A 56,224-nucleotide genomic window follows, 5' to 3' on the forward strand; every position below is an offset into this window, starting at 1 on the left:
TCGATCGCATCATCGGCCACGATGCGCTTTCCAAGGTGAACAGTTTCGAACTTTACTGCCCGGAGAGACTGATCCCCTTCTACCAGAAATTAGGTTTTAACGAGGGTACGTCCAAGCTATTGCGCTTCAAACGATGAACACCTCTCCCAGTCCTGGGAAAAGCCGTCCGCCGATCTATCCGGGTGCACTTATTCCACCGGCCGTTTGAGCGCTTGCATAAGTTCCCGCTGGATTCGCTCGTTGCCGGTGACGACGGCGCCGGTCTCGAAGATCCTGTTTCCGCCGGACCGGTCCGAAATGAACCCGCCCGCTTCGCGGATGAGAATAATGCCGGCGGCGATGTCCCAGGGGCTCAGGCCGTCTTCCCAGAAACCGTCAAAACGGCCGGCCGCGACATAGGCGAGATCAAGGGCGGCGGAGCCGCTGCGGCGAATCCCGGCCACTTCGCCCATCACGTTGCGCAGTTCGATCAGAAACTGGCCGTGCTTGCCGCGTCCCAGATGCGGCACGCCGGTGCCGATGACGCAATCGGTGAGAGTCTTTCTTGCCGCGACCCGCATGCGCCGGTCGTTGACGAAAGAGCCGCCGCCGCGCTCGGCCGTGAAGAGTTCGTCGGTGACCGGGTTGTAGACGACGCCGGCGACCATCTCGCCCTGCCGTTCAAGCCCGATCGACACCGCAAAATGCGGGATGCCGTGCAGAAAGTTGGTGGTGCCGTCCAGCGGGTCGACGATCCAGCGATGCTGCCCGTCCGTGCCCTTCTCCTCCTCGCTTTCCTCGCCCAGGAAGCCGTAGGTCGGCCGGGCTTTCAGCAATTCCCTGCGGATCACGTCCTCGGCTTTTTTGTCGGCCTGGCTGACATAGTCGCTAGGACCTTTCAGCGAGACCTGCAGGTTTTGAACTTCGCCGAAATCGCGCGAAAGGGACCGGCCCGCCTTGAAGGCGGCCTGAACCATGACGTTGAGAAGGGCTGAACGGGCCATTGATTGCGTCTTTTCCTGACGGTTGACCGGCCTAGTGGAGCAAATTTGACATTTGAGTCCCGCAAGTCGCGAATTCGTTTTCAAATGTCAAATTAAAAAGCTCCACTAGAAACATAATCCGGCGAGTGGTCGTGAAGATTCCGACATTTGCTACAGAACACGTCGCATCGGGATGCAAATGCCGGAATCGGACCACTAGTCGGCGCGGCGGATGTAACTGATTTCGTTCGTGTCGACGAGGATGGTTTCGCCCGCCTCGATGAAAGGGGGAACCATGACGCGGATGCCGTTTTCCATCACCGCCGGCTTGTAGGACGACGCAGCCGTCTGTCCTTTCACCACCGGATCGGCCTCGACGATCTTCAGCGTGACCTGGTCGGGAAGCGAGACGCCGATCGGTTTTTCCTCATAGAGCTCAACCGTCACCATCATGCCGTCCTGCAGGAAGTTCGCGCGATCGCCGACGAAATCGTGCTGCAGTTCGAGCTGTTCGTAGCTTTCGGTGTCCATGAAAACCAGCATGTCTCCCTGCTCGTAGAGATACTGGAATTCCTTCTGTTCGAGGCGCACCTTCTCGACCGTTTCCGATGCGCGGAAACGTTCGTTCAGCTTGGTGCCGTCGATCAGGTTCTTCAGTTCGACCTGGTTGAACGCGCCGCCCTTGCCGGGCTTGACCGCATTGGTCTTGACCGCAGCCCAGAGGCCGCCATTGTGCTCGATCACGTTCCCGGGACGAATTTCGTTTCCGTTGATTTTCATTGCTGTGGTCCGGTTGTTGAGAAATCCGCGCTTCCAGACCACAAAAGCAGCCGAGATTCAAGCCCGAACGCCCGGCCGGAGCCCGCTTAGAAGCGGGACCGGAAATTGTTGGCGGCTTCGATGCCGGCTTTCTGTTCCTCTGCGGTCAGGCCTTGAAAGAAATCCTCAAGCGACGCGTCCTCCAGTCCCGCGCGACGGGACAGGATATACCATTTGGCGGCCTCGATGGGATCAGGGCGGGTGCCGATGGCGTTGATATAGAGATGCGCGATCCTGTTCTGGGCCATGATGTTTCCGGAATTCGCCGCCCGGCGCATCCAGCCGAAACCGGCGTCGAAATTGATATCGCCGCCGATCCCGTCGATCAGCCACACGGCGATGTCGAGCTGGGCGGTGTCATAACCCGAACGCGCGGCGCGTATCATCCATTTCCGCGCCTCGTCCAGATCCGGCTCGGTGTTGCCGATGCCGTAGGCGCGGATCTGGGCAAGCGCGAATTGCGCGTCGGCGATGCCCGCCTCCGCCGAGGCGAGCATATAGGGCAGCGCCGCCTTTATCCCCTCACTACCCGGCTGGTCGGTGATCAGCAATTGTCCGTAGTTGAACTGCGCCGACGAGTTTCCGGCGTCGGCCGCCTTCTTCATCAGTTCGCGGGCGCGATCCCGGTCCTTTTCGACCTGCGTGCCTTCAAGCAGCATGAGAGCATATTTCAACTGCGCCGCCGGATCACCGCTTTTAGCGGCCGCCGAATACCAGAACGCCGCCTCATCGGGATCTTTCGGAACGCCAAGGCCCCGTGAATAGATTTCCGCCACCAGCGTCTGGGCGGCCGGATCGCCGAGCTTGGCGCGCGGCAGCGCGAATTCAAGCGCCGTCAGATAATATCCGCGCTGAAAGGCGCCATAGGCGATATCGGCGCCTTCTTCCGTCGGAGTTTCGGGCGCATCCTCCGCCGTATCGGTCTCCGCCGCCGGCTCGTCCGGAATATAGTCGTCCTGCGGCAGCGCCGGATGGTCGTTATCGGCGAAAGGCGACGGCGCGGCGGGCTGTGCCTGCGCGGCGACGGCGCCCTGCAGCCCCAGCGCCAGCAATATGAGCATGATCCTTTTCATCGCCGGGCACTCAATCGTCAAACCGTGGCGCTTTTTCGTCAAGCAACGCATTTACAGCCGCGACGATCTGCGCTGCTTGCGCGGGCTCGGCGAACACGGCGGATCCGAGCGCAACGAAATCCGCGCCGTGCTCCGCGACGGTCAACGCGCTTTCGGGATCGAGCCCGCCCATGACGAGGCTGGGAATCTGCACCATTTCCGACCACCATTCGGCGAGCGCGAGGTTCTTCGAATGCGGCTCCGGCTTGATGTCGCCCCTGAGCTTTCCGAAAAACACGTAGTCGGGCTGGGCTTCGCCGGCGTCCAGCGCGGCGTGGCGGGTCTGCGGATTGCCGCCGCCGACGATGAGCTGCGGCGCATGTTTTTCCACGGCCTCGCGCAAGGCGGTCGCCGGACCGTCAATATGCAGCCCGTCGGCCTTGACGCGCATGGCGATCCGCTCTTCCCCGCACACCAACGCCGCGACGCCCTTTTCCTGGATCACCGGGACCGCCCTGGCGGCGACTTTCTGAAAGTCCGCCTCGTTGAGATCCCCCTGCGGAAGAATAACGGTCGCGACGTCGCCGCCGCGCAGCGCGTCGCCGAGCACGCTGGCGAGCGCGTCCGGATCAGCGATCGGCGGCGCAATGAGGACGAGACGGCAACGGCTGGTCATGATCTTCCGGCTCCGGGCCTGGCGTTGGGCGTGGCGCGATTTGCGCCGGCGCGTTCAATTCGCCGGGCGCTGTGTGGTTTTCTGCAATGAAATTCGCTATCAAGCACGCTGTTCGCTTCTGCCGCTTCCATTTCAATCCACGGTTCGAGCACGAATTTCGAAACGGGACTATCCTGGTTCCCGATAGACCACCTTTTGTGAAGGATCAACATGCCGACCGATCTTGCATTCTATGCGGCAGCCATTACTGCCGTGGTCCTGGTCGGCCTGTCGAAGGGCGGTTTCGGCGGCGCCCTCGCACTGATAGGCGTTCCGATACTCGCTCTTGTCGTGCCTCCGGTGAAGGCGGCGGCGATCATGCTGCCGATCCTGATCGTCATGGACATTGCCAGCCTGTGGGCCTGGCGACACTACAATGACATGAGGACCTTGAAATATCTCGTTCCGGGATCTCTCTTGGGGCTGTCAATCGGCTGGATCACCGCGGCCTGGCTCGACGATGCGCTGATTCAACTTCTGCTTGGATGTGTCGCCGTCATTTTCGTCGCCAGAATGGTGTATCAGCAATTCTTCGCTTCCGAGGCGGTGCGCGGCAAACCGGCGCAGCACAATCCGGTCAAGGGAACGTTCTGGGGAACGGTCGCCGGCTTCACGAGCTTCGTGTCCCACGCGGGCGGGCCGCCCTTTCAGATCTACACGGTGCCGCTGAAGCTCGACCCGAAGCTGTTCGCCGGCACCAGCGCCCGGTTTTTTGCGCTGATGAACTTTCTGAAGCTCGGACCCTATTTCGCGCTCGGCCAGTTCGACACATCGAACCTTGCGACAAGCGCGGTGCTTCTGCCGCTCGCGCCTGTTGCGACCCTTGCCGGCGCCTGGATCGTCAAGCGAATGAGCCCGAAGGTCTTCTATCCGTTCATGTATGTTCTGATCGTACTGACCGGACTAAAGCTTGTTGCCGACGGGCTGCTTGCTGTAATGCAATAGCTTCAATTGCAGGCCAACCGGAGGAACCATGTCGGCAAATCCCTTTGAAACCGATCTCGATCGCAACGCCGCCAATTATCAGCCGCTGACGCCGCTGGCGCATCTGGCGCGCGCGGCTTACGTCTATCCGGACCACACGGCGATCATCCATGGCGACATGCGCATGGATTACCGGACCTTCTACAACCGGTCCCGGCAGCTTGCCTCGAGCCTGGCCGACCGCGGCATTGGCAAGGGCGACACGGTTTCCGTGATGCTGTCCAACACGCCGGCGATGCTGGAAGCCCATCACGGCGTTCCGATGACCGGCGCGGTGCTGCATTCCTTCAACACGCGGCTCGACGCCGCCGTCATCGCATTCCAGCTCGACCATGCGGAAACGAAGATCCTGATCGTCGACCGGGAGTTTTCCGCCGTGATGGCGGAGGCTCTGGCGATCGCCGACGTCGATCCGCTCGTCATCGACTATGACGATCCCGAATTCGGCGTCGACACGCCGTTTTCGAAAGGCGACAGGATCGGGACGGAAAACTATGAGGCGTTTCTGACCGCCGGCGATCCGGACTTCGAATGGACGTGGCCTGCCGACGAGTGGGATTCGATCTCGCTGAACTACACCTCCGGCACGACGGGCAACCCGAAGGGCGTCGTCTATCACCATCGCGGCGCGTCGCTGATGGGTTACTCCAACGTGGTGGCCGCCGGAATGGGCCGCTTTCCGGTCTATCTGTGGACGCTGCCGATGTTCCACTGCAATGGCTGGTGCTTTCCCTGGACGCTGGGCGTTGTCGCCGGAACCCATGTCTGCCTGCGCTGGGTGCGCGCAAAGGCGATGTATGACGCGATCGCCGATCATGGCGTCACCCATCTGTGCGGGGCGCCAATCGTCATGTCGACCCTGCTCAACGCGCCGGAAGACGACAAGCGCGACTTCGACCAGACCGTTTCCTTCAACACGGCCGCCGCGCCGCCGCCCGAAAGGGTTCTCGAACAGATGGCCGACGCCGGGTTCGAGGTCGTTCACCTCTATGGCCTGACGGAGACCTATGGTCCGGCCGTTGTCAATGAATGGCACCGCGAGTGGGACAAGCTGGACAAACCCGTTCGAACCGGCCTGAAGGCAAGACAGGGCGTACGCTACAATGCGCTCGAAGATCTCGTCGTTCTCGACCCGGACACCATGGAGCCGGTTCCGGGTGACGGCGAAACCATCGGCGAAGTCATGTTCCGCGGCAACATCGTCATGAAGGGTTATCTGAAGAACCCGAAGGCGAGCGCCGAAGCCTTTGCGGGCGGATGGTTCCACTCCGGCGATCTGGGCGTGATGCACCCTGACGGCTACATTCAGCTCAAGGACCGGTCCAAGGACATCATCATTTCCGGAGGCGAAAACATCTCCTCGATCGAGGTCGAGGACGCCCTCTACAAGCACGCCGCCGTCCAGGCCGCCGCCGTGGTCGCCAAGCCGGACGACAAGTGGGGCGAGACGCCCTGCGCGTTCATAGAGCTGAAGCCCGGACAGACGGCCGACGCGGAGGAACTGATCAGCCATTGCCGCAGTCTGCTCGCGCACTTCAAATGCCCGCGCCACGTCGTTTTCCAGGAAATCCCGAAGACGTCGACCGGCAAGATTCAGAAATTCGTTCTGAGGGAGGCCGCAAAAGCCCTGTGAGACACGGCCGACGCGACGGCCGTGCTGGAAATGCCTGAAATGATTGGGATATGAGGCGCTTTTCGGCGAAGTACCCTAATGTGTTATCGAGCCGCGAATCCGCTCGATTTCGTCTTTCAACCGTAGTTTTCGTCGTTTTATATCGGAAATCTCCGCATCGTCAGCCGAGGGCTGATTGAGCGCTGAATGGAGTTCTTCTTCCAGAGCGAAGTGTTTTTTCTCCAGCGTCTCAAGACGAGCTTCGATAGCCATTGAACGACTCCTTTCCAGTAATGTTTCCCCGCAACCGCAATTGCGGGATTTAGGGGCAGGCTCCATCACCAGCCACGCACATTGTGCCACTAAAATGTGGAGATTGTCGAAGCCTTATTTCAAGACCGTGGATAACTTTCTTTTTTGAATATTTTGCGCGGGCGAACAAAGTGGTACAGCACTTCTGCGTTATCGGGGCCGGGACACGGACAGGCGCGGATCGTCCGGAACGGCAGTGAATTTTCGGGGTAGTTGGCATGGCGGATCAGGAACAGGCGGAATTGCGGCTCAGGGCTGCGAAGCTGCGTCAGGAACACGAAGATTTCGACGCCGCCATCACCGCCATGCTCGCCTATGGCTGCGACGCCCTGCGCATTCAGCGCATGAAAAAGAAAAAGCTGGCTCTCAAGGACCTCATTTCCGAGATCGAGGACCAGATCCTGCCGGACATCATCGCCTGACGGCGCGGCCGCGCCACCAAGACCCAAGGAGTTCTCCGGATCATGTCAGACACGCCCGCACCCGTCGCCATCATCATGGGCAGCCAGTCGGACTGGTCGACCATGCGCCATGCGGCGGAGACGCTCGACGAACTGGGCGTCGCCCATGAAGCGCTGATCATTTCCGCGCACCGCACCACGCAGCGCCTCTACGACTTTGCGACAGGCGCGAGAAAAGCCGGATTCAAGGTCATCATCGCCGGCGCGGGCGGCGCGGCGCATCTTCCGGGCATGACGGCGGCGATGACGACGCTGCCGGTCTTCGGCGTCCCGGTCGAATCCAAGGCTCTCTCGGGCCAGGACAGCCTTCTGTCGATCGTCCAGATGCCCGGCGGCATCCCGGTCGGAACGCTGGCGATCGGCCGCGCAGGCGCGATCAACGCCGCGCTGCTCGCCACCGCCGTGCTCGCGCTTTCTGATGAAGCGCTCGCCGACCGTCTGGACACGTGGAGAGAGGACCTGACCGCCTCCATTCCCCTGCGACCGGTGGATTCGGAGTAGCGTGGTGACCTATCCCGACACCGCATTGCCGCCCGGCGCCGTCATCGGCGTCATCGGCGGCGGCCAGCTCGGCCGGATGCTCGCGATGGCGGCCGCGAAACTCGGATACCGGACCTGCGTCCTCGAGCCGCAGGACGACTGCCCCGCAGCGCAAGTCGCCAATATGCAGATCGTCGCGCCCTATGACGACGAAGCCGCGCTGGAGCGCCTGAGCGCGGCGTGCGACGTGGTGACCTACGAATTCGAGAACGTTCCGGTCGGCGCCGCCCGCACGCTCGCCGGCAGGCTTGGCGTCTATCCACCGCCGCGGGCTCTGGAAATCGCGCAGGACCGCCTTGTCGAAAAGACCTTTCTGAACGAATGCGGGATCGACACCGCGCATTTCATCCCCGTCGACAGCCAGGCCGATCTGGAAGCCGCGCTCCGGCAGACTGACGGTCTCGGCGTCTTGAAGACGCGCCGGCTCGGCTATGACGGCAAGGGACAGATCGTGTTCAAGGGCGTCGACGGCGAGCATCAGGACGCCTTTCGCAAACTGGGCTCGACGCCGCTGATCCTGGAAAGCTTCGTCGCTTTCGACCGGGAAATCTCGATCATCGCCGCGCGCGCCGCCGACGGATCCACCGCCATGTACGATCCGGCTGAAAACCGCCACGAGGGCGGCATATTGAGGCAATCCACGGCGCCTGCGTCAATCTCGTCGGAAACGGCGGAGGCGGCGCGTGAAGCCGCGGCCCGGATTCTCGACAGCCTGGACTATGTCGGCGTCATCGGCGTCGAATTCTTCGTCCTTCCCGACGGCCGCCTGCTCGCCAACGAGATCGCGCCGCGGGTGCACAATTCCGGCCACTGGACGGAAGCCGCCTGCGCCGTCTCCCAGTTCGAGCAGCATGTTCGCGCCGTATGCGGGCTGCCGCTTGGCGATTGCGCCCGGCGCTCCGACTGCGTCATGGAAAACCTGATCGGCGACGAAGTCGAACGCAGTTTTGGCATACTCGAACAGTCCGGGGCGGTGCTCCATCTCTATGGAAAGAAGGACGCCCGCCCCGGACGCAAGATGGGCCACGTCACCTGGCTGAAGTGATCCGCGTCAGACCTTGTTGATGGAATTGCCTCCGTCGACGACCATGGCCGATCCGGTCATGAAGCTCGACCGGTCGGAGGCAAGGAAGAGCGCGGCTTCGGCGATTTCCCGCGCGTCCGCGATCCGCTTCAGCGCGTGAATGCTGTTGAGAAAGGCCAGGCGCTCCGGCTCTTCGTCGATATTGCCCGCCATTTCTGTCCGCGTACCGCCCGGAAGCAGCGCGTTTGCGCGAACGCCCTTAGCGCCATGTTCCGTCGCCAGAACCTGCACCAGCCCGATGAGGCCCGCCTTGCTGGCCGCGTAAGCGCCCATGCCCGGAAACGCCGCCGAGTAGCCGACAAAACTGGACGTGAAGATGAGCGATCCGCCGCCGGACTTCAGCATCGCCGGAATCTGGTGTTTGGCTGCGTGGAAGGCGCTGGTGAGGTTTGTCGCCAGCGTCAGGCTCCAGTTTTCTTCCGTCATGTCGGGAATGGCGACGGCCTCGCCCGTCATTCCGGCGTTGTTGAAGCCGCAATCGAGGCGGCCGAAGCGATCAAGCGCGGTTGCGACAAGTTGCTCCGCATAGCCGACGTCGCACACATCGCCCGCAACGGCGATCGCCTCGCCGCCCTTGCCGACGATTTCGCCGGCGATCCTTTCCAGCGTCTCGCGACGACGCGCGCCGAGCACGAGCTTCGCCCCCTCTTCGGCGAACAGCCGCGCGGCCGCCTCCCCTATGCCGCTGCTTGCCCCGGTGATGATGACGACCTTGTTGTGTAATTGCATGGGACGATCTCCGTTGTTTTTCGATGGAGATCTCCTGCATCACGGCGGGGAAAGCCGATATCCGCTTCTTGCGAGGGAATTCTAGTCCCACACACACGGGACGCAAAGCGGGCCGCGGAACGCCCAGCCGCCGAACCGCACATCCCTGCCCTCAGCAAGCCGAAGGTTCGGCAGGTTGTCGAATAGCTTCGGCAGGGCGACTTCTGCAATTAAACAGCGCGAAGCCCAGGCCCCAGCGCAGAAATGAGGGCCAGCGCCGAAGGATAGCGACTTGGCGGTGTCGCGCGTCACATCAAACCGGTCCGGATCGTCGAATATGCTTTCATCCCTGTTGCCTGAACCGAACATCAGGAACACACGGTCCTCCGGCTCGAAGACGACGCCGTCCAACTCGTAGCGTTGCGCCACCCGACGCGGAGACATGCCGATGGGCGATATCCAGCGGGCGTATTCCTCAAAGGCCTGCAGCCATGTCGCCTCGCCGGACCGGATCCGCGCCAGCTCCTCTTCATGCGTGAGCAAGGCCCAGGCCACGCCCGCAATGGCGTCCCTCGGCTCGTTCTGCCCTCCGGAAATGGCGAGCTTGATATTCGCCCTGACCTGGGATTCCGCGAGGCCGGCCTGCAACTGGACGGACAGCAGGGAATGATCGGGATTGGCGACTGCTTCCGGCATCCGCTCGTCGATGTGGTCGTCGATGGAACGGGTGCAGTCGTGACAGTTCGCCTCGATCGCCAGGTCGCCGCCATAGTTGGCGCATCCGTCGATCATCCCCTGGCTCACCCGGTTCATCTCCGCGAAATGCATGTTGGTGAGACCGGTGATCGCCTTTAGCGCTTCCGCCGAAACCGGCATCGCGAACGCCTCCACCAGATCGCATCGTCCCTCTGGCTTCAATTCTTCGAGAATACGGTCCGTCGCCGCCTCGAACGCCGCCTTCCAGACGGTGGCGACGGTTTTCGGCGAGACGGTAGGAAAGATCGCCCGGCGCTCCGCCATATGCGCATCGCCGTCCTTGCGCATCATGTTCTCACCCATCAACCGCGACATCAGGCCGTCGGGCTGAACGGATGAAAAGACGTCGATCTTCTTCTCGTTGACGAAAATGTCGTCGCGCCGCGTGATCAGCGTCGCCCCGAGTTGCTGCACATAGGCGACCGGTTTGTCCCGGCGCATGACCTTCAGATCCGGATAGGGATCGGTCCAGAAGGAACCCGGATCGATATCATAGTGTGGTGCATTCGACATGGAACAAACTCCCCGTAGACTCAGGCGACGCCAAACTGCGCCATCTATGCGTTTCGGGCCGCCGGGACGCAAGTCTGCGACAGCGCGCGGTTGACAGAACGCAAGCTTGGCGCTAAACGCTGCCCAACACTTCGAGCGCGTCGCAAGGCGCGCTTTTGATTGTTTACAGGCCAGACGACCGCATTACCGGTTTCGGCCAATGACCATGGATCCGGAACAATGAAAATCAAGAACTCTCTCAAGTCGTTGAAGGCGCGGCACCGTGAAAACCGCCTGGTTCGTCGCAAGGGCCGTATTTACGTCATCAACAAGCAGAACCCGCGTTTCAAGGCCCGCCAGGGCTAATACCGGGCGATCGGTTGACGATCACCAAAATTTGGCTTTGACCTTTTGCGCATGCGGCATAGATTTATCCGCATGCCATTTACACGTTTGCCGATCACTCTCTCTTTTCTGACGGCGTTTGTCTCGCTCGCCGGATTCGCCGCGTCTGACGCCCTTGCCCAGAGCAATGACCTTCAGAGGCAGGAACAGTCGACGGAAGAACCGGCGATCAGCCCGGAGGACCTTCCGCCGGCGATGGGCCGCACGAAGGCGGATCGCCTCGATTCCTATTTTGCAGACCTGAAGCGCGAAAGCGATCCCGCAGCCGCCAGGCGAATCGCCGACCGCATATGGGCGGCCTGGCGCGATTCCGGCAGCGCGACCGCCGATCAGCTCATGGAATGGGCCGACGACGCGATCGAAGACCAGCGCCTGTTCACGGCCCTCGACCTGCTTGATCAGGTCACCGTCCTGATGCCGGACTACGCGGAAGGCTGGAACCGGCGCGCGACACTGCACTACCTCATGAGCAATCACGCGAAATCGATGTCCGACATCAACCGGGTGCTGGAACTCGAACCGCGCCACTTCGGCGCGCTGATGGGCATGGGCGCGATCCTGCAGACAGCGGGCCACGACGAAGCCGCGCTGAACGCCTACATGAAGGTGCTTGAAGTCTACCCGGCGATGCGGAATGCTCAGGAAAAGGTCGGCGATATTTCCGACGAGCTGACCGGCGAAGAAACCTGAACACGATCTGTCAATGCCGCGACTGTGATATCCAATGGCGATGTTCTGGACATCCATTCTAGTCATATCGGGTCTCTACGGCTTTACCCTGTTTCTCACGCGCAGCGTTGAACGTCGCTTTCCGGCGCACGGCGACCTGACCGATGTGGGCGGCTATCGCATGCACGCCTTGCATATTGAGCGGCCGGAGAGCGCCGATCTGCCGGCGATCGTGTTCATCCACGGCGCAAGCGGCAATCTGCGCGACCAGTCCGGCGCGTTCCTTTCCGCCCTGGAAGGCCGGGCCGAGATGCTGTTCGTCGACCGCCCCGGCCATGGCTGGTCGGAGCGCGGCGGATCGCGCAACGCCTATCCGGACGCGCAGGCGCGGGCGATCGCCACGCTGATGGACCGGAAGGGCATCGAGGACGCCATCGTCGTCGGCCATTCCTTCGGCGGCGTCATCGCGACCGCCATGGCGCTTGAAAGACCGGAACGGGTGCGCGGTCTGCTGTTGCTTGCCTCGCCCACCCATCCCTGGCAGGGCGGCGTCGATTTCTACTACCGGCTCGTCACCATACCGGTGATCGGCCGGCTCTTTTGCGAGTTGCTCGTCATGCCGCTCGGCCTCGTATTGGCCGGACCCGCCGTCAAGCGCGTGTTCGCGCCGGACCTGTGTGCGGACGACTATGAGGAAAACACGGCGATCCCGCTGGTGCTCAGACCGCGCCAGTTCCTGGCGAACGCCCGGGACGTCGTCAAGCTGTTCGATCATATCGTCATCACCGCGCCGAAATACCCCGCGATAAAGGCGCCCGCAGTGATTCTGTCCGGGCTTGAGGACACAGTCGTCTCGCCGCTGCAGCACTCGGTCGCGCTCGCCGAGGAAATGGACAATGCGGAACTCGTGTTGCTGGAAGGCGTAGGCCACAAACCGGACTATGTCGCAACGGGTCTGTGCACGGCCGCGCTCGAAAAACTGTCAGGCGCGCCGGTCGACCTGGAAGCGCTCAAACACGCCTTTGAACGTCACCGCGCTACGACCACGCGGGGCAAGGCCGACAATGCAACGGATGAGACTTCGGCTCAGATGCCGGACATGCCGTCGGAGCCGATATAGGCGATCCGCAGCATATTTGTGGCGCCAGGAGTGCCAAGGGGCACGCCGGCGGAAATGATCACCCGATCTCCCGGATTTCCGAAGCCTTCGTTGAAGGCGATCCGGCAGGCCCTGTCGACCATGTCGTCAAGATCGGTCGCATCCTCGGTCACCACGCAATGCAGCCCCCAGACGACCGACAGCCGGCGCGCGGTCTCGATAACCGGCGAGAGCGCGATGATCGGCACCTGCGGCCGCTCGCGCGAGGCCCGCAGGCCGGTGGTGCCCGACGAGGTGTAACAGACCATGACCGCCAGGTTCAGCGTCTCCGCTATCTGGCGCCCCGCCAGCGAAATCGCATCGGCGCCGGTCGCCTGCGGCTCCGAGCGCTGTGCGTAGATGATACCGGGAAAGTTCGGGTCCTTTTCCACCTGGCGAGCGATCGCCCCCATCATGGACACCGCCTCGACCGGATAGTCGCCTGCGGCGGATTCCGCTGACAGCATGACAGCGTCCGCGCCCTCGAAAACCGCCGTCGCGACGTCCGAAACCTCGGCGCGCGTCGGCACAGGCGCGGAAATCATCGACTCCAGCATCTGGGTCGCCACCACAACGGGCTTGCCGGCCCGCCGGCAGGCGCGAATGAGCTGTTTCTGTATGCCCGGAACAGCCTCGATCGGAAGTTCAACGCCAAGATCGCCGCGGGCGACCATGAGCGCATCGGAAAGCTCGATGATTTCGTCGATCTGCTCGAGAGCCTGCGGCTTTTCGATCTTCGCCATCAGACCGACCTTGCCGCGGGCAATCTTGCGCACCGCCGCCAGATCGTCGGGTCTCTGGATGAAGGACAGAGCGACCCAATCGACGTTTCTGGTCGCCAGAACGGCTTCGAGGTCCTTGTGATCCTTTTCCGTCAGCGCGCCGACCGGCAGCGTGCTGTCCGGCAGGCTGACGCCCTTGCGATCCGATATCTTCGTTCCCGACACGACGGTGCAGGTAATTGATTTGCCATCGCAGGCGTCTGCCTTCAATTGCAGACGTCCGTCATCAATCAACAGTCGATGGCCGGGCTTTACGGCTGCGAAGATTTCCGGATGCGGCAGGAAGACGCGCGAAACATCTCCGGGCGTATCCTTGTCGTCCAGCGTGAAGGTCTGGCCGGGCTCGAGTTCGACTGCGCTGTCGGCGAAACGGCCAACGCGCAGCTTGGGTCCCTGAAGGTCGGCGAGAATGCCGATGGGACGTCCGCATCGCTTTTCGACCGCGCGTATCCGGTCGACCAGATTGCGCAATGTCGCATGATCCGAATGGCTCATGTTTATGCGAAACAGGTCCGCGCCGGCTTCATGCAGTTTTTCGATTGTTTCCTCGTCCGAGGACGATGGCCCGAGCGTTGCAAGTATCTTGACTTTGCGAAGTCGCTTCATCAGTTCTGGCCTTCGCCATTGTCTCCGGAATCTGTCAATTGCACCATCCAGTTGGATTGCTGACCCGTGTCGTATTCCTTGAAGCCCATGCGCATGTAGCCGCGCGTGAAGCAGTCATGCACGCCAACGATGTCGAAGGCGTCTTCGGCGACGCACATATCAATGTCGCCCGCCCACCGGCCGCCGCTTTCCGAATCTTCCGCGTAGAGATAATAATAACGTGACGAAAGCGAACCTTCTATGATGGTTTCGCAACTTGTCGCCGCAATTTGCCACCAGCCTTCGGATTTCCAGCCATCGGCCGTCCGGTATCCGATGGCGACGCCGACCAGTTTCTGCGTCCCGTTGCATACCCGGAAATCAGCGCGCGCGTCGTTGCCCCATGCGGCCATTAATACAATCACTGCCGAAGCAAGCGCCAAACGCCCATGCTTCACTAAAAAGCCAGCCACTGACATCCCCGTTACGAACCCTCTATTGAATATGTGCCGCATCGACAGCCCGAATGTCAACGCGTGACCGGATCAAACCGGGCCTCGCATATTGAAATCAACGGTCTGGCCGGTTTACCGGCCGACCTTGCGGCACTATCTTCCAGGTCAAGGAAATCCCTCAAACTACAGGAGGCCCGTCATGACGGAACTGACCGAAGAACAGCGCATCAAACTGGAAGCCGCGGCTTTCCGGACACTCGTGGACCATCTTCGCGAACGCGCCGACGTGCAGAACATAGACTTGATGAATCTGGCCGGATTTTGTCGAAATTGCCTGTCCAACTGGTATCAGGACGCGGCTCGGGAAGCCGGGATAGACCTGAGCAAGGAAGCCTCGCGGGAAATCGTCTACGGCATGCCCTATGACGAATGGAAAGCCAAACACCAGACAGAGGCGACGGCGGAACAGAAGGCGGCCTTCGCCTCCCGCCACGAACATTGAGGCCCCACGTCTTCCCATTGATCACGGGACAGGCGCGAAAACGCACTTGACGGAATTCCCCGCAGCGTGCACCTGACACCACTCACATTTTGTACAGGAGTCGCCCAATGTCCGAAGCCCACGGTGTCGCGCGTGATCATCTTCGCTCTTTCGTCGAGCGGATCGAACGGCTTGAGGAAGAAAAGAAGACGATCGCCGACGATATCAAGGAAGTCTACGGCGAAGCCAAGGCGATGGGATTCGACACCAAGGTTCTTCGTCGCGTCGTCTCGATACGCAAGCAGGACCAGGATGAGAGAATGGAGCAGGAAGCCGTTCTCGATACCTATCTCGCGGCGCTCGGGATGATCAGCGCGCCTCCCGAAGAATAGGAAAAGCCAGCCAAACCCGTTTTGCTGTCACCGTCAATTGGTGACGCTGAAACGGGCGACCGTCAGGAAGTTGACCGCGTTTCCGGAGAAGCTTTCCGCGCTGGCGATCGTGTTTTCCGTGGAAAAGCCTGTCAGATGAACGGTGTGCGGCGCTTCGCGGAGATGGGCCGACACCAGTTGCGGCGCAACGATGGCGTTGCCCTGCGTTTCGACCCGTTCCGACGTGATGCTGCGTTTCGACGCGAGCCCGGCGGTCAGGACCGGAGACGTGTTGACCACGTATTTCGGCGCGGCGTCGTCGGACGCGCGCGCGCGGCGCGCGCTCTTGCCGCCCGTCGATTGACTGGCGCTGGCGGCAATGGCCGCCGCCAGAACGTCTCGTCCGCTTTCGGATTGCGCCACGGACGGCGGCGCGAGAGCAATCTTCGATCCGGCTTGCGGCTGCCCGCCGGACGTGTCGAGCGCGCCCCGGATCGGGCTTTCAGGAAGCGGTATCTCGAAGCCCGCCCGCGCGGGACGCGGCGTCGGAACGCCGGCGATTGAGGCGACTTCGACCGTCTGCCGGTCAGGTCGCGTCGTCGGCATCGGCACATAAGCCAGCGTCGGCGAGCCGGAATCCTCGATCTGCACCGGCGCCGGAAGCCCGTTTTCGGAGGCTCTGATTATCCGGTCGACATCCGCCGAAGCCGCGCTACGCGCGGGCGTCAGGCTGGCCACCTTGATGGCGTCGGTGCCGTTGACGTCATCGGGACGCATGGCCGCGAGCGCCTCGGTCTGCGCGCCGACCGGGACCGGAACCAGCGGAACGCCGCCATTGTCGCCATTCGCCGCTCCGGCGTCGGCGAGAGCCAGCTGTACGCCGCTTGACGAAAGCGAGGGCCGCGAGCGCGGAACCGGAACATAGGCGAGTTCGATCTCTTCCTCGTCGTTCTCGGGCTCCGCCTGGGCGACCTGCGACGCGGAGGAACGCTGCTGACGCGCAGGCGCCTCATCCTCATCGTCGCCGCGATTAAACAAACCGGCCAGCAGGCCACCGCCGCCGCTGCTACTGCTTCTGGCGCCGCCGCCGGCGACCTCGATGCTGTTCGACGTCACGCGTTTCTTGTAGTCGGCGAGCGCCTGGTCATAGCCTGGAAGCGGCTTGCCGTCGGACGGCAAATGCAGCGTCTTGCCCTGAGGAAACACCTGCACGAGTTCCTTGCGGCTCATGCGCGGCCAGGCGCGCACGCTGCCGGTGTCCAGATGCACGAAGGGAGAGCCGGATCGTGGATAGTAACCCACGCCGCCGACCTGGAACTTCATGCCGAGCTCGCGCAGTTTTTTCAGCGGCACGTCCGGAATGAAAAAGTCCATCGCCTTGCCAAGCGTGTGCTGGCTCTTCTTGGCGACGCCCGAAGAGCGTTTGCGCAGCATCGCGTTGGTCTGCGGCGAACGATAGGCGGAGACGACGTGGATTTCGGCTCTCGAACCGCTGGCCTGATAGACTTCCCAGATCAGGTCGAACAGCCGCGGATCCATCTTTGTCGGCTCATTGCGACGCCAGTCGCGCAGGAACCGGTTGAGTTCTTTCAGACCACTCGGGATGTAGCGGCCATTCTTTTTGTAGGTGATGGAAGCGTGCTCTTTGGTGTGAAGAAAATAGAGCTTGAGCGTACGGGTTTCAGCCGCTGCGGCGCTTGTGAGAACGCCAAACAGGAGCGCAGCTGTCACTGCGGCCGCGATCGCCCGGCAGACTTTCACTCCGTAATTTATGGTCGCGCCCCTAAGCAATATTCTTCAGATCCCCGCATCCCCGCTTTCGGTCCAGACTGGCTGATTCCCGAAAAGACTCGTCACAACTAAACCCGATACATACGACCCGAGCCGGCCCAGGATCGTATCCGCCCTGAACTCGAAATGCGTTCAGAGCATGGCAAACAGGTCACACTCGGTTTCAACTGACATTTATAGTGAACAAACAACTAACAAGTCGTGAATTATACCGGTACTATCTGCTCGATTCGAGTTTGGCCGGGTGACACCAGCTCTTTCAGCTATGGATTTAGGTCAATTTTGCCGAATTCGCAATTCGGCGTCCGTGGAAAACCCGAGTCGAGCCGTTCATGTAAGCTGCACTACCGCAACCGGGGGTGAATTTGAGACAAATGAGTGCAACCAGCATACGGACTTTGGCGGGACATCGGAGCATGGTGGCCGATGGAGCGCCGGCTTCGCACGAGGCCGGCGCTCTCGGCGCCTTGCCGGAATGGGATCTCTCCGATCTCTATACCGGGCTCGACTCCGACGCCCTGCGCCGGGACATGGAAGCCGCCTCACGCCGTTCTTCCGCTTTCGAGGAAAAATGGAAGGGCAAACTCAAGGCCGCCGCCGCCGAAACCGGGGACAAGGGTCTCGGACATGCGATCGTCGAATATGAAAAGATAGAGGAACTGCTGGGACGCATCATTTCCTTTGCGAGCCTGTTTTATTTTTCCAACACGACCGATCCGGCCCGCGCCAAGTTTTTCGGCGACACGCAGGCGAAAATCACAGACATCAGCAGCAAGCTTCTGTTCTTTTCACTCGAGATCAACCGGATCGACGACGCCGAGATCGATGCGGCGATCGCCAATGACGAGCGCACCGCGCACTATCGGCCCTGGCTCGTCGATCTGAGGATGGACAAGCCATTTCAGCTCGACGACCGGACGGAACAGCTTTTCCACGAGAAATCCATCACCGGCCACGCGGCCTGGAACCGGCTCTTCGACGAAACGATGGCCGACCTGCGGTTCACGGTCGACGGCGAAACGCGCGCCCTCGAGCCGACGCTGAACCTGCTGCAGTCGCCCCAGGGCGACACGCGCCGAAAGGCGGCGGAAGCCCTGTCCGCCACCTTTGCCGAAAACATCCGCACCTTCACGTTGATCACCAACACGCTGGCCAAGGACAAGGAGATTTCCGACCGCTGGAGAGGTTTCGAAGACATCGCGGACAGCCGGCACCTCGCCAATCGCGTCGAACGCGAGGTGGTCGATGCGCTCAGTTCATCGGTCGTCGCCGCCTATCCGCGCCTGTCGCATCGCTATTACGCAATGAAAGCCCGCTGGCTGGGCATGGACGTAATGGATTTCTGGGACCGCAATGCGCCGTTGCCGGAAACGCCGCAAACGCTGATCGAATGGGACCAGGCGCGCGGCACCATTCTCGACGCCTACGGACGTTTCGACCCGCAGATGGCGTCGATCGCCGAGCGGTTTTTCGACCGGAACTGGATCGACGCCCCGGTGCGCGAGGGCAAGGCTCCCGGCGCGTTCGCGCACCCGACCGTTCCGTCCGTTCACCCTTACGTTCTCCTGAACTATCTCGGCAAGCCGCGCGACGTGATGACGCTGGCCCACGAACTCGGGCACGGCGTGCACCAGGTGCTGGCCGCCCAACAGGGCGCGCTCATGGCGCAGACGCCGCTCACACTGGCCGAGACGGCTTCGGTGTTTGGAGAAATGCTGACGTTCCGCGCCCTGCTGGACCGGACGACCTCGCCGCGCGAGCGCAAGGCCATGCTGGCGCAGAAGGTGGAGGATATGATCAACACGGTTGTCCGCCAGATCGCCTTCTACCAGTTCGAGCGCAAGGTGCATACGGAGCGCCGCGAAGGCGAACTCACATCGCACCAGATCGGAGAATTGTGGTTGTCGGTGCAGGCCGAAAGCCTTGGGCCGGCAATCCGCATCACACCGCAATACAGCACCTTCTGGGCCTATATCCCGCATTTCATCCATTCGCCCTTCTACGTCTACGCCTATGCGTTCGGCGACTGTCTGGTCAATTCTCTCTATGCGGTCTACCAGAACGCCGAATCCGGCTTCCAGGAGAAGTATATGGAGATGCTGAAGGCCGGCGGCTCCAAGCATCATTCCGAGCTGCTGGCGCCGTTCGGGCTCGACGCAAGCGATCCCGCCTTCTGGGATCGGGGCCTCTCCATGATCGAAGGTCTCATCGACGAACTCGAGGAACTCGATCGCTCGCTCTCAGCCTGACGATCCGTCGACATGGTCGCAACTCTCTGCTTCCATGCGGCGTTGAATCGTGGTTAAGCAACCGCCAGGCAAACCAGGACTGGAACCAGGAAGGAAACTGATGTCAGAGGTCGATTATCCCGTTTACGCAGAGATCACAGGTCCGATCGTCATGATCGGCTTCGGATCCATCGGACGCGGAACGCTGCCGCTCATCGAACGCCATTTCAAATTCGACAAGAGCCGCATGGTCGTTGTCGACCCCAGCGACGCCGACGCCGGCCTGCTGGCCAAGGAAGGTATTCGCTTCGTGCAGGAAGCAGTGACCCGCGACAATTATCGCGATCTGCTCGGACCGCTGCTGACCGAGGGCGAAGGACAGGGATTCTGCGTCAACCTTTCCGTCGACACCTCGTCGCTCGACCTCATGAAATTCTGCCGCGAGATCGACACGCCCTATATTGACACGGTGGTTGAGCCCTGGCTCGGCTTCTATTTCGACAATTCCCTCGGTAACGCGGCCCGCACCAACTATGCGCTTCGCGAAACCGTGCGGACCGAAAAGACGGCGAACCCGGGCGGCACGACAGCCGTCTCCTGCTGCGGCGCCAATCCCGGCATGGTGTCCTGGTTCGTCAAGCAGGCGCTGGTCAATCTGGCGAACGATCTCGGGATCGCATTCGAGGAACCCGCGCCTGAAGACCGGGAAGGCTGGGCCGCCCTGATGCAGAAAGTCGGCGTGAAGGGCGTCCACATCGCCGAACGCGACACGCAGCGCGCCAAACACCCCAAGCCTCTCGACGTTTTCTGGAACACCTGGTCCGCCGAAGGCTTTATTTCAGAAGGACTGCAGCCCGCCGAACTCGGCTGGGGAAGCCACGAAAAGTGGAAGCCGGACAACGCGAAAGAACAGGAAACCGGCTGCAAGGCGGCGATCTATCTGGAGCAGCCCGGCGCCAATACGCGTGTGCGCACCTGGTGCCCGACGCCGGGCGCGCAGTATGGCTTTCTCGTCACCCACAACGAGTCCGTCTCGATCGCCGATTTCTTCACGCTGAGAGACGAAAGCGGAAACGTCGTCTTCAGGCCGACCTGTCACTACGCCTATCATCCGGCCAATGACGCCGTTCTTTCGCTGCACGAAATGTTCGGCAATGGCGGCAAGCAGCAGCCCAAGCTGCATGTCCTCGACGAAAACGAGATCGAGGACGGGATCGACGAGTTGGGCGTGCTCCTCTACGGGCACGAACGCAACGCCTACTGGTTCGGTTCGCGCCTTTCGGTGGAAGAAACGCGCGAACTCGCCCCCTACCAGAACGCCACCGGCCTGCAGGTGACGTCCGCGGTGCTCGCCGGCATGGTCTGGGCGCTGGAAAATCCGGGCTCGGGCATCGTCGAAGCCGACGAGATGGATTATCGGCGCTGTCTCGAAGTGCAATTGCCCTATCTCGGCCCCGTGGAAGGCCATTATACCGACTGGACGCCCCTGACCGATCGTCCCGGGCTTTTTCCGGAAGATATCGACGAAAGCGATCCGTGGCAGTTCAGGAACGTCCTGGTTCATTAAGGACCGATGAACCTTTTGACCGACCGGACGTTGCCGTTCACGGGCGTCCGGTGGTATTGATAAACGAGGCGTCGAACGTGAGATCCAGAGCGGAGGCACCCATGCGGGATTGGTCGAGGACACTGACACTTCTTTTCATGACGGCGGCTCTCGCCGCCTGCCAATCGAATTTCGGAGGCGGGCCACGTTATGATCCGAACTCCATCGAGGGACAATGGTTCGATCCGAACGGGATCCTTTCCACGTTCTCCGACGGCCAGTTCGAAACCCGGACGACGGATACGAACACCCTGCTGGCGACAGGCAAATACACCTATACGGGTCCGCGCGTCGTTCAGATCGACCTCCGTTCCCTGGTGCGCAACAGCAGTTCCAAGGTGAACTGCTCCCTGGCTTCGCCATCAAGGCTCAATTGCACGTCGAGCACAGGCAGCCAATTCTCGCTGACCCGCCGGACAGCCTGAGGAACAGCTGCTCGCCGAAGCGCTGTACAGACGGCCCGGCACCGGCTACCGATACGACATGAGAGACGAAACGGGAGGAGCGTCGTCTTGACCGCCTATTTTGACGCGCTGGAAACGCGCGAGTCTGCGGTCCGTGAAAAGGACCTGTTCGAGAAACTGCCGTCTTTCCTGGCCCGCGCCATGACGCAGGCTGAAGGTCTGAAGCGGTGGCTCGGGGATATAGATCCACAATCGATCGACAGCCGTTCGGCGTTGGCTTCTCTTCCGGTCCTGGGAAAACAGGACCTCATGTCCGCGCAGGCCGAAAACCCGCCATTCGGCGGTTTCGCAGCCGCCGACGCGCTGCGGGGCAACCGGGTGTTCATGTCTCCCGGCCCGGTCTGGGAGCCGCAAGGGTTCGGCGCCGATCCGTGGCAGGCGGCGCGCGCGCTGTTCGCCGCCGGTTTTCGCGCCGGCGACATTGTCCACAACGCGTTTTCCTATCACATGACGCCGGGCGCATTCATACTCGACGAGGGCGCCCGCGCCATGGGATGTCTGATTTTTCCCGCCGGCGTCGGCAATACCGACTCCCAGGTCGAGGCGGCCGCCAGATTGCGCCCGACGGCCTACACGGGAACGCCGGACTTTCTGAAGATCATGCTCGACAGGGCGGTGGAAAGCGGACTGGACCTGTCTTCCATCACCCACGCCATGGTCTCCGGCGGTGCGCTCTTTCCGTCCCTGCGCGACGAATATTACCTGCGCGGCATCAAGACGCTGCAGTGCTACGCCACAGCCGATATCGGCGTGATCGCCTATGAAAGCGCGGCCGAAAACGGCTCGCCCTATCCAGGCATGATCCTGAACGAAAACCTCATTCTGGAGATCGTGCGACCGGGCAGCGGCGAGCCTGTGTCCGACGGCGAGGTTGGCGAAGTCGTCGTCACCTGCCTCAACGAAGCCTATCCGCTGATCCGGTTCGCCACAGGCGACCTCTCGGCTGTCGTCGAGGGCCCCTCGCCCTGCGGCAGAACGAACACGCGCATCGCCGGCTGGATGGGACGCGCCGACCAGCGCACAAAGATCAAGGGCATGTTCGTCGATCCGAAACAGGTCGACGCCGTCATGAAGCGGCATCCCGAAATCGCCAGGGCGCGACTGGTCGTCAGCCGCGCCGACAATCAGGACAGCATGACGCTGCACGTTGAAGCAGGAGGCGGCGCTGAACTGGACGCGGCTTCGATTTCCGCAACGTTGTCCGATGTCACCAGGCTCAAGGGCGATGTGATCGGGGTCGAGGCCGGCAGCCTTCCCAATGACGGCAAGGTCATTGCTGACGAGCGCGATTACGAAAACTGAGTTTGCCCGCAGACAGGCTTGAGTTTCCGCGAAATCGGTAGGAGAATGCCGCCGCGACGCGGTTGTCATGCAAATGCAAATTGCGTGTGACAGTAACGGTGCGAACCAGTCCGGCGGCATAGCATGACGCGTGAGTCAGGCCGCCCTCCAAGGAAGACCTTAACAGGGAGATATCAATGAACAGGATCATGTTACGCGCGCTGCTTTCGGCCGCCGCTCTGGGCCTTGCCGCCGGCAACGCCTGGGCCGACTACGAACTCAATATTTTGCACTTCAACGACCTGCACAGCCGCATCGAACCGATCAACAAATACGATTCGACCTGTTCCCCGGAAGACGATGCGGAAGGCAAGTGCTTCGGCGGCGCAGCGCGCCTGAAAACAGCCATCGACGAGCGTAAATCGGCGCTCGACAACGTGCTGGTTCTGAACGCCGGAGACAATTTCCAGGGTTCCCTCTTCTACACGACCTACAAGGGCGACGCCGAAGCCGAGTTCCTGGACATGATGGATCAGGACGCGATGGTTCTCGGCAACCACGAATTCGACGACGGCGACCAGGTGCTCGCTGATTTCGTCGCCAAAACCGATTTCCCGATCATCTACGGAAATACGCTGATCGGCGCCAACAGCCCGCTCGCCGGCACGCGGATGGTCGAATATGTGATCAAGGACGTCGGCGGCGAGAAGGTCGCTATCATTGGCGTGGTGGCCGAAGACACCGACGTCACGTCTTCACCGAGCGACGCCGTCCTGTTCATGGAGCCGGTTCTCTACCTCATGGAAGCCGTCGACAAGGTCAAGGAAGCCGGCGCCACCAAGGTCATCGCGCTGACCCATGTCGGTCTGCCGGTCGACAAGAAGATTGCCGCCGAAGTTGACGGCATCGACCTCATCGTGGGCGGACATTCGCACACATTGCTGTCGAATACGGATGAAAAGGCGGCTGGCCCCTACCCTGTAATGGTGAAAAACGAGACGTCCGGCAAGGACGTTCCGATTGTTCAGGGCTACGCCTACAGCAAATATCTCGGCGAGATCAAACTGGTGTTCGACGACGACGGCAACATCAAAAGCGTCGCCGGAGACCCGATCCTTCTCGACGCCAGCTTCAAACCGAATGAAGCAATGCAGAAGCGCATCGCGGAACTGGCTGCTCCCATCGAGGACATGAAAAAGAAGGTCGTCGGCGACACGTCCGCGACAATCGACGGCGATCGCGGATCCTGCCGGGCCAAGGAGTGCGAGATGGGCAATCTCGTCTCCGACGCCATGCTCGAGCGGGTCAAGGACCAGGGCATCCAGATCGCCATTCAGAACGGCGGGGGCCTGCGAGCCTCGATCGATCAGGGCGAAGTCACCATGGGCGAAGTCCTGACCGTGCTTCCGTTCCAGAACACCCTGTCGACCTTCCAGCTCAAGGGTTCCGACGTCAAGGCCGCCCTTGAAAACGGCGTCAGCCAGATCGAGGACGGCGCCGGTCGCTTCCCGCAGGTCTCCGGGTTGAAGTACAGCTTCGATCCGTCCAAGCCTGCCGGCGAGCGGATCTCCGACGTCATGGTTGAAGGCAGCGACGGCAGCTTCGCGGCCATAGAGGACGACACGACCTACGGCGTGGTCTCCAACAATTTCATGCGCGGCGGCGGCGACGGCTACAGCGTCTTCGCGACAGCCGGCATGAACGCCTATGATTACGGCCCGGGCCTCGAGCAGGTCGTGGTCGACTATCTCGGCGAAAACAATCCCTACAAGCCTTATGTCGACGGGCGCATTACGGAAGTCTCCGCAGCCATGGAGCCGAAGACGGACGAGACCATGAAAGACGACATGAAGTCCGACGCCGCGACGATGGAAAAGGACTCCGAGGCCGCCTCCGAAACAGTCATGGAAAAGACAGAGGAAATGGCCAAGGAAGGCATGGAGAAGGTTGAGGAAGCCGTCGAATCCGCGACCACCCATGTGATTTCGGCCGGCGACAGCCTCTGGTCCCTCGCTGAAAAATACTTCGGCGACGGCAAGCAGTGGAAGTCCATCGCCGACGCCAATCCGGATCAGAATCCGAAAAAGCTGGAAGTCGGAAGCCAACTGACGATCCCCGCCAAGTCCAACTGACCGGCGGCCAGGCATTCGTGACGCAGCGGCCCGGGATTTCCCGGGCCGCTTTTGTTCAATCCTGCGGCATTTTCCGTGAATGCTTGAAATTGCGGCGGCGGCCCATATTTTGGCCGAGTCAGCACTGCGGAATCAATTTGGACAGCGAAATCCCATGAACCCGACCGATACGACCATCACGCGCCATCTCCCGCCAGAGCATCCCGCTGTGGCCTTCGGAAAGATCGGCGTGCTTCTGGTCAATCTCGGCACTCCGGACGGAACCGACTATACGTCTATGCGCCGCTATCTGCGCGAATTCCTGACCGACAAGCGCGTGATCGAATGGCCGCGCGCCTACTGGTATCCGATCCTGTTCGGCATCGTCCTCAACACCCGTCCAGGAAAGGTCGGCAAGGCCTACGAGATGATCTGGAACAAGGACCAGGATGAGAGCTACCTGAGAACCTACACGCGCAACCAGTCGGACCTGCTCGGCAAGATGCTGGCGGCCGAAGACGGAGTCGTCGTTGACTGGGCGATGCGCTACGGAACGCCATCGATCGAGGAACGCATCAACGCCCTCAAGGACGCGGGATGCGAACGGATCCTGCTGTTTCCGCTCTATCCGCAATATGCTGCGAGCACGACGGCGACCGTCAACGACAAGGCTTTCGAGGCCCTGATGAAGATGCGGTGGCAGCCGGCGCTTCGCGTTGCGCCGCCCTACCATGATGATCCGGTCTATATCGAAGCGCTCGGCAAATCGATCACCAGCCATCTCGCCTCGCTGGACTGGGAGCCGGAAGTGGTTCTGGCCTCGTTTCACGGCATACCGAAATCCTATTTCGAAAAGGGCGACCCCTATCATTGCCATTGCCAGAAAACGACGCGCCTGCTGCGCGAATATCTCGGTTGGCCGGAAGACCGGCTCAAGATCACCTTCCAGTCTCGTTTCGGCCCCGAAGAATGGCTGCAACCCTATACCGACGAGACGGTTGAAACGCTGGCCAGGCAAGGGGTCCGCAACATCGCCGTTCTCAATCCGGGCTTCGTGTCCGACTGCCTTGAGACGCTCGAAGAGATCGCGGAACAGGCGATGGAGAGTTTTCACGAAAATGGCGGTGAAAACTTCACCCATATTGCGTGCCTCAATGACAGCGAGGACGGAATGAAGGTCCTGGAAACGGTGGTTCGTCGTGAATTGCAGGGTTGGATCTGAAACAGCGCCCGGGCTGGGGAAATCAATATAACCAATTGATATTATTCAATTAAAGATATCGATAAACATCATATTGTAACCGTCGCTTGCATTACCCATCTTTAAGGTATGTCGTTTAAACACATTTCGTGACCATCAGTCGTCGCTCAGGCCTCCATTGGCCCGCGCGCAACGGAGGATTCTGACATGCTACCACCCCTGAGCGGCTTTGATATCGCGGTAATCGTCTTTCTCGTTCTCGTGCTTCTGGTTCTCTACGCAAGCGTCAAGACGGTCTCTCAGGGCTATAATTGCACCGTTGAGCGCTTTGGCCGATATACCCGCACGCTCACTCCCGGCCTCAACCTGATTGTGCCATTCATCGACAGAATCGGCGCGCGGATGAACATGATGGAGCAGGTCCTCGACGTTCCCACCCAGGAAGTCATCACCCGCGACAACGCCAGCGTCGGCGCGGACGCTGTCGCCTTTTACCAGGTGCTCAACGCCCCGCAGGCCGCCTATCAGGTCCGGGAGCTTGAATACGCCATTCTGAACCTCACGATGACCAATATCCGCTCGGTCATGGGATCGATGGATCTGGACGAATTGCTGTCCAACCGCGACGCCATCAACGAGCGGCTGCTGAGGGTTGTCGACGAGGCCGCAAGCCCTTGGGGCATCAAGATCACGCGCGTTGAAATCAAGGACATCAATCCGCCGACCGACCTCGTCGACGCCATGGCCCGGCAAATGAAGGCGGAACGCGAAAAGCGCGCCGAAGTGCTGGAGGCCGAAGGCGCCCGCAACGCCCAGATCCTGCGCGCGGAAGGCGCCAAGCAGGCCGCCATCCTTCAGGCCGAAGGCACGCGCGAGGCGGCGTTCCGCGAGGCCGAAGCACGCGAGCGGCTTGCAGAAGCGGAGGCCGCCGCCACACGCTCCGTCTCCGAAGCGATCGCACAGGGCGACGTCCAGGCCATCAACTACTTCGTCGCGCAGAAATACACCGAAGCGCTGGCCTCGATCGGCACGGCAAACAACCAGAAGATCGTCCTCATGCCGATGGAAGCGTCGTCGCTTATCGGCTCCCTGGGCGGCATCGGCGCGATCGCGAAAGAAGTCTTCGCCGACGGGCCTAACGGTTCAGCCGCCTCGGCGCGACGTTCCGTGCCTTCTGCCGGCCAACGGGCGGACTGACGATGTTTGACTGGATCGGAACACAACTCGGCCCCTGGACATGGTGGGTCGTTGGACTCCTGCTGCTGGCGCTGGAAGTCGTCATTCCGGGAATTTTCCTGATGTGGTTCGGCATCGCAGCCATCATCGTGGGCAGCCTGTCGCTGATGTTGTGGACCGAATCCTACTGGATCTGGCAGATGCAGGTGATCATCTTCGCGGTTCTCGCCGTGATATCCGCGCTGATCGGGCGGCGTGTAATCGCAGGACAGGACGATGTTTCCGACGAGCCGCTTCTCAACCAGCGCGGCGCGAGCCTGATCGGCCGAACAGCAACACTGAAAGCGCCTATAAACGAGGGGCGCGGCCGTATTCATCTCGACGACACGACCTGGGTCGTCAATGGTCCGGATCTGCCCGTCGGAAGTCGCGTCCGCATCGTTGCAAGCACCGGAAGCACACTCAAGGTCGAGCCGGTGAGCGAGATCTCCGCGCCAGCCTGAAACGTCTTTCCGTAAGGAAGCCTTAACCACAAAGCTTTACGGTTTGGGAAGATTTGTTCCCCTTGTTTCAGGCCGTAAATGGTTGCCACATCGCGCGTTTTCTGGATCGGGAGGCTGGCGGCCCTGCCGCCGGCCGTGGCGTTGTGCATCCTTGTCACCGCGCACCCTGCGTGGGCGCAGCGGGCCGACGACACAGACCAGCTTCTCAGGGGAGTGATCGAGTATGACGGCAGCACCGGCGCCGAACGCCGCCGGGCCGAGCGGTTAGCCGTACACGAAGAAGAACAGGCGAACGAAGAGCAGGAGCAGGCGGACGGCAGGGCCGGCGACACGGCAGCCGGGCTTGACGACACCACAACCGGAGCCGTCGAAGCGGTTCAGAGAACCGGACCTGTGCAATGGTTCGGCCGAAACAATCCTACCCAGCCGACAGTTGACACCGTTGTCCGCCAGCCGGACCCCGATCCCTACGCCGCAGTCGGCATGCGGATTGGAACCTTCATTCTGCGGCCGACGCTCACACAACAACTGGGTCATGAATCCGTTCTCGATGGAGATGCGCAGACTGCGCGCACTCTGAGCAGGACAACGCTAGCCGCAGAACTGGAGTCCGACTGGTCTCGCCACCAGTTCAAGCTTTCCGCCGAGCAGGTGATCGACATCACCCTCTCCGGCGATGGCCCCGAAGATCCGAGCACGTCCGTGGACGCCGAGTTGCGGCTGGACATTTCATCGACGACGACCGCCAATCTGTTCTTCGGCTATGATTTCAGGCGCGAGGATCAGACAGACGCCAATTCGGTCGAAAACGCGATTGCCCAATCAGACGTGCATTCCTTCGAAGGCCGCGCCGGACTGGAACACTCATTCGGCGTCTGGGCCGGCCGCGCCACCTTCACCGCGATGCGTTCGACTTATGGAGACGTCGAACTCGACGACGGGGAGGAACTTTCGCAATCCGAACGCGACAACAACAGCTATCGCCTGGCGCTGCGCGCAGGCGCCGACAACGGCTCAGTCCTGCGCCCCTTCGCGGAGATCGAGGGAACCCTTATCGACTACGATGAAACCGAGGACGAGAACGGCTACAACCGTTCATCCAACGGCTTTGCGCTGAGGGCCGGCGCCGTCTTCGATCGTGGCGAGAAATGGAACGGAGAGATTGCGGCGGGATACATGCAGCGCAACTACAACGATCCGAGGCTGGAACCGATCGGCGCGTTGTCGATTTCCGGCTACGCCAACTGGTCGCCGGAGCGCGACACCGTCGTCAGGCTGGGACTGAACTCAAGCATCGAGGATTCGACGACGGCCGGCGTGTCAGGATCCGTCTACTACTCCGCCTCGGCCGACATCACCCGCAAGGTGCGCGAGAACTTCATAACAAGGCTGAACGGACAGCTGGGATGGCGGCGCTATTATGGCGACCTGCCCGAGGAAACCGTCATCGTGGCCGGAGCCGGATTCACATGGTGGCTGAACCGCAATGTCGGCATCGACGGAGAGGTCAGTTACGAAAAGACCTATTCCGAAGACACCGACAATGACGACATCTATGTCGGTCTCGGCATGAAATTCCAGCGATGAGGCGACCGCGCTACAGCTCGGCGATCATCCGGCGTATGTCGCCCTCGACCTTGTTGCGAATGTCCTCGCGCAGCAGCGCAAAGGAGACGTTGGCTCTTATGAAGCCTTCCTTGGAGCCGCAGTCGAAGGTGTTGCCCTTGAATTTGTAGCCGGCGAACTGCTGGTCTTTCGCGAGATTGAGCATGGCGTCTGTCAGCTGGATTTCATTGCCTGCGCCCCGCTCCTGTCTCTCGAGGATTGAAAATATTTCCGGCTGCAGGATGTATCGGCCGTTGATGAACCAATTTGACGGCGCAGTGCCCGGCGTCGGCTTCTCGACCATGGATGTAATGCGGAACCCTTCGTCCGAGATTTCATCGCCGATGCCGACGATCCCGTAGCGATGGGTTTCCTCTTCCGGGACTTCCTCGACGGAGACGACATTGCCTCCAACCTTTTCATAGAGCTCTATCATCCCGGTCAGGCAGCCTTTCTTGTCCTGCATGACCATGTCGGGAAGAAGCAGCGCGAAAGGTTCGTCGCCCACAAGTTCGCGTGCGCACCAGACCGCGTGACCAAGCCCGAGCGGCTCCTGCTGGCGGGTAAAGCTGGTCTGGCCCGCCTGCGGCTGCAGTTCCTGCAGGTGCCCCAGTTCGTCCAGCTTTCCGCGATCGCGGAGCGTGTTGTAAAGTTCGACCTGGATATCGAAATGGTCTTCGATAACCGCCTTGTTGCGGCCGGTCACGAAAATGAAATGCTCGATGCCGGCGGCGCGCGCCTCGTCGACCACATACTGGATGACCGGCTTGTCAACGACTGTCAGCATCTCTTTCGGGATCGCCTTGGTCGCCGGAAGAAAGCGCGTTCCGAGCCCCGCCACCGGGAAAACCGCTTTCCTCACCTTTTTCTGTTCAGCCATGTCGCCACCTTTCCTACAAACTCTTGCCGACCAATTTAATAAATCACCGACGCGACGTTTCAACCGTTAATCCACACCGCCGCCGGGCGCATGGTTAAGAATTTATTGATTCGTGATACATATTGTAGAGGGTGAACGCGCGGAAGAGCGCCATGATTACGCCTTCCGAACGCACTAGGGAACGAGAAAAGTTCAAGCGGAATTCACCATGTCGACGACAATTCGGATACGGACAATCCCCCAACTCGCCCTTATCCTGTGCGCGATCTTCCTGCTGCTTGCGCCCGACATCGCCAAGGCCGACGCCGGTTTTCAGCGCTGGATACGGGACTTCTATCCCGTGGCGGCGAAATCCGGAATCAGCAAGAAGACATATAACCAGGCATTCGCCGGCGTAACGACGCCAGACCCGGAAGTGCTCCGCAAGGCCCGCTATCAGCCGGAATTCAAGCAGGACACCTGGAGCTACATCGATTCGCGCGTTCATGATGAAAGCGTTCGAAACGGGCAGGCCTTCGCCCGCAAGTATAACCGGACGCTCTCTGAGATTGAAAGGCGCTACGGGGTGGACCGGTCTGTGCTGTTGGCGATCTGGTCAATGGAATCAAGCTACGGCAACGTCTTCAACTATCCCGAACGGCTGCATTACGTGCCCCGAGCGCTCGCCACGCTGGCCTACGCCGATCCGAAACGCGCCAAATTCGCCCGCAGCCAATTGATCGCCGCCCTGAAGATCCTGCAATCCGGAGACATCCGGCGCGAGCATCTGTCCGGTTCATGGGCCGGCGCAATGGGCCACACCCAGTTCATTCCGACGAGCTACCAGGCCTTTGCGGTGGATTTCGACGGCGACGGCCGGCGCGACATTTGGAACTCCATACCGGACGCCCTGGCGACGGCCGCAAACCTCTTGAAGAAAAACGGCTGGAGAACCGGACTGACCTGGGGCTACGAGGTCAAGGCGCCGCGCGGCGCAAGCAAGTATGAAGGCACCCAGCGCACGTTGTCGCAATGGGCGAAGCTCGGCTTCAAGCGACCCGACGGCAGACCCTTTCCCCGCCCCGGCGAGAACGCCGTGCTGAAGATGCCGGCGGGAACCAGTGGTCCCGCCTTTCTGATGATCCGGAACTTCTTCATCATCAAGACCTACAACAATTCGGATTCCTATGCGCTCGGCGTTGGGCTGCTTGCCGACCGCATTGCAGGTTATGACGGCCTGAAGCAGCACTGGCAGCCGCCAAAAGGCGCGCTGTCGATGGACGAGAGGCGAGAGATTCAGGTTCATCTGAAGAAGCTCGGCTATTATGACGGCGAGATCGACGGCAATATCGGATCCGGCTCCCAACAGGCCATCAAGGACTATCAGTCCAGGCTGGGCTTGACCGCAGACGGTGTTCCATCGCAGAATCTGCTGAAGACGCTGCGGCGCTGAACCGAAATGTAAACAAAGGGTCCGGGAAGCAGTTCCCGCGGAGTTTGACCCATGCGCATGTTCCTTACGAGAATTTTGTTGTGCCTGATCGTCGCCATTGCGCCGTTATCGGCGGCGATTGTCGTTGTTCCGACGCAGCCCGCACAGGCGCAGGAACAGACAAAGCGGCGCACGGTCATTGATTTCCTTTTCGGTCCACGCCGGCTTCTCAGGCGCAAGACCAGCCGTCAGCCCGCCTATGAACAGCCGCGGCGGGCCCAGCCGCGGCAGCGCAGCACCCGCCGCTCCACATCCGGCGGAACAGCCGCGCCAACCGTGGAAACCGTCGAAAAACTGGATAATGCGCGCAAGATCCTCGTGGTCGGCGATTTCATGGCGAAGGGCCTCTACGACGGACTGAAGGTCGCTTTCGCGCAATCGCCGGGGGTTCGGGTTCTGGAAGAAACCAGCGGATCTTCCGGTCTGGTGCGGGACGACTATTTTGACTGGCCCGAGAATCTTCCGGGCTTTCTCGACGAACATCAGCCGACGATCGTCATCGTCATGATCGGATCGAACGACCGCCAGGAATTGCGGCTTCCGGACGGACGACTCGCTGTGCGCTCGGAAAGCTGGGTCAACGAATATTCGAAACGCATCGGCGAAATCTCGCAAATCATCCGCGACCGCAATCTGCCTTTGCTATGGGTCGGCTCTCCCTCATACAAATCCTCCGCGATGTCCGCCGACATGGCGGCCATCAATGACATGACGCGGACGGTCGTCGCCGAGACGGGCGGCGAATTCGTCGATATCTGGGAGGGATTCGTCAACGAGAACGGCCAGTTCATATTCACCGGGTCGGATATCAAGGGCCAGCAGGTCCGGCTGCGGACTTCGGACGGCATCCGCATGACCCGGGCCGGTCGTCGCAAACTCGCCTTTTATACCGAAAAACCGTTGCGAAAGCTTCTCGGCAGCGCCGCGGGCGAGGATGTAGAGCGGCTCCAGGGCGACAATTTCCCTGAATTGCTGCTGTCAGGTCTGAACACGGACCAGATCATACGCACCCCGCCGATCGCGCTGATCGATCCGATGCTGGACGGCGGATCAGCGCTTCTGGGCAGCGCCGACGACCTCACCGCCGAACACGAAACTCCGACCGTGCGCGAGGAACTGGTGCTGAAGGGCCTGCCCGCAGCCGCGCCAGCCGGACGCGCCGACGATTTCAGGTGGTCGGAAAGCGACAATTCGTCCAATCAGTAGATCGCCCGCAATTTCGGAGCGCCACTCGCATTGTCAGTCAGTATTGGCCCGTAAACGACAGGCCGCTGATCTTCGGCTTGGCGCGACTTTCAGTGACTTCAATTATGCTGGGTCGGCCGACGAATATACCCGTTGTCACCGAGCACTCTATGTAGGTGGTCTGGCCCGCCCTGGTCTCGACAGTCGCAGTATCCGTCGTTTCCGTGGTCGCGCTGACTTCATGAACGCCCGGCGTAACATAAACGTAAAACAGGCCGTTGGGTGAACAAAGACCGGTCTTCTGACCATCGACTTTGACCGATGGCTGAACCGCCATACCCACAATTTGGGTTCGATAAACGACGATCCGCGATTTTCCGGATGGAATAGGCGATTTCGCTTCCGGAGATTTGGAAACCACCGTCCCGGTTGCACAGGCGGAAAGCAGGATCAACGGAAAAAAGACAACAGTATGCAGAAGCCGATTCATCAAAACCCCCTTAAGAAATTCCCCACCTCCGAATACGGGTAGATTGCGTCCAATTGCAACCGGAAAAGAGAGTTTTCAGTGCGTGACGGATCGGCTCCGCGTCATTACCGCGGCAGGTTGGTTTCACCCATCAGCTTCAGGTCGATAGCGCGCGCGGCCTGTCGCCCCTCACGGATCGCCCAAACGACGAGCGACTGACCGCGGCGGATATCGCCGGCGGTCCATAGGCCCTCGACAGAGGTTTCGTAGTTGATGTCATCCGCAGTGACGAACGTCGAATTTCGGCCGTCAACGCCGACGTCCAGGCGGTCGCCAAGGTCAGCGATCACACCGGTATCGAATGGTCCGCGAAAACCGATGGCGATGAACGCCAGATCGGCCTTGATGATGAATTCTGTGCCAGCGACCGGCTGACGCTTGTCGTCCACCTGGCAGCACTTCACGCCGGTCAGGACGCCGTCTTCGCCGACGAATGCGATCGTGCCGACCTGGAACTCGCGAACCGCGCCTTCCGCCTGAGACGAGGAGGTGCGCATCTTGGTCGCCCAATAGGGCCAGACGGCCATCTTGTCTTCCTTCGCAGGCGGCTGCGGGCGAATATCGAGCTGCGTGACCTTGACCGCGCCCTGGCGAAAGGCCGTGCCGACGCAGTCGGACGCCGTGTCGCCGCCGCCGACCACGACGACATGCTTGGCGCCGGCGAGAATCGGCGCCGACGGCCAGCCGACGGAATCGATGTTTTCCCGCGCCACGCGCTTGTTCTGCTGGACGAGATAAGGCATTGCATCGTGAACGCCCTGCAGGTCGCCGCCAGGAATGCCGGCGTCGCGCGGCTTTTCCGAACCGCCGCAGTAAAGCGTCGCATCGTATTTTTCGAGCAGTTCATCGACCTTGACGTCAACGCCGACATTGACGTCGCAATGGAAGGTGACGCCCTCGCCTTCCATCTGCTCGGCGCGCCGGTCGATGAAATGCTTTTCCATCTTGAAGTCGGGGATGCCGTATCGCATCAGACCGCCGGGTCTGCTTTCCCGCTCATAGACATGAACGTCGTGACCGGCGCGCGCCAGTTGCTGAGCGGCCGCCATTCCGGCCGGACCGGAGCCGATCACGGCTACGCTCTTGCCGGTCTTTCGCTCGGCCGGACGCGGAACGACGTAACCCATTTCATAGGCCTTGTCGGCAAGCGCCTGCTCCACCGTCTTGATCGCCACCGGAATATCTTCAAGGTTGAGCGTGCAGGCTTCCTCGCAAGGTGCGGGACAGATGCGGCCCGTAAACTCCGGGAAATTGTTGGTCGAATGCAGATTGCGGATCGCCTCTTCCCAGTCGCCATTGTAGACGAGGTCGTTCCAGTCCGGAATCTGGTTGTGGATCGGACATCCGGTCGGTCCGTGACAAAACGGAATGCCGCAATCCATGCAACGCGCCGCCTGCTTGGCCACCTCCGAATCCGACATCGGAATGGTGAATTCCCGAAAGTGGCGGATGCGGTCGGACGCCGGCTGATACTTCGCGACCTGCCGGTCGATCTCGAGAAATCCTGTAACTTTACCCATGACTTTTCCTAGCGCGAACTGAGAGACTGTAACCGTTGACGAAGAGCGGCCGCCTATTCGGCGGCGACGCCCATGCGCATACGCTCCATCTCTTCCAGAGCACGACGGTATTCGACGGGCATGACCTTACGGAATTTCGAACGATAGTCGGCCCAGTTGTCGAGGATCTCCTTCGCCCGTTCAGACCCGGTGTAATGCAGGTGGTTGGCAATGAGCTGATAGAGACGCTCCTGGTCGTGGCCGGTCATGTCGCCGGTCACGTCCACGCGGCCCTTGTGGGCCAGATCCCCGCCGTGGTGATGCAGCTCCTCGAGGATATCGTCTTCCTCGGGCAGCGGTTCGAGTTCGACCATCGCCATGTTGCAACGCTGTTCGAAATCCCCGTCCTCGTCGAGCACATAGGCGACCCCGCCGGACATGCCGGCCGCAAAGTTGCGGCCCGTCTGGCCGATGACGACGACCACGCCGCCGGTCATGTACTCGCAACCATGGTCTCCCACGCCCTCGACGACGGCGATCGCCCCGGAGTTGCGCACGGCGAAGCGTTCGCCGGCGACGCCGCGGAAATAGCACTCGCCCTCGATGGCGCCATACAACACCGTGTTGCCGACGATGATCGATTCCTCGGGAACGATCTGCGCGTCCTCCGGCGGCCTGATGATGATGCGGCCGCCGCACAGGCCCTTGCCGACATAGTCGTTCCCGTCGCCGGACAGGTCGAAAGTGACGCCGCGCGCAAGAAACGCGCCGAAGGACTGGCCTGCGGTTCCGGTCAGGCGGACAGAAATCGTGTCGTCCGGCAAACCCCTGTGGCCGAAGCGCCGGGCGACCTCGCCCGACAGCATCGCGCCGGCGGACCGGTCGACGTTGCGGATCGGCGTTTCGATCTCGACAGGTTCACGGCTTTCGAGCGCAGGCGCCGCTTCTGCGATCAGCTTGCGGTCCAGCACATCGCCGATCGGATGGTTCTGACGCTCGGTCCAGTAGGTTTCGGACTTCTCGGCTTCCGGCTTGAAGAACACCCTGCTGAAATCAAGTCCCCTGGCCTTCCAGTGGGTGATGAGATCGTCCTTCTCCAGAAGGTCGAACTGTCCAATGATGTCGTCGATCTTGCGGAAGCCGAGCGAAGCCAGGATTTCACGCACTTCCTCGGCGATGAAGAAGAAGTAGTTGATGACGTGCTCGGGAGCGCCTTTGAAACGCTTGCGCAGAACCGGATCCTGCGTGGCGATGCCAACAGGACAGGTGTTGAGGTGACACTTGCGCATCATCAGGCAGCCGGTTGCGATCAGCGGCGCGGTCGAGAACCCGAATTCGTCGGCGCCGAGAAGCGCGCCGATGATCACGTCGCGTCCGGTGCGCAATCCGCCGTCGACCTGGAGCGGCACACGCGAGCGCAGACCGTTCAGCACGAGGGTCTGGTGGGTTTCGGCAAGCCCCATCTCCCAGGGAGATCCGGCGTGCTTCAGCGACGTCAGCGGCGAGGCGCCCGTGCCGCCGTCGTACCCGGAAATGGTGATATGATCGGCGCGCGCCTTGGCGACGCCGGCGGCGACCGTGCCCACACCCACTTCCGAGACGAGCTTGACCGAAATGTCGGCGTGTTCGTTGACGTTCTTCAGGTCGAAAATCAGCTGGGCCAGATCCTCGATCGAATAGATGTCGTGATGCGGCGGCGGCGAAATGAGCCCGACGCCCGGGGTCGAATGCCGCGTCTTGGCGATCGTCGCGTCAACCTTGTGGCCGGGCAACTGGCCGCCCTCGCCGGGCTTCGCGCCCTGCGCGACCTTGATCTGGATCATGTCCGAATTGACGAGATACTCCGTCGTGACGCCAAACCGTCCCGAAGCCACCTGCTTGATGGCCGAGCGCTCGGGATTGGCCGATCCGTCCGGCAACGGCAGATAGCGATCCGGCTCCTCGCCGCCCTCGCCGGTATTCGACTTGCCGCCGATCCGGTTCATGGCGATGGCGAGCGTCGTATGCGCTTCACGGCTGATCGAGCCGAAGGACATGGCGCCCGTAGAAAACCGCTTGACGATCTCGGAAGCCGGTTCGACTTCGTCGAGCGGAACCGGTTCGACGCCGCGGGCCCGAGCGTCGCGAATCCGGAAAAGGCCGCGGATCGTGTTCATGCCCTCGGCCTGCTCGTTCACCAATTTGGCGAACTCGCGATAGGTGTCATGGGCGTTGCCGCGAACGGCGTGCTGCAGAAGCGCGACCGAATCGGGCGACCAGGCGTGGTTCTCTCCGCGTATGCGATAGAGATACTCGCCGCCGACCTCGAGCGCGTTCAGAAGCACCGGATCGTTGCCGAAGGCGCGCGTATGGCGCTGGTGCGTCTCAACGGCGAGTTCTTCCAGACCGATGCCCTCGATCGTGGTCGCCGTACCGGTGAAGAACTTGTCGACGAAGGCCGTCGACAGACCCACCGCGTCGAAGATCTGGGCGCCGCAATAGGACTGGTAGGTCGAAATGCCCATCTTCGACATGACCTTCAGCAGACCCTTGTCGATCGCCTTGATGTAGCGCTCGACCGTTTCCGTCGAATCGACGGCGGCCGGAAACTCGCCCTTGCGGTGCATGTCGGCCAGCGTGTCGAAAGCGAGATAGGGGTTGATCGCCTCGGCGCCGTAGCCGGCGAGAACCGCGAAGTGATGGACTTCCCTCGGCTCACCGGACTCCACGACGAGACCGACGGACGTGCGCAGGCCCTTGCGAATCAGGTGGTGATGCACGGCGGCCGTCGCCAGCAGCGGCGGGATCGAAATCCGCTGCGCCGAAATCAGCCTGTCCGACAGGATGATGATGTTGTAGCCGTTCTCCACCGCCTTCTGCGCGCTCAGGCACAACGACTTCAGGGCCATGCCCATATGGTCGGGACCGGAGGCGACGCGATAGGTGATGTCGAGCGTCTGGGTCTGGAACTGGTTGTCCGAGATCTCGCCGATTTCGCGGATCTTTTCCAGATCCTCGTTGCTCAGGATCGGCTGGCGCACTTCGAGCCGCTTGCGGCTTGCGAGCCCTTCCAGGTCGAACAGATTGGGGCGCGGCCCGATGAAGGAGACGAGGCTCATTACCGATTCTTCGCGGATCGGATCGATCGGCGGGTTCGTCACCTGGGCGAAATTCTGCTTGAAATAGGTGTAAAGCAGACGCCCCTTTTCAGACAGCGCGGAGATCGGCGTGTCGGTGCCCATGGAGCCGAGCGCTTCTTGGCCCGTCGTCGCCATCGGCGCCATCAAAATCCGCAGATCCTCCTGCGTATAGCCGAAGGCCTGCTGACGATCGAGCAGCGACGCCTGCGCGCGGATCGCCGGCATGCCGGCGACGGGCATGTCTTCCAGCACGATCTGCGTCCGCTCGAGCCACTTGCCATAGGGGTGCGCGTTGGCGAGTTGTCGCTTGATCTGCGCGTCGGAGACGATCACGCCCTCTTCCATGTCGATCAGCAGCATCTTGCCGGGCTGAAGCCGCCACTTGCGCACGATACGCTTCTCTTCGACAGGCAGCACGCCGGCTTCCGAGGCCATGATGATCCGGTCGTCGTCGGTGACGATGTAGCGCGCCGGCCGCAATCCGTTGCGGTCGAGCGTGGCGCCGATCATGCGTCCGTCGGTGAAGGCGACGGCGGCCGGGCCGTCCCATGGCTCCATCAGGGCTGCATGATATTCGTAGAACGCCTTGCGGTCGTCATGCATCAGCTTGTTGCCGGCCCAGGCTTCCGGGATCAGCATCATGACTGCGTGCGGCAGCGAGTAACCGCCCTGGACCAGGAATTCCAGCGCGTTGTCGAAACAGGCCGTGTCCGACTGGCCTTCATAGGAAATCGGCCACAGCTTGTTGATGTCGTCGCCGAACAGCGGAGAACTGACGGACGCCTGACGCGCCGCCATCCAGTTGACGTTGCCGCGCAGCGTGTTGATCTCGCCGTTGTGGGCGACCATACGGTAGGGATGGGCGAGCTTCCACGAGGGAAAAGTGTTCGTCGAAAAACGCTGGTGAACCAGCGCGACGGCCGATTCAAACCGCGGATCCTTCAGGTCCTGGTAATAGGCGCCGACCTGATAGGCCAGGAACATGCCCTTGTAGACAATCGTCCGGCTCGACAGGGAAACGATGTAGAAACCGTTGTCCCGCCCTTCGGTCTCCTCGTGGATCCGGTTGGAGATCACCTTGCGCAGTATGAACAGGCGGCGCTCGAAGTCCTCGTCATCCGTGATGTCCGGGCCGCGAGCGATAAAAACCTGGCGATGCCAGGGTTCGGTCGCCACGATATCAGGGGCTTTGGACAGCGATGAATTGTCGACAGGCACATCTCGGAAACCCAGCAGCTTCTGGCCTTCCGCCTCGACGACGTCGGCGATGATTTCCTCGATATGCAGCCGCAATTCGTCGTCCTGCGGCATGAACAGGTGCCCGACGGAGTAGTGGCCGGGCTCCGGCAGCGCAACGCCGCTGGCGGCCATCTCCTCGCGAAAAAGCCTGTCGGGAAGCTGAACCAGCATGCCGGCGCCGTCGCCCATGAGCGGATCGGCGCCAACGGCCCCGCGATGGGTGAGGTTTTCGAGCATGCGCAAGCCGTCCTCGATGATCCGGTGGGACTTCTCGCCGCGCATGTGCGCGATAAAGCCGACGCCGCACGCGTCGTGTTCCTTTGCAGGGTCATAAAGCCCCTGCCTGGCCGGGAAAGCGGCGTTTTCGGCACGTTTGACGACAGCCGTTCCGGCTGAATTGCGTGTCCGTCCTGCCTTCGATGGCGTTGCGTGCGTCATCTCGCTTCCTCCTGCCGTTTCCTCCGACCTTCGGAGGGCGTCCTTTACGTCCGCGCCGGACATCTCCGGTACAGATAGTTCCATGCGGCGAATTTCTGCAATCAGCCGATTGAGGAACGTCGATGCCGCCTGAAACCGTCTCGAGGCGACTGACATTCCGGTTTTCCAGGCCTGTCTCCGGCGGCATTCATGCGCCTGCGTATCCAGAACCCGGCAAATGACGGCAGATCCGGCTATCGGAAAAACCGCCACCCATTTCTCAGCGCCGAAACAGCGCCAATGACACAACTGGCAAGATGCTGCAACCTGCGCCAAAATTAGGACAGCATGGCTGTCCTATTTTCTCTATGCCAGAAAGACACGATTGGAGCAAGTCGCAACAGCCAATAAAATACTCCGGCCGACCGTAAATTGCCCTGCATTACCCGGTCAGGACATTAAATGACGCCTGCATGCCCGTAAAGGAATGATTGTGGCGGCTGAACCGCCACGACAAGATGCGCCCTTCACAAAGTCCGTCGCCCGTGTTCAATAGGCGTGATCCGTTTCGAACAGGAATTCCCGATGTATTTTGCCTCAGACAATTGGACGGGCGCTCATCCGCGTGTGGCCGCGTCACTCACAAAGCATGCCGACGGATTTGCGACCGCCTATGGCGCCAGCGACCTCGACAGGGCGATCGAAGCGCGGTTCGATGAATTGTTCGAGCGCGAGGTGGCGGTTTTCTTCGTCGGAACCGGAACAGCGGCGAACGCGCTCGCCATGGCGGCGATCAACCGTCCGGGCGGCGTGTCCTTCTGCCATCGCGAAGCCCATGTGATCGAAGACGAATGCGGCGCGCCCGAATTTTTCACCCACGGCGCAAGACTGGCGCCGGTCGACGGTCTGGACGGCAAGATCGATCCCGACGAACTGCAGCAGGAAATCCGGCGTTTTCCTCCGGATTTCGTCCATGCCGGCCAGCCCATGGCCGTCACCATCACCCAGTCGACGGAAATCGGCACGGTGTACGCGCTGGAGGAAATCGAAACGATATCCGGCGTTTGCGTCCAGCACGGCCTGCCGCTGCACATGGACGGATCGAGATTCGCCAATGCGCTTGCCTGTCTGGACGTCAGTCCGGCGGAACTGACCTGGAAACGCGGCGTCGATATCCTGTCCTTTGGCGGCACCAAGAACGGATGCTGGTGCGCCGAGGCGCTGGTTTTCTTCGATCCCGAGAAGGCGAAAGACCTGCCCTTCATCCGCAAACGGGCCGCACAGCTGTTTTCCAAAACCCGCTTCATCTCCGCCCAGTTCCAAGCCTATTTCGAGGATGGTCTTTGGCTGGAGCTCGCCCGCCATTCCAACGCCATGGCGAGCCGTCTCGCCGCCTCAATCGAGACGTCGGAAGACCTGGCGCTGGCCTGGAAGCCGCAGGCCAACGAGGTGTTTGCGATTCTGCGCAAGAGCAAGGCGCAGGAGCTCCGCGAAAAGGGCGCAGTCTTTGCCGACTGGAACATGCCGCGCAGGCATTCCAGGGGTCTGGATGATGACGAAACGCTGATCCGCCTCGTCACGTCCTTTGCAACGACGGACGAACACATCGACCGGTTCGCACAGGCGATAGGGGCAGTCTGACGGCGCAATCACATTGCATTCGCGAATCCGTCACGATGCGGCTCCGCAGGATAACGCGCTGTTGATTTCCAATTTATCGGTGATTTCCCCAAAGTTTGGACGCGCCGGAATGCATCCGGCGATTGCGTAAAGTTTCCGAGGAGACACACATGTCCAAGAAAACAATCATAGGCGCTTCGGCGGTGGCTGGAGCGGTCGCCATGGCGCTGTCCGGCGCAACCGTCGTCGCGACGTCGACAGGAGCCGCCGCTGCGGAAAAATGCTACGGCGTCTCTCTTGCCGGCGACAACGACTGCGCCGCCGGTCCCGGCACAACCTGTGCCGGAACATCAACCGTGGATTATCAGGGCAACGCCTGGACTTCCGTGCCGGACGGGACTTGCCTGACCATGGATGTGCCCGGCGACCGCAAGGGTTCGCTGGAGCCGCTGGATCGGGACCTGCCGGCCTGATTGGACCAGATGGCGTCGCGGCTCGAAACGGGTCGCGATCGCCGCTGAACCGGAACATCGAGATGCCCAACGCTCCGCAATCGACACAACGCAGCTTTGGCGGCGCGACCATTCCGCCCCGGGCGGGAGCGGGCCTGAAGACGGCCCATGTCGACGCGATCCTTTCGGACAGCTACCGGATCGGATTTCTTGAGATCCACGCGGAAAACTATATGGGCGACGGCGGTCCGCCGCATCGCGCGCTCGGCGCAATTCGTGAAAACTTTCCGCTATCGGTACATGGCGTCGGACTTTCCATCGGCGGGGAAGACGGGCTGGACAAAACCCATGTCGCGCGATTGAAAAAGGTCGTTGATCGCTACGAGCCCGGGCTGGTGTCGGAGCATCTCGCCTGGTCCACGCATGACAATTCCTACTACAACGACCTGCTGCCAGCGCCCTATGACGAGGCGACGCTGGCGCGCGTCTGCCGCCATATCGAGCAAGTGCAGGAGGCTCTCGGCCGGCAGATCCTGCTGGAAAACCCGTCGACCTATGTGCAGTTCGAACAATCGACGATAAGCGAGGCGGATTTCATCCGTCAGATCGCGGTGCGCACGGGCTGTGGACTGCTGCTCGACATCAACAATGTGTTCGTCTCGGCCACAAACCATGGCTACGAGCCGCTTGCCTATCTGGAAGATTTCCCGCTCGGCAGGGTTCAGGAAATCCACCTTGCCGGCCATGCGCCAGATGTGGACGACGAAGGCGACGTCATTCTGATCGACTCGCACGACAGACCCGTGGACGATCGCGTATGGGGTCTTTACGAGACGGTGATCGGGCGCATCGGGTCGATCCCGACGCTGATCGAGTGGGACACCGACATTCCCGAATGGCCGATCCTGCGCAACGAAGCCATGATGGCTGACCGCATTCTCGAAGCCCACGCCGGGGCGGTTCCATCTCCCCGCCCGCGCGCGGCGCGCGGCTGACGACGTTTCCCATGCAAGCGACAGTCAGCAACCGGGAATTCACCACCGCCCTTTCGGACCCCGAAAAGCCTGCGCCGGAGGGAATAAGGGGACAGGACGGGAAGAAGTCCGCAAAACGCTTCGATATCTACCGCAACAATGTGGTTGTCGGGCTGATCGACGCGCTTGGCGATATCTTTCCGGCGGTCGCAAGACTGGTCGGCGAAGGGTTCTTTCGGGACATGGCGCGCCTCTACATCCGCGCCAACCCTCCAAATTCGCCCCTGCTCTTCCGCTACGGGAGGTCGATGCCCGACTTCCTTGAAACATTCGAGCCGGTTGCGCATCTGGCTTACCTGCCGGACGTCGCCCGCATCGAACTTGCCTGGCTCGACGCATTCCACGCCGCTGACACAAGCTGTTTTTCGGCCGCTGATCTTGGCGCCGTGCCGGAAAGCGAACTCGACGATTTGCGTCTGACGCCGCATCCGGCCACGCGCATCATCCGCTCCCGGTCGGCCGCTGTTTCGATCGTTTCCGCGACCCGGTCCGGCGCAGGCCTTGCGGATATCAATCCGACAGCGCCTGAAGACGGGCTCGTTACGCGCCCGGTACTTGATGTACAACTCAGGCGACTGCCGCCGGGCGCCGCCGTTTTCCTGCAATCGCTTGTCGACGGCGCCTGCCTTGCGGATGCAGCCGAAGCGGCCGAACGGGACTGCGCCGAATTTGATCTGCCCCTCGCAATCCGCGCGATGCTGGAATCCGGGGCGTTCAGCCAGAGGGGAGAAGAGGCATGAGAACGATCATCGAGGCGCTGCGAAGGCTTCACAACGCTGTTTTCGGCATCGTCGAAAGGATCACCGACGGCTGGTTCTTTGGCCTGTTCTGCCGCTTTGTTTTTGCGGCGACGCTTTACTTCTATTATCTGAATTCGGCGAAGACGAAGGTCGGCGACGGCATTCTGGGTTTTTTCCAGATATCGAGCGGCGCCTATTTCCAGATCGCGCCGACGGCGATGGCGGCCGTCGACAACGAACCCTCCGCCCTGTCCTTTCCCGTGCACCTGATGGTGATCGCCGGAACCTATGGCGAGTTCATCCTGCCGCTTCTGGTGATTTTCGGACTGTTCGCCCGCATCGGAGCCGTCGGCATGATCATTTTCATAGTCGTGCAGACCTTTGTCGACGCGACGGCGCATGGCGTCGCGCTCGGCGTCTGGTTTGACCGCATGCCGTCGGACATCCTCGATCAGCGCACCTTCTGGGTTGTTCCGCTGCTCTACGTTGCGATCAAGGGGCCGGGCTTCATTTCTCTGGACTATCCGCTGTCGCGCTGGTGGCGGCGAGGAGCATAGAATCAAAAATGCCCCGGACGCGAGTCCGGGGCACTTCGCAAAAAGGCGATCCTTCAGCGAGAATTAGCCTTCGATCTGCTTCTGCTTTGAAGCGTCATCGGCCACTGAAATCTCGATGCGGCGCGGTTTGGCCGTTTCGGGAATTTCGCGGACGAGATCGACATGGAGCAGGCCGTTCTCAAGCTTGGCGCCGCGCACTTCCACATGCTCTGCGAGCTGGAAGCGGCGCTCGAAGGAACGTCCGGCGATACCGCGATAGAGGTAGTCGCTGGATCCCTTTTCGCTTTCATTCCTGTCGCCTTTCACGGTCAGCACGTTCTCGCGCGCTTCCACGGAAAGGTCGCCTTCGGCGAAACCGGCGACCGCCATGGTGATGCGGTAGGCGTTATCGTCGATGCGTTCGATGTTGTAGGGTGGATAAGTCTGCGACTGGTCCGGCTGAGCCAGACTGTCGAGCATGGTAAAGAGACGATCGAAGCCGACCGTCGAACGGTAGAGTGGTGAAAAGTCCACGTGACGCATGATAGGTCCTCCATTGAGCGACGTTTTGCGTAAATATATTTCAGCCGGAATTCCCGATCTGGCGAAATCCTGCCGGCAGGCCCTGTTCTGGCGCCTGCAGAGACGATTTGGGGATTGAATAATCCGATTTCAAGAGTTTTTTTACGGGCAATAATCGCCTCGCCGTACAATGGGTCTGCAACAGGTTTTGCAATGCCGGCGTGGACTGTTATTGCAGAACCGGCTCCTTTCAAAAATCAGGTCAGGGCATGCGCGCACAGGTTCTACACGACACGCCGGACAACCCGGCCCCCAAAAACGCCATCAGCGGCTACATGCAGGCGCATGACGGCAGGCAGATTCGCTACGCGATCTTCCGCTCGGATGCGACGCTCGCCAGGGGGACGGTCATCCTGCTGCAGGGCCGCAATGAAACTATCGAGAAATATTTCGAGACCGTTCAGGAACTGACGGCGCATGGCCTGTGGGTCGCCACGTTCGACTGGCGCGGCCAGGGCGGCTCCGAGCGGCTTCTGTCCAATCCGCTGCCAGGCTATGTGCGGCGGTTCTCCGACTATGTGCGCGACCTCGAACAGTTCATTGAAACCATCGTTCTGCCTGACGGGAGACTGCCTTTTTTCATGATCGGCCATTCCATGGGCGGTCTGATCGCGCTCTACGCCGCGCCGCGCCTCGCCAACCGCATAGAGAAGCTCGTCGTTTCAGCGCCCTTCGTCGCGCTTAGCCATTCGCATCTCGGCGCGTCGACCATTCGCGTCCTGTCCACCGTCATGACGCTGATCGGGCTTGGCGGACTTTCCACCAGCGGCAACAGAAAGATCAACCAGACCTTCGAGGACAATGCGCTGACGCATGACCGAAGCCGGTTTCTGCGCAACAAGGCGGTCTACGACACGGTGCCGGATATGACGCTCGGCGGCCCCTCCTTCCGCTGGCTGCTCGAATGCCTGAAGGCGATGAAACAGGTTCATCGGCCCGAGCACCTTGCAAACATCAGAATACCGACGCTCATGCTCGCGGCCGGCGGCGACAGCATCGTTCCGATCGATGAAATCGAGGACCTGGCGACCCATTTTCGCGCAGGCGAACTGGTCACGATTGACCGCGCGCGCCATGAACTTTTTCAGGAGGCCGACCGCTATCGCAATCAGGTCATGGCCGCGGTCAAGGCGTTCATGCCCGGAGGCGATGAACCGGCGTCAGGATCAGACGAGAAGTCCGCAACCGGATAACGCCACTGCGCTCAGGCAAGATGTTTCTCGAAAAACACCCGGGCGAAGCCGTCCTCCTCGCGTCGACCGGTCTCCACATAGCCGAGATGCGGATAGATCGAGAGGTTCTGCGTCATCTTTTCGTTGGTGTAGAGGCGAACACAGGGCAGTCGGAGCCGCTTCGCTTCGGCTTCGCAGAACGCGATCAAGGCCCCGCCAACGCCCCTGCCCGCCGCCGCGCCGAACACTGCGACATTTTCCAGAAACATGTGGCCGTCGCGGGGGAAGAACACGATGAAGCCAAGTATTTCGCCGTCCACGCCTTCAGCGATATGGATTTGGCCTTCGCGTATCTGAGCCCTGAAATCCGCGACCACTGGCGCCGGTTTCCTGCCAATCGCCGCGACATATTGCCGGTAGGCGTCCTCGGCGCAGCCTCGAATGTCATCTTCATCGCGAGGCGTCGCCGGGCGGATCCGCATGTCAGCCTGCGAGAAGTTCGAGGGCCTCGGCATGCAGCCGCTCGCATCCGGCGGCGACGATATCGCCGCCCTGTTCCGGCCGGGCGCCGTTCCAGTCCGTGACGATGGCGCCGGCGCCTTCCAGCACCGGAATAAGGCCTGCGATATCGTAGGGTTTGAGACCGCTTTCAACGACGATATCGGCATGGCCGGCTGCAACCAGAGCATAGGCGTAGCAATCGCAACCGTATCGGCTCAGGTTGACCTTGTTTTCAACGGCGCGAAAGCGGTCGATATGGGTGTTCGAGAACAGGAAGGGCGAGGTCGTGAACAGCGTGGCTTCGGCAAGCGTCAGACCCTTGCGCGCAGACAGCTGTCTCTCGCCTTCCGGGCCGCGATAGAGACAGCGGGCGCCATCGGAAACGTAGCGTTCGCGGGTGAAGGGTTGATCCATCAGGCCCATCACGGCGCGGCCATTGTGATACAGCCCGATCAAGGTGCCCCACAACGGCACCCCGGAAATATAGGCGCGCGTGCCGTCGATCGGATCGATCACCCATACATATTCGCGGTCGAGCCCTTCAGCGCCATGTTCCTCGCCAAGAATGCCGTGATCGGGAAACCCTTCGGCAATCAGCGCGCGAATCGCCGCCTCCGCGGCGCGATCGGCTTCCGTGACCGGATCGAAACCCGCAGTTTCCTTGTTAATGACATCGGACGTTGCCCGAAACCGTGGAAGGGTCTCGCGCGCGGCGACATCGGCAAGCCTGTGCAGAAATTCCAGATCCGGTTTCATCGACTCATCCCGCTATTGTCTTGTTTTTCATGACCTTAAGGCGCAAAGCATTGGCATTTCCAGACGGCTCCGGACGTGTCTTATCGCAAAACTCTGCGTATGAAAGCCGGTTTGTTTGCCTAAATTTTGCGCATGCGAACAAATTAGCGAAATATGCTTGACTATTGTGCAATGCAGCAATATAAATGAAGTCGCAGTCAACGGCTGCATATGCCCTTATCGGGCGTTTCCTCCCTAGATTTGACCGCTCCGAAAGGCGCGGTCTTTTTTTGAGAAAAACGACGGATTACTCCGCCGCCAGGGCGACGCTGTCCGGTTGCTGGCAGAATTCTGCGGTCAAGCGGCCGATGAAACAGGCGAGATCGGCCTGCAGCCGGTCGAAACCGGCGTTCTTCTGAAACGTCTGCTCGTCGACATAGAGGCCGCGATTGATCTCGATCTGCAACGCATGCAGTCCGCGACGCGGCCGGCCGTAATGTTCGGTGATAAACCCGCCGGCATAGGGCTTGTTGCGCGCCACCGTGTAACCGAGATCCTTCAACAGCGCAATCGCCGACTGCGACACGGCGCCGGACGCGCTGGTGCCGAAGCGGTCGCCGATGACGAAGTCCGGCCGGTTGCGGGATCCGGACTGCGCATGGGCGGGCATGGAATGGCAGTCAACAAGCACGCAGGCGCCGAAGGCGGCGTGCGTGCTGACGATCAGATTGCGAAGGCAATCGTGATAGGGCCGATAGAGGGACTCGATGCGGTCGAGCGCGTCTTCTATTGGCATCGGCGTGTGGTAGATCTCCAGATTCTCGGCCACCAGCCGGGGAATCGTGCCGAGGCCGCCTGCGACCCGGACCGAATTGGTGTTGATGTAATGCGGCAGTGAGCCTTCGAACATCGTCGGATCGAGTTCGTAGGGCTCGCGATTCACATCCAAAAAGGCGCGCGGAAAATGCGCGACCAGCAGCGGCGCTCCGTAGAACGGCGCGCTGCCGAACAGCTCATCGACGAAATAGTCTTCCGAGACCCGGATCGTGTGTGCGTCAAGCCGCGAGGATGCAATGAAATCGCCTGGATAGTGACGGCCGCTATGGGGCGAGTTGAAGACGAACGGAACGATTTGTTCCACAGGCGCCTGCACCTCGAAGGGCCGTTGCTCTGAGAAACTGTTTTCAATCACTATGGTCATCCCGTCGCCGCGCGATGGCGCACCATGCGCCCGGAGCAATAATGCAGCCGAGTCGGGCACATGTTGCCAGTTGCACATGGGTGAGTCCATAGCGGATGATCCGGCGAAACCGCAATTGTCAGGACAGTGTGTCCCGCATACCGCACTCTCTGGCCGCACTCTCTGGCGCTCTCGCGCCGGGAGGGGCCGGATCGGACAGCGGCGCGCCGCGCGTAAACCGGATATTTACCATGTTGCGCTTGAATGACGGGACAGAGCCGGAGACGGTCTCCGGATCAGATATCGTCCGGTCGCGCATGGCCGGCGCCTGGAACCGCAAAAGTGATGACAATCCGGTTCCCTTGGACAAGGCTGCGTGATATCCGGATTCCGGAAGGGGCGACGCTGATCCGTTTTCGCGGGAACGGGTTGATTGCAAGGGATGGACACGGGGAGTGCAATGAAAATACTTCTTGCTGAAGACGACAGCGACATGCGTCGTTTTCTGGTCAAGGCCCTTGAGAAAGCGGGCTATGCGGTTCAGGCGTACGACAATGGCGCAAGCGCCTATGAGCGCCTGCGCGAGGAGCCGTTTTCCCTTTTGCTCACCGATATCGTGATGCCGGAGATGGACGGCATAGAACTCGCCCGCCGCGCGACCGAACTCGATCCCGACCTGAAGGTCATGTTCATCACCGGCTTCGCCGCTGTCGCGCTCAATCCCGAATCGAATACGCCGCGCGACGCCAAGGTGCTTTCCAAGCCCTTCCATCTGCGCGATCTCGTCAACGAAGTCGAGAAGATCCTCCAGGCGGCCTGATCTGAAAATCGGTCAATTATCCTCTTGACCGGGCGGCGGGCTTGTGGTGTATGCAGCCGGTCGGATGGGCGTGTAGCTCAGCGGGAGAGCACTACGTTGACATCGTAGGGGTCACTGGTTCAATCCCAGTCACGCCCACCATCTTTAAGAAAATCAACAGTTTACAGGCTAAATTCCTCTGGTGGGACATCCAAGGGGTACACGCCTTGTACAATCCGACATATCTTTTCCTATCCCGTAATCACATCTACTACTTCCGCTGGCCGATGCCGAAGCACCTTCACCCTGCCGGCAAAACGTCCACGGTCAAGGTCTCACTCCGCACAAGGACGCCACAGGAAGCATTGCGTCTGTCTCGACTGCTGAGTTATGAAGGCCACCGAATCGTAGCGTATGGGATAGCGTCAGGCATGCAGTACCGTGAGATGCGTGAGACCCTGTCCAAGCACTTCTCGCAGCTTCTTGAGGCTCAGCGTAACCACATAGATGCAACCGGTCCGCTTAGCCAACTTGACAGATCGGTCCTGCAGGGCAGCCTACGCGTCGCCGAGGGAGCCGTCGGGGGCCGCAATACCCTTTCCCTCACTGACGACGACAACCTCACACTGCAAGCTTTTGTGGCCGAATATGAGCTACCTGTGGAGAGCGGGACGCCGGAGTTTGAAATGCTGCGCCGTGAACTTCATAAAGCTTATCGAGCATATTGCAGGTCGGTGCTTCAGTACGATGATGAACAGAGGGACTACGATTTCGGCGCGCGCATCAGTGGCCATCAAGCCGGAACCTTTTCAGATATCGACACAGAGTATTTTACACTCAATGCCGTAGTACGCGACTACATTGCCGAGAATGACCAAGCGAAAAGCTGGGCACCACGGTCAAGAGACCAGAAGATCAGTCAGTTGTCGCTATTGGAGGAAGTACTGGGTTCGAATACGGATATTGCAAAGGTTACAATCAAAGAGGCTCAGCACGTAAAACGCGTGATCATGAGCTACCCCAAAAACAAGAACAAGCTACCGCATACCAAGCATCTATCTATTGACGACATATTGCAGAGGACGGGCCTCGAACGTCTCTCCACCCAAAGCATGAACGGATACATTCAGACCTACGGAGGCCTATTCGAGTGGGCTCGTCGTCAAGGTTACGTCAAAGAGAACGTATTTTCCGGACTAAGCATCCGAAAGGCAAAGAACAGCAAACCTGTACGAACCGGTTTCACTAAAGAACAAGTCGAGAATATGATCGACGAGTTGGTGACAAATAGCCACGATTTGCTTACGCGTGACTATCAGCTTTGGGTCACTCTAATAGCTGTCTACACAGGCGCACGCCTCAATGAGATATGTCAACTGCAAACGGTTGATGTCAAACAGGAAAACGGCGTTTGGTGCTTGAGCTTCAATGACGAGGGAGAACAGAAACGCCTCAAGACCCAAGCATCCAGACGCATTGTGCCGATCCACAGCCAGCTGAACGAGCTTGGCTTCCTTACCTATTGCACTGAGCAACAGCAAAGTTCCAATACACGCCTTTTCCCGGAACTCTCCTACAGCCCAAAACACGGTTACGCGCGTATGCCGAGCAGGTGGTTCAATGAGCAGTTCCTACCTAGGCTTGGCCTGAAGTCGAGGCTGCTTGTCTTTCATAGCTTTCGAGAAACCATGGCTACTGCATTGTTCCATGCAGGCATAGAACAACCACTTGTACAATCTATTGTAGGACATCAACGCGAAGGTGTAACACAGCAGCATTACTTCAAGGATGACTATACCATACAGCAGCGACGGGATGCGCTAGAGAAGGTCAGTTACAGCTTACCCGGGCAATATCGATAGAATTACGTATGTTTTGCCGTCATGTGTACAGAGTGGGCCAAAGAACTAAAGGGCGCGTTAGCCTTTGACTGCTTGAATCTCTGCTACCAGTGCAGGCACATCAAGTTTAATGATGTCGGCGATATCCAGCAACTCCACAAGATCAACACGCCGCTCCCCACTTTCAATATTGGCTATGAACGGTTGGTGTCTACCAAGAGCACGGGCGACCTCCGCTTGCGTCATGCCCATCGCACGTCGCTGTGCTGCCAACGCCGAGGCAACAAGCTTATGGCGATTTGTATGAACAGACTTTGCCATCGGAGGGTTGACCAGATTTCAACCCTCCGGTAATCCGAAAATCAGATTATCCAAAAATCGGATATTTGTACGGAACTCTGATACTGCCTAGTAGACAGATCGCATACAGCACAGGAGAACTAAGTGTTTGAATTGTTTGTTGTTGCACTCCTTGTTGGCGGTGCCGGTTACTTCTTCTTGAAGAAAAATACGGAACGCGGAGCAGATACCGTACGGGCGTATATTTTCATGTCAGATATCGAAACCGGGCTCCCCGTGGAAATTGCCAACCGGAATGCACGAGGAAGCGCAAGCAGCCTCTCCGAAGCATACATTCGTCTTGCTAAGCACCATGTAGACAGCCAGTACCAAGGAAAGCAGTTGCCGTTCCTCGCGGACGCAGAGGCGGCAGGTTTCGATCGAATGGGAGCACGACAACCATAGTACTGTCATGCGCTGCGTTGCATAGGGCGTACCGCATAGACTAGCGCACTGCTTGATGGCTCAGGAGGAGCATATCGGCGTCTGTCGGCCCCTCTCCAAGCCAGGCTGACAACTCAACTCCCGAGCATCCTATGACCGTTTCCGACTTCTATAGGAAAACTATGGTGAAACGGCTACGTGTGAACAGTCAACAATGTTCACTGCGTCGTGGGGACACAGCCACATATCCGCACTCAACCCCCAGTACACCAGTGTTTCTTCTGCGTTGTAGCTGTGCTTCGTACAGACTTCACGAGAGGTAACCGGCTTGCAGATAAGTATGATACCAATCTTGCGCTTTAGCTCTGCCGCATAGTGCATAGCCTGACCGATCGCTTCGGCCCACTTACCTGAGAAGTCTATTTCGATTGCAAGTTCAGGTGATACGCAGTCGGCCTGTGTCCCGGACTTCTGTATGAAAACCGAACGCTCAAAGTCTGTGCATAGCGTACTCTGATACTCATGCTCTGTCTTTGCAGAAACCTGTACCGCAAAGGTGAGCAGCACCGCGGCAACAAGAATAAGTATACTCGCCAGACGAGGCAATGTGAGCAGCGGCCGTATAAAGCGTATCGGCATTCTAGTCACCCCTCAGTGTACAAAGCTAGGTAATCGCCTGGTGTCCGGTACAGTGGTTGCAATCAGGGTTAAATGTTAGCCCACGATCGGTGCGCTGCTAACGTTTCTTTGTTCGGTTGATGTTCTGCCTCTGTAGGCAATCTCACGGGTTGCCCTTGCAAGCCGCTATACTCGGTCTCCAGCAAAGCATCTGACAAAACAACTGTCATGTCCTCTGTATCAATAGCCAAGTGACCCAGATCGAATAGGTCATGTATGTCCGCACGCAATAGAAGTCCGTTCTGCACGTGATTGCTTGCAGCGCCGCGGTACGGCGAAATATGTGCTGCATCGAGTGCTTCGATTGCATCGTACCCGGTTACTGCACAACATCCCCGGTATGCGGCAACAACAGCTTTCCTAAAGACTGCTTGCCCGCGTCTCTGTGTAATCTGCGCTACGCGTTTTTCCCGTTCGTCCGTAATAGAGTTTGGATCAAAATCTGTGTCCGCTTCGGATAATTTCTCAGCAGCCTCCCTTGCTTGGGCAGCGGTATGGTCACCGGATGTCCGTGCATGTCCCTCTTCACCAAAACCTTCCAGTACAAAATATCCGTCCTTCCAGTCCGTGACCAACGCTAGACCGAGTACATCGTACGTCACGCCTGGCTTGGGTGTACGTTGCAGAAGAACGCCGACAGGCACGCCATCTTCCATACAATTCATAAGGCCACGATTAGTTGCCGCTTTGTCACGATCAGCGGGGTTCTGGTTCTCCTGGTAGTACAAATACTGCCACGAGCCATCAGCACGACGATCAACCGGCCGATCGGCATAGGGACCTTCCAATGTCTGTCGAACGCTTAATGCGTAATCTGTGTATGCGGGCTTGTAGATACCTTTGGCTTGATTGACGATACGGACATGCTCCCGAGAGAAGTCTTGCATATCGGCCCAGAGGACCTCGTGGCCAGTGTGATCTCGATACCACTGCAGTGCAGTACGTTGGTCACCTGTCACGCGTCCTAGTGCATCTTCAACACTGATCATCTGTACCCGCTTCCCCCACGTCACTTTCACTCGTCTGCTTGTCCAACACAATCTGACCATGTTAGAGCCGCGACGCGGCTTCAGCGGCACTTCGGGATACTAGCCCCTCTTACCCATAGTCATACTGTACCGGTTGTAGATGCAGTCAGTATACACCTGGTACCTATAGGTCGAACACAAATACAGATGCCCCACACATATTCACGCCCCCTCGATGTACATCGCTGGAGCGACTACCCCGAACTGAATGATTGTCTCACAGATTTAGTTCAACAGATCGATGCATTGAAGCCTCGACAAAGGGCACGCAAGGTCGAAAGCGCCAAACGACTGCGCAATGCAGTACGAAGTTTGGTACTTGATCTTTACGTGGCATGGAAAACCGATCCGCAGCTGGAAGTGGGTGTACCGCTTTCCAACCGGGCTTTCGTACAAGGATCGCGATACCGTGCACTCTTTTTGAAATACAAGGGTTTCGTCACCGCGTACCATGGTTTGCACGAACTCGGATACATAGAGGAAGTTCGTCCTGGCTTTAACGATACGAGGACTGGAAAGAGCTTCGTTACAAGAGCGCGCGCAACTCCCAAGCTTATAGAAACGCTGTCTGATAATGCGCTCCTACGTCTCACGAAAATACACCGCGGCTCAGGTGAATACGCAGCAGAAACAATTATCCTCAGGGATCACGATAAACACAATATAGATTACGACGACACCAACGAAACCAACCAAATGCGTAATGACCTTAGCAGAATAAATGCTCTCTTAGATGGTACTTGGATTGACCTATACATTACTGACAATGAGTACGAAGCTCTATCAAAGCGAATCAGAGATAAGGTACATTTAGAAGATCAAAGTTTAATCGGGCTTGATCTTACACGTCGTCAACTTGTACGCATCTTCAACAATTCCGACTGGCAGCAAGGCGGACGCTTCTACGGTGGATGGTGGCAGAACATACCAAGAGGCTACCGGAAGTACATTACGCTAGATGGAAAGCATACCTGCGAAATTGACTTTTCTGGCATGCACGTTGCTCTGCTTTATGCAGAGGTTGGTGCAGAGCTGGATGGCGATGCATATGACGTAGGTTGTCCACAGGTACCCAGACAAGTGACCAAGCTTGCCTTTCAAAAGCTAATCAATGCTGAGAATAGAATGTACCCAGAGCCAGGATTTACAGAAGGTAAATACGGCATCACATGGGGTGATTTACTTGAAAAGATACGTACTAGACATGCACCAATTAGCAGCTATCTACGTACTGGATACGGCCGACAACTCCAGAACAAAGATGCGGAGATAGCTAATCGTATTCTCCTACTGATGGCGGACATGGGTATCCCATGTTTACCTGTACACGACAGCTTTATTGCTCACCAAGATATGCGAGAAGAACTAACGGGCATTATGATTCAGGAATTTGCACGTAAAACCGGTCAAAAAGCGGCTACAAAAAATAAACTTACTTTTCTAGATAGCTATAGTGCAGACATGAATACAAACCATGGTACGTATTTAGACATGGATATAGGAAACATACTTGATAGTGATAATCACTACTACGAGTATCAAACACGACAAATAGCTTGGTTCGATCAGGGCTAACGGCGAGAGGGTCTAGCGACCCCTCTACGCCATTACTGGTGCGCGTAAGAAAAATATATTTAATTTCAATAAGTTACTACATTCCAGAGCCAAGTACTTTCTGTACCGACGCCTTCGAGAATCCAACCTCTGTAGCTATCTTGCGTATGCTCATGCCATCAGCGCGTAACGCATGCATGGTCTGTTCGATTTCCAGTGTGATGAGCTTAGGGCGACCTCCTACTCTTCCCTCTGCCTTGGCCCGTGCGATGCCCTCCATCTGCCGCTCACGCCTGATCTCCGTCTCGAACTCCGCTATGAGCGCCAAAATGCCCATCACGAGCTTGCCGGTCCTAGTCGAGGTGTCCACCGCCTCGTCGTCCAGCACTTTGAACGCTACACCTTTGTCAGTTAGACCAGAGACGATACGATACAGGTCGCTGGTAGACCGTGCCAATCGGTCGAGCTTGGTCACCAAGAGCGTATCGCCCTCCCGGAGGTACTCCAAGCACCTAGCAAGCTCAGGCCGCTCACCGTCCAATCCTGAGCGTTTTTCGGTGAAGAGCTTTGTCGACCCGGCAGCCTTCAGACGCTCAACCTGTGTCTCATAGTTCTGCTGTCCGGTGGAGACTCGTGCGTATCCTACAGTCGTCATGTGTCCAGTATCCTCTTTAAGTTATGTGGACATATGATTAATGTACGCAATATGTACGGTCAAGCCGAATGTGCTACAAAGGTATAGAAAAGTGTACGCCTGTCGGTACTATCGGACCCTGTAGAAACTACCCTTCGCTCCTAATAGGGAGAACATTATTTTGAGGAGACTGATCACAGCGTGCCGGGAGGGGTATACCCACCATATCAGGCCACTGATGCGGATTGATCATGGAAGCAGAGACCAGCAGTCGGGTACGTAAACTCCGCGGTCTGTGGCCCCATGGGGGACATGGCGCACTAATTCTATTTAGATACCACCGCGAAAAAAATTATCAATTATCAGAACCCCTTCGTACAGCATATTGCGTTCTGCAGATTGTTCTGTATATTGTTATGAGCAGAACAATATTGCTCTGGAGATGCGTTATGGGACTGTTAGTTACAGCCAGCGGTGCAATGCAATTAAACCCCGGGATTTGGACGGTTGAGATGGCTCCGCATCAAGTGAGGCTGTTTGGAGAGCCAAGACAATCGTATGGTGTACGGAGCATTTTACTTGCTGCTAGCGTCACACACGACACTGGCCAAGCTACAATTTCCTTCGATGCAGACCAGGTTCATACCCTGAATGTAGGCACTCGTTCACTTGCACTGGTAATAGATGCTTCTTGGGAAGCAGAGGCGGAAGAATATTCAGAGACCCC

At 59.6% G+C, this 56,224-nt stretch carries 55 protein-coding genes, 1 tRNA gene and 1 pseudogene (1 of these 57 cut by a window edge); 35 read left to right on the forward strand and 22 right to left on the reverse strand.

Annotation, left to right across the window (positions count from 1 at the left end):
* Positions 1-137, forward strand: the final stretch of a protein-coding gene (locus K1W69_RS18120) for a GNAT family N-acetyltransferase (protein ID WP_220229826.1). The gene continues 268 nt to the left of window position 1, outside the view; 137 of the gene's 405 nt are visible here — the last part of the coding sequence; its start codon lies beyond the left edge, outside the window; the stop codon is at positions 135-137.
* 51 nt (positions 138-188) lie between these two features.
* Here the strand turns inward: K1W69_RS18120 and K1W69_RS18125 are convergent, their stop codons facing one another.
* From K1W69_RS18125 to K1W69_RS18140, 4 genes are all read right to left on the reverse strand, one after another.
* Complete coding sequence (locus K1W69_RS18125) at positions 189-983, reverse strand: inositol monophosphatase family protein (RefSeq protein WP_220229827.1); 795 nt, start codon at positions 981-983, stop codon at positions 189-191.
* Positions 984-1,178: 195 nt separating this feature from the next.
* Positions 1,179-1,742 (reverse strand): elongation factor P, encoded by a 564-nt coding sequence (gene efp / locus K1W69_RS18130; protein ID WP_220229828.1) that lies wholly within the window; start codon positions 1,740-1,742, stop codon positions 1,179-1,181.
* A gap of 86 nt (positions 1,743-1,828) precedes the next feature.
* Positions 1,829-2,842 (reverse strand): tetratricopeptide repeat protein, encoded by a 1,014-nt coding sequence (locus K1W69_RS18135; RefSeq protein ID WP_258571169.1) that lies wholly within the window; start codon positions 2,840-2,842, stop codon positions 1,829-1,831.
* Positions 2,843-2,864: 22 nt separating this feature from the next.
* Positions 2,865-3,509 carry a thiamine phosphate synthase gene (locus tag K1W69_RS18140; RefSeq protein WP_258571170.1) on the reverse strand — a complete coding sequence of 215 codons (645 nt, stop codon included), beginning with the start codon at positions 3,507-3,509 and terminating at the stop codon, positions 2,865-2,867.
* A gap of 210 nt (positions 3,510-3,719) precedes the next feature.
* Between K1W69_RS18140 and K1W69_RS18145 the strand changes: the two genes are divergently transcribed.
* Both K1W69_RS18145 and K1W69_RS18150 read left to right on the forward strand, forming a co-directional pair.
* Positions 3,720-4,493: a sulfite exporter TauE/SafE family protein gene (locus K1W69_RS18145; protein ID WP_220229830.1), complete on the forward strand. Its 774-nt coding sequence runs from the start codon at positions 3,720-3,722 to the stop codon at positions 4,491-4,493.
* Between the two features lie 28 nt (positions 4,494-4,521).
* Positions 4,522-6,165 carry an acyl-CoA synthetase gene (locus K1W69_RS18150; protein ID WP_220229831.1) on the forward strand — a complete coding sequence of 548 codons (1,644 nt, stop codon included), beginning with the start codon at positions 4,522-4,524 and terminating at the stop codon, positions 6,163-6,165.
* 75 nt (positions 6,166-6,240) lie between these two features.
* On the opposite strand, the gene K1W69_RS18155 is transcribed toward K1W69_RS18150, so the two are convergent.
* Entirely contained in the window at positions 6,241-6,417 is a 177-nt protein-coding gene (locus K1W69_RS18155; RefSeq protein ID WP_220229832.1) for a YdcH family protein, read from the reverse strand.
* Between the two features lie 257 nt (positions 6,418-6,674).
* Here K1W69_RS18155 and K1W69_RS18160 point away from each other — a divergent pair, with 257 nt between their 5' ends.
* From K1W69_RS18160 to K1W69_RS18170, 3 genes are read left to right on the forward strand one after another with little or no spacing between them, the layout of a single operon-like run.
* On the forward strand, positions 6,675-6,878 hold the full coding sequence (locus K1W69_RS18160) for a YdcH family protein (RefSeq protein WP_220229833.1): 204 nt from the start codon (positions 6,675-6,677) through the stop codon (positions 6,876-6,878).
* A 42-nt stretch (positions 6,879-6,920) separates the two neighbouring features.
* Positions 6,921-7,418 carry a 5-(carboxyamino)imidazole ribonucleotide mutase gene (purE, locus tag K1W69_RS18165; RefSeq protein WP_220229834.1) on the forward strand — a complete coding sequence of 166 codons (498 nt, stop codon included), beginning with the start codon at positions 6,921-6,923 and terminating at the stop codon, positions 7,416-7,418.
* Positions 7,419-7,422: 4 nt separating this feature from the next.
* Positions 7,423-8,502 carry a 5-(carboxyamino)imidazole ribonucleotide synthase gene (locus tag K1W69_RS18170; RefSeq protein ID WP_220229835.1) on the forward strand — a complete coding sequence of 360 codons (1,080 nt, stop codon included), beginning with the start codon at positions 7,423-7,425 and terminating at the stop codon, positions 8,500-8,502.
* Positions 8,503-8,508: 6 nt separating this feature from the next.
* On the opposite strand, the gene K1W69_RS18175 is transcribed toward K1W69_RS18170, so the two are convergent.
* On the reverse strand, positions 8,509-9,270 hold the full coding sequence (locus K1W69_RS18175; RefSeq protein WP_220229836.1) for an SDR family oxidoreductase: 762 nt from the start codon (positions 9,268-9,270) through the stop codon (positions 8,509-8,511).
* Positions 9,271-9,351: 81 nt separating this feature from the next.
* A complete protein-coding gene (locus tag K1W69_RS18180; protein WP_220229837.1) occupies positions 9,352-10,518 on the reverse strand; it encodes a cytochrome P450 in 1,167 nt (388 codons plus the stop codon).
* A gap of 219 nt (positions 10,519-10,737) precedes the next feature.
* Between K1W69_RS18180 and ykgO the strand changes: the two genes are divergently transcribed.
* The 3 genes from ykgO (at position 10,738) to K1W69_RS18195 (ending at position 12,691) form a co-directional block, all read left to right on the forward strand.
* Positions 10,738-10,863, forward strand: coding sequence for a type B 50S ribosomal protein L36 (gene ykgO, locus K1W69_RS18185; RefSeq protein WP_220229838.1), 126 nt, complete (start codon positions 10,738-10,740; stop codon positions 10,861-10,863).
* 72 nt (positions 10,864-10,935) lie between these two features.
* A complete protein-coding gene (locus K1W69_RS18190) occupies positions 10,936-11,592 on the forward strand; it encodes a tetratricopeptide repeat protein (RefSeq protein ID WP_220229839.1) in 657 nt (218 codons plus the stop codon).
* A 34-nt stretch (positions 11,593-11,626) separates the two neighbouring features.
* Complete coding sequence (locus tag K1W69_RS18195) at positions 11,627-12,691, forward strand: alpha/beta fold hydrolase (protein ID WP_220229840.1); 1,065 nt, start codon at positions 11,627-11,629, stop codon at positions 12,689-12,691.
* Here K1W69_RS18195 and pyk read toward each other — a convergent pair.
* Positions 12,658-14,097 carry a pyruvate kinase gene (gene pyk / locus K1W69_RS18200; protein WP_220229841.1) on the reverse strand — a complete coding sequence of 480 codons (1,440 nt, stop codon included), beginning with the start codon at positions 14,095-14,097 and terminating at the stop codon, positions 12,658-12,660. The two genes, K1W69_RS18195 and pyk, sit on opposite strands and share 34 nt — an antisense overlap.
* Complete coding sequence (locus tag K1W69_RS18205) at positions 14,097-14,555, reverse strand: DUF1036 domain-containing protein (RefSeq protein ID WP_220229842.1); 459 nt, start codon at positions 14,553-14,555, stop codon at positions 14,097-14,099. The genes pyk and K1W69_RS18205 overlap by 1 nt, the downstream gene beginning before the upstream one ends.
* Before the next feature lie 175 nt (positions 14,556-14,730).
* Here K1W69_RS18205 and K1W69_RS18210 point away from each other — a divergent pair, with 175 nt between their 5' ends.
* Both K1W69_RS18210 and K1W69_RS18215 read left to right on the forward strand, forming a co-directional pair.
* Positions 14,731-15,033, forward strand: a complete 303-nt coding sequence (locus tag K1W69_RS18210) for a DUF1244 domain-containing protein (RefSeq protein ID WP_220229843.1) — start codon at positions 14,731-14,733, stop codon at positions 15,031-15,033.
* A 107-nt stretch (positions 15,034-15,140) separates the two neighbouring features.
* Positions 15,141-15,404, forward strand: a complete 264-nt coding sequence (locus K1W69_RS18215; protein WP_220229844.1) for a DUF2312 domain-containing protein — start codon at positions 15,141-15,143, stop codon at positions 15,402-15,404.
* Positions 15,405-15,437: 33 nt separating this feature from the next.
* Here K1W69_RS18215 and K1W69_RS18220 read toward each other — a convergent pair whose 3' ends face one another.
* A complete protein-coding gene (locus K1W69_RS18220; protein ID WP_370688269.1) occupies positions 15,438-17,114 on the reverse strand; it encodes a peptidoglycan L,D-endopeptidase MepK in 1,677 nt (558 codons plus the stop codon).
* A gap of 476 nt (positions 17,115-17,590) precedes the next feature.
* Here K1W69_RS18220 and K1W69_RS18225 point away from each other — a divergent pair, with 476 nt between their 5' ends.
* The 9 genes from K1W69_RS18225 (at position 17,591) to K1W69_RS18265 (ending at position 29,331) form a co-directional block, all read left to right on the forward strand.
* Complete coding sequence (locus tag K1W69_RS18225) at positions 17,591-19,423, forward strand: M3 family oligoendopeptidase (protein WP_220229845.1); 1,833 nt, start codon at positions 17,591-17,593, stop codon at positions 19,421-19,423.
* Between the two features lie 100 nt (positions 19,424-19,523).
* Positions 19,524-20,969 carry a homospermidine synthase gene (locus K1W69_RS18230; protein WP_220229846.1) on the forward strand — a complete coding sequence of 482 codons (1,446 nt, stop codon included), beginning with the start codon at positions 19,524-19,526 and terminating at the stop codon, positions 20,967-20,969.
* Positions 20,970-21,070: 101 nt separating this feature from the next.
* On the forward strand, positions 21,071-21,433 hold the full coding sequence (gene omp10 / locus K1W69_RS18235) for an outer membrane lipoprotein Omp10 (RefSeq protein WP_220229847.1): 363 nt from the start codon (positions 21,071-21,073) through the stop codon (positions 21,431-21,433).
* Between the two features lie 87 nt (positions 21,434-21,520).
* Positions 21,521-22,774 (forward strand): phenylacetate--CoA ligase family protein, encoded by a 1,254-nt coding sequence (locus K1W69_RS18240; protein WP_220229848.1) that lies wholly within the window; start codon positions 21,521-21,523, stop codon positions 22,772-22,774.
* A 176-nt stretch (positions 22,775-22,950) separates the two neighbouring features.
* Positions 22,951-24,885 carry a 5'-nucleotidase C-terminal domain-containing protein gene (locus tag K1W69_RS18245; protein WP_220229849.1) on the forward strand — a complete coding sequence of 645 codons (1,935 nt, stop codon included), beginning with the start codon at positions 22,951-22,953 and terminating at the stop codon, positions 24,883-24,885.
* 154 nt (positions 24,886-25,039) lie between these two features.
* Entirely contained in the window at positions 25,040-26,086 is a 1,047-nt protein-coding gene (gene hemH, locus K1W69_RS18250) for a ferrochelatase (RefSeq protein WP_220229850.1), read from the forward strand.
* Positions 26,087-26,284: 198 nt separating this feature from the next.
* Entirely contained in the window at positions 26,285-27,262 is a 978-nt protein-coding gene (locus tag K1W69_RS18255) for an SPFH domain-containing protein (protein ID WP_220230022.1), read from the forward strand.
* Positions 27,263-27,264: 2 nt separating this feature from the next.
* Positions 27,265-27,744, forward strand: coding sequence for an NfeD family protein (locus K1W69_RS18260; protein ID WP_220229851.1), 480 nt, complete (start codon positions 27,265-27,267; stop codon positions 27,742-27,744).
* Positions 27,745-27,822: 78 nt separating this feature from the next.
* A complete protein-coding gene (locus K1W69_RS18265; protein WP_220229852.1) occupies positions 27,823-29,331 on the forward strand; it encodes an outer membrane beta-barrel protein in 1,509 nt (502 codons plus the stop codon).
* A gap of 10 nt (positions 29,332-29,341) precedes the next feature.
* On the opposite strand, the gene galU is transcribed toward K1W69_RS18265, so the two are convergent.
* Positions 29,342-30,229, reverse strand: coding sequence for a UTP--glucose-1-phosphate uridylyltransferase GalU (gene galU / locus K1W69_RS18270; RefSeq protein WP_220229853.1), 888 nt, complete (start codon positions 30,227-30,229; stop codon positions 29,342-29,344).
* Between the two features lie 208 nt (positions 30,230-30,437).
* On the opposite strand from galU, the gene K1W69_RS18275 reads away from it, so the two are divergent.
* Both K1W69_RS18275 and K1W69_RS18280 read left to right on the forward strand, forming a co-directional pair.
* The gene (locus K1W69_RS18275) at positions 30,438-31,661 is read left to right on the forward strand and encodes a lytic murein transglycosylase (RefSeq protein WP_220229854.1); all 1,224 of its coding nucleotides are present in this window, start codon (positions 30,438-30,440) and stop codon (positions 31,659-31,661) included.
* Between the two features lie 51 nt (positions 31,662-31,712).
* Positions 31,713-32,906 carry an SGNH/GDSL hydrolase family protein gene (locus tag K1W69_RS18280; protein WP_220229855.1) on the forward strand — a complete coding sequence of 398 codons (1,194 nt, stop codon included), beginning with the start codon at positions 31,713-31,715 and terminating at the stop codon, positions 32,904-32,906.
* 37 nt (positions 32,907-32,943) lie between these two features.
* Here K1W69_RS18280 and K1W69_RS18285 read toward each other — a convergent pair whose 3' ends face one another.
* From K1W69_RS18285 to gltB, 3 genes are all read right to left on the reverse strand, one after another.
* Positions 32,944-33,375 carry a DUF2846 domain-containing protein gene (locus K1W69_RS18285; protein WP_220229856.1) on the reverse strand — a complete coding sequence of 144 codons (432 nt, stop codon included), beginning with the start codon at positions 33,373-33,375 and terminating at the stop codon, positions 32,944-32,946.
* Between the two features lie 104 nt (positions 33,376-33,479).
* A complete protein-coding gene (locus tag K1W69_RS18290; RefSeq protein WP_220229857.1) occupies positions 33,480-34,934 on the reverse strand; it encodes a glutamate synthase subunit beta in 1,455 nt (484 codons plus the stop codon).
* A 53-nt stretch (positions 34,935-34,987) separates the two neighbouring features.
* Positions 34,988-39,709 (reverse strand): glutamate synthase large subunit, encoded by a 4,722-nt coding sequence (gene gltB / locus K1W69_RS18295; RefSeq protein WP_220229858.1) that lies wholly within the window; start codon positions 39,707-39,709, stop codon positions 34,988-34,990.
* 564 nt (positions 39,710-40,273) lie between these two features.
* On the opposite strand from gltB, the gene K1W69_RS18300 reads away from it, so the two are divergent.
* The 5 genes from K1W69_RS18300 (at position 40,274) to K1W69_RS18320 (ending at position 44,091) form a co-directional block, all read left to right on the forward strand.
* Positions 40,274-41,329 carry a threonine aldolase family protein gene (locus K1W69_RS18300; RefSeq protein WP_220229859.1) on the forward strand — a complete coding sequence of 352 codons (1,056 nt, stop codon included), beginning with the start codon at positions 40,274-40,276 and terminating at the stop codon, positions 41,327-41,329.
* Between the two features lie 149 nt (positions 41,330-41,478).
* Entirely contained in the window at positions 41,479-41,781 is a 303-nt protein-coding gene (locus tag K1W69_RS18305) for a BufA1 family periplasmic bufferin-type metallophore (protein ID WP_220229860.1), read from the forward strand.
* A 62-nt stretch (positions 41,782-41,843) separates the two neighbouring features.
* Positions 41,844-42,755 (forward strand): MNIO family bufferin maturase, encoded by a 912-nt coding sequence (gene bufB / locus K1W69_RS18310; RefSeq protein ID WP_220229861.1) that lies wholly within the window; start codon positions 41,844-41,846, stop codon positions 42,753-42,755.
* 11 nt (positions 42,756-42,766) lie between these two features.
* A complete protein-coding gene (locus K1W69_RS18315) occupies positions 42,767-43,534 on the forward strand; it encodes an HvfC/BufC N-terminal domain-containing protein (RefSeq protein WP_220229862.1) in 768 nt (255 codons plus the stop codon).
* Positions 43,531-44,091 carry a DoxX family protein gene (locus K1W69_RS18320; RefSeq protein WP_220229863.1) on the forward strand — a complete coding sequence of 187 codons (561 nt, stop codon included), beginning with the start codon at positions 43,531-43,533 and terminating at the stop codon, positions 44,089-44,091. The genes K1W69_RS18315 and K1W69_RS18320 overlap by 4 nt, the downstream gene beginning before the upstream one ends.
* A gap of 63 nt (positions 44,092-44,154) precedes the next feature.
* On the opposite strand, the gene K1W69_RS18325 is transcribed toward K1W69_RS18320, so the two are convergent.
* Complete coding sequence (locus K1W69_RS18325) at positions 44,155-44,613, reverse strand: Hsp20 family protein (RefSeq protein ID WP_220229864.1); 459 nt, start codon at positions 44,611-44,613, stop codon at positions 44,155-44,157.
* 248 nt (positions 44,614-44,861) lie between these two features.
* On the opposite strand from K1W69_RS18325, the gene K1W69_RS18330 reads away from it, so the two are divergent.
* Positions 44,862-45,845, forward strand: coding sequence for an alpha/beta fold hydrolase (locus tag K1W69_RS18330; protein WP_220229865.1), 984 nt, complete (start codon positions 44,862-44,864; stop codon positions 45,843-45,845).
* Positions 45,846-45,856: 11 nt separating this feature from the next.
* Here the strand turns inward: K1W69_RS18330 and K1W69_RS18335 are convergent, their stop codons facing one another.
* From K1W69_RS18335 to K1W69_RS18345, 3 genes are all read right to left on the reverse strand, one after another.
* A complete protein-coding gene (locus tag K1W69_RS18335) occupies positions 45,857-46,306 on the reverse strand; it encodes a GNAT family N-acetyltransferase (protein ID WP_258571172.1) in 450 nt (149 codons plus the stop codon).
* A gap of 1 nt (position 46,307) precedes the next feature.
* Positions 46,308-47,081, reverse strand: coding sequence for a histidinol-phosphatase (hisN, locus tag K1W69_RS18340; RefSeq protein WP_220229867.1), 774 nt, complete (start codon positions 47,079-47,081; stop codon positions 46,308-46,310).
* Positions 47,082-47,367: 286 nt separating this feature from the next.
* The gene (locus K1W69_RS18345) at positions 47,368-48,261 is read right to left on the reverse strand and encodes an N-formylglutamate amidohydrolase (protein WP_220229868.1); all 894 of its coding nucleotides are present in this window, start codon (positions 48,259-48,261) and stop codon (positions 47,368-47,370) included.
* 230 nt (positions 48,262-48,491) lie between these two features.
* On the opposite strand from K1W69_RS18345, the gene K1W69_RS27115 reads away from it, so the two are divergent.
* The 5 genes and pseudogenes from K1W69_RS27115 (at position 48,492) to K1W69_RS18360 (ending at position 50,901) form a co-directional block, all read left to right on the forward strand.
* Positions 48,492-48,620 (forward strand): hypothetical protein, encoded by a 129-nt coding sequence (locus K1W69_RS27115; RefSeq protein WP_258571173.1) that lies wholly within the window; start codon positions 48,492-48,494, stop codon positions 48,618-48,620.
* An 80-nt stretch (positions 48,621-48,700) separates the two neighbouring features.
* On the forward strand, positions 48,701-49,060 hold the full coding sequence (cpdR, locus tag K1W69_RS18350; RefSeq protein WP_220229869.1) for a cell cycle two-component system response regulator CpdR: 360 nt from the start codon (positions 48,701-48,703) through the stop codon (positions 49,058-49,060).
* Between the two features lie 66 nt (positions 49,061-49,126).
* Positions 49,127-49,201, forward strand: a tRNA-Val gene (locus tag K1W69_RS18355).
* A gap of 65 nt (positions 49,202-49,266) precedes the next feature.
* Positions 49,267-49,428: pseudogene (locus tag K1W69_RS27495) on the forward strand (DUF6538 domain-containing protein); the annotation flags it as partial.
* Between the two features lie 42 nt (positions 49,429-49,470).
* A complete protein-coding gene (locus K1W69_RS18360; protein ID WP_220229870.1) occupies positions 49,471-50,901 on the forward strand; it encodes a site-specific integrase in 1,431 nt (476 codons plus the stop codon).
* A gap of 57 nt (positions 50,902-50,958) precedes the next feature.
* Here K1W69_RS18360 and K1W69_RS18365 read toward each other — a convergent pair whose 3' ends face one another.
* Positions 50,959-51,201 (reverse strand): helix-turn-helix domain-containing protein, encoded by a 243-nt coding sequence (locus K1W69_RS18365; RefSeq protein WP_220229871.1) that lies wholly within the window; start codon positions 51,199-51,201, stop codon positions 50,959-50,961.
* Between the two features lie 123 nt (positions 51,202-51,324).
* On the opposite strand from K1W69_RS18365, the gene K1W69_RS18370 reads away from it, so the two are divergent.
* The gene (locus K1W69_RS18370; RefSeq protein ID WP_220229872.1) at positions 51,325-51,624 is read left to right on the forward strand and encodes a hypothetical protein; all 300 of its coding nucleotides are present in this window, start codon (positions 51,325-51,327) and stop codon (positions 51,622-51,624) included.
* A gap of 159 nt (positions 51,625-51,783) precedes the next feature.
* On the opposite strand, the gene K1W69_RS18375 is transcribed toward K1W69_RS18370, so the two are convergent.
* Positions 51,784-52,242, reverse strand: a complete 459-nt coding sequence (locus tag K1W69_RS18375) for a hypothetical protein (protein WP_220229873.1) — start codon at positions 52,240-52,242, stop codon at positions 51,784-51,786.
* 68 nt (positions 52,243-52,310) lie between these two features.
* Positions 52,311-53,270, reverse strand: a complete 960-nt coding sequence (locus K1W69_RS18380; protein WP_220229874.1) for an HNH endonuclease — start codon at positions 53,268-53,270, stop codon at positions 52,311-52,313.
* Between the two features lie 186 nt (positions 53,271-53,456).
* Here K1W69_RS18380 and K1W69_RS18385 point away from each other — a divergent pair, with 186 nt between their 5' ends.
* Positions 53,457-54,884: a hypothetical protein gene (locus tag K1W69_RS18385; protein WP_220229875.1), complete on the forward strand. Its 1,428-nt coding sequence runs from the start codon at positions 53,457-53,459 to the stop codon at positions 54,882-54,884.
* A 76-nt stretch (positions 54,885-54,960) separates the two neighbouring features.
* On the opposite strand, the gene K1W69_RS18390 is transcribed toward K1W69_RS18385, so the two are convergent.
* Positions 54,961-55,518 (reverse strand): recombinase family protein, encoded by a 558-nt coding sequence (locus K1W69_RS18390; RefSeq protein ID WP_220229876.1) that lies wholly within the window; start codon positions 55,516-55,518, stop codon positions 54,961-54,963.
* Between the last annotated feature and the right edge of the window lie 706 nt (positions 55,519-56,224).

The sequence above is a fragment of the Flavimaribacter sediminis genome (genome assembly GCF_019492055.1).
Taxonomy (GTDB): domain Bacteria; phylum Pseudomonadota; class Alphaproteobacteria; order Rhizobiales; family Rhizobiaceae; genus Flavimaribacter; species Flavimaribacter sediminis.

What these genes read in the sequence shown, in the direction of transcription:
- K1W69_RS18275 (WP_220229854.1), top strand. Translation starts at nt 30,438, where the DNA reads ATGTCGACGACAATTCGGATACGGACAATCCCCCAACTCGCCCTTATC.
- K1W69_RS18315 (WP_220229862.1), top strand. Translation starts at nt 42,767, where the DNA reads ATGCAAGCGACAGTCAGCAACCGGGAATTCACCACCGCCCTTTCGGAC.
- K1W69_RS18385 (WP_220229875.1), top strand. Translation starts at nt 53,457, where the DNA reads ATGCCCCACACATATTCACGCCCCCTCGATGTACATCGCTGGAGCGAC.
- K1W69_RS18135 (WP_258571169.1), bottom strand. Translation starts at nt 2,842, where the DNA reads ATGCTCATATTGCTGGCGCTGGGGCTGCAGGGCGCCGTCGCCGCGCAG.
- K1W69_RS18380 (WP_220229874.1), bottom strand. Translation starts at nt 53,270, where the DNA reads ATGATCAGTGTTGAAGATGCACTAGGACGCGTGACAGGTGACCAACGT.
- K1W69_RS18280 (WP_220229855.1), top strand. Translation starts at nt 31,713, where the DNA reads ATGCGCATGTTCCTTACGAGAATTTTGTTGTGCCTGATCGTCGCCATT.
- K1W69_RS18345 (WP_220229868.1), bottom strand. Translation starts at nt 48,261, where the DNA reads ATGACCATAGTGATTGAAAACAGTTTCTCAGAGCAACGGCCCTTCGAG.
- K1W69_RS18390 (WP_220229876.1), bottom strand. Translation starts at nt 55,518, where the DNA reads ATGACGACTGTAGGATACGCACGAGTCTCCACCGGACAGCAGAACTAT.
- cpdR (WP_220229869.1), top strand. Translation starts at nt 48,701, where the DNA reads ATGAAAATACTTCTTGCTGAAGACGACAGCGACATGCGTCGTTTTCTG.
- K1W69_RS18285 (WP_220229856.1), bottom strand. Translation starts at nt 33,375, where the DNA reads ATGAATCGGCTTCTGCATACTGTTGTCTTTTTTCCGTTGATCCTGCTT.
- K1W69_RS18360 (WP_220229870.1), top strand. Translation starts at nt 49,471, where the DNA reads ATGCAGTACCGTGAGATGCGTGAGACCCTGTCCAAGCACTTCTCGCAG.
- K1W69_RS27115 (WP_258571173.1), top strand. Translation starts at nt 48,492, where the DNA reads ATGTTGCGCTTGAATGACGGGACAGAGCCGGAGACGGTCTCCGGATCA.
- galU (WP_220229853.1), bottom strand. Translation starts at nt 30,229, where the DNA reads ATGGCTGAACAGAAAAAGGTGAGGAAAGCGGTTTTCCCGGTGGCGGGG.
- efp (WP_220229828.1), bottom strand. Translation starts at nt 1,742, where the DNA reads ATGAAAATCAACGGAAACGAAATTCGTCCCGGGAACGTGATCGAGCAC.
- K1W69_RS18125 (WP_220229827.1), bottom strand. Translation starts at nt 983, where the DNA reads ATGGCCCGTTCAGCCCTTCTCAACGTCATGGTTCAGGCCGCCTTCAAG.
- K1W69_RS18225 (WP_220229845.1), top strand. Translation starts at nt 17,591, where the DNA reads ATGGTGGCCGATGGAGCGCCGGCTTCGCACGAGGCCGGCGCTCTCGGC.
- K1W69_RS18265 (WP_220229852.1), top strand. Translation starts at nt 27,823, where the DNA reads ATGGTTGCCACATCGCGCGTTTTCTGGATCGGGAGGCTGGCGGCCCTG.
- K1W69_RS18300 (WP_220229859.1), top strand. Translation starts at nt 40,274, where the DNA reads ATGTATTTTGCCTCAGACAATTGGACGGGCGCTCATCCGCGTGTGGCC.
- omp10 (WP_220229847.1), top strand. Translation starts at nt 21,071, where the DNA reads ATGCGGGATTGGTCGAGGACACTGACACTTCTTTTCATGACGGCGGCT.
- K1W69_RS18215 (WP_220229844.1), top strand. Translation starts at nt 15,141, where the DNA reads ATGTCCGAAGCCCACGGTGTCGCGCGTGATCATCTTCGCTCTTTCGTC.
- K1W69_RS18195 (WP_220229840.1), top strand. Translation starts at nt 11,627, where the DNA reads ATGGCGATGTTCTGGACATCCATTCTAGTCATATCGGGTCTCTACGGC.
- K1W69_RS18190 (WP_220229839.1), top strand. Translation starts at nt 10,936, where the DNA reads ATGCCATTTACACGTTTGCCGATCACTCTCTCTTTTCTGACGGCGTTT.
- hemH (WP_220229850.1), top strand. Translation starts at nt 25,040, where the DNA reads ATGAACCCGACCGATACGACCATCACGCGCCATCTCCCGCCAGAGCAT.
- K1W69_RS18155 (WP_220229832.1), bottom strand. Translation starts at nt 6,417, where the DNA reads ATGGCTATCGAAGCTCGTCTTGAGACGCTGGAGAAAAAACACTTCGCT.
- K1W69_RS18290 (WP_220229857.1), bottom strand. Translation starts at nt 34,934, where the DNA reads ATGGGTAAAGTTACAGGATTTCTCGAGATCGACCGGCAGGTCGCGAAG.
- K1W69_RS18210 (WP_220229843.1), top strand. Translation starts at nt 14,731, where the DNA reads ATGACGGAACTGACCGAAGAACAGCGCATCAAACTGGAAGCCGCGGCT.
- K1W69_RS18230 (WP_220229846.1), top strand. Translation starts at nt 19,524, where the DNA reads ATGTCAGAGGTCGATTATCCCGTTTACGCAGAGATCACAGGTCCGATC.
- pyk (WP_220229841.1), bottom strand. Translation starts at nt 14,097, where the DNA reads ATGAAGCGACTTCGCAAAGTCAAGATACTTGCAACGCTCGGGCCATCG.
- K1W69_RS18140 (WP_258571170.1), bottom strand. Translation starts at nt 3,509, where the DNA reads ATGACCAGCCGTTGCCGTCTCGTCCTCATTGCGCCGCCGATCGCTGAT.
- K1W69_RS18375 (WP_220229873.1), bottom strand. Translation starts at nt 52,242, where the DNA reads ATGCCGATACGCTTTATACGGCCGCTGCTCACATTGCCTCGTCTGGCG.
- K1W69_RS18305 (WP_220229860.1), top strand. Translation starts at nt 41,479, where the DNA reads ATGTCCAAGAAAACAATCATAGGCGCTTCGGCGGTGGCTGGAGCGGTC.
- bufB (WP_220229861.1), top strand. Translation starts at nt 41,844, where the DNA reads ATGCCCAACGCTCCGCAATCGACACAACGCAGCTTTGGCGGCGCGACC.
- hisN (WP_220229867.1), bottom strand. Translation starts at nt 47,081, where the DNA reads ATGAAACCGGATCTGGAATTTCTGCACAGGCTTGCCGATGTCGCCGCG.
- K1W69_RS18365 (WP_220229871.1), bottom strand. Translation starts at nt 51,201, where the DNA reads ATGGCAAAGTCTGTTCATACAAATCGCCATAAGCTTGTTGCCTCGGCG.
- ykgO (WP_220229838.1), top strand. Translation starts at nt 10,738, where the DNA reads ATGAAAATCAAGAACTCTCTCAAGTCGTTGAAGGCGCGGCACCGTGAA.
- K1W69_RS18260 (WP_220229851.1), top strand. Translation starts at nt 27,265, where the DNA reads ATGTTTGACTGGATCGGAACACAACTCGGCCCCTGGACATGGTGGGTC.
- K1W69_RS18245 (WP_220229849.1), top strand. Translation starts at nt 22,951, where the DNA reads ATGAACAGGATCATGTTACGCGCGCTGCTTTCGGCCGCCGCTCTGGGC.
- K1W69_RS18145 (WP_220229830.1), top strand. Translation starts at nt 3,720, where the DNA reads ATGCCGACCGATCTTGCATTCTATGCGGCAGCCATTACTGCCGTGGTC.
- K1W69_RS18180 (WP_220229837.1), bottom strand. Translation starts at nt 10,518, where the DNA reads ATGTCGAATGCACCACACTATGATATCGATCCGGGTTCCTTCTGGACC.
- K1W69_RS18330 (WP_220229865.1), top strand. Translation starts at nt 44,862, where the DNA reads ATGCGCGCACAGGTTCTACACGACACGCCGGACAACCCGGCCCCCAAA.
- K1W69_RS18175 (WP_220229836.1), bottom strand. Translation starts at nt 9,270, where the DNA reads ATGCAATTACACAACAAGGTCGTCATCATCACCGGGGCAAGCAGCGGC.
- K1W69_RS18205 (WP_220229842.1), bottom strand. Translation starts at nt 14,555, where the DNA reads ATGTCAGTGGCTGGCTTTTTAGTGAAGCATGGGCGTTTGGCGCTTGCT.
- K1W69_RS18325 (WP_220229864.1), bottom strand. Translation starts at nt 44,613, where the DNA reads ATGCGTCACGTGGACTTTTCACCACTCTACCGTTCGACGGTCGGCTTC.
- K1W69_RS18150 (WP_220229831.1), top strand. Translation starts at nt 4,522, where the DNA reads ATGTCGGCAAATCCCTTTGAAACCGATCTCGATCGCAACGCCGCCAAT.
- K1W69_RS18160 (WP_220229833.1), top strand. Translation starts at nt 6,675, where the DNA reads ATGGCGGATCAGGAACAGGCGGAATTGCGGCTCAGGGCTGCGAAGCTG.
- K1W69_RS18335 (WP_258571172.1), bottom strand. Translation starts at nt 46,306, where the DNA reads ATGCGGATCCGCCCGGCGACGCCTCGCGATGAAGATGACATTCGAGGC.
- gltB (WP_220229858.1), bottom strand. Translation starts at nt 39,709, where the DNA reads ATGACGCACGCAACGCCATCGAAGGCAGGACGGACACGCAATTCAGCC.
- K1W69_RS18320 (WP_220229863.1), top strand. Translation starts at nt 43,531, where the DNA reads ATGAGAACGATCATCGAGGCGCTGCGAAGGCTTCACAACGCTGTTTTC.
- purE (WP_220229834.1), top strand. Translation starts at nt 6,921, where the DNA reads ATGTCAGACACGCCCGCACCCGTCGCCATCATCATGGGCAGCCAGTCG.